This is a genomic window from Halobacillus litoralis, from assembly GCF_020171725.1.
Taxonomy (GTDB): domain Bacteria; phylum Bacillota; class Bacilli; order Bacillales; family Halobacillaceae; genus Halobacillus; species Halobacillus litoralis_F.
Genome location: NZ_JAIVAJ010000003.1, coordinates 171,905 through 229,575, shown reverse-complemented (window position 1 = coordinate 229,575; position 57,671 = coordinate 171,905). Strand labels below are relative to the sequence as shown.

Sequence of the window (57,671 nt, the reverse complement as noted above, 5' to 3'; positions counted from 1 at the left end):
CTTGGCCGACTAGGAAGCCGAGCGCTTTGTCTTTACCGTTCTTGTAATCTTCGATGGACTGCTGGTTGTTGTCGAGAATCGTTGTAATGATCTCAGTCAGCTGACCTTCGTCAGAGATTTGGACCAGGCCTTTGTCTTTGACGATTTTCTCAGGGTCGCCGCCGTTTTCAACAAGCTCACTGAAGACTTTCTTCGCGATCTTGGAGGAGATCGTGCCGTCTTCAATCAGCTTGATCATTTTAGCAAGCGATGCTGGTGTCAGCTCAAGCTCGTGAAGCTCTTTATAGTGCTTGTTCATGTACGCAGATACTTCACCCATCAACCAGTTGGACGCCTGCTTGATGTCGCCGCCTGCCGCAATCGTCTCCTCGAAGAAGTCGGACAGCTCTTTGTTGTTGGTCAGAACCATCGCGTCGTACTCAGGAAGTTCCAGTTCTTCGATGTAGCGCTTCTTACGCGCGTCCGGAAGCTCAGGGATCTCCTGACGGATGCGCTCTTTCCACGCTTCGTCGATGTGAAGAGGAACGAGATCCGGCTCTGGGAAGTAACGGTAGTCGTCGGATCCTTCTTTGACACGCATCAGGATCGTTTCCTTCGTCTGCTCGTCATAACGACGTGTTTCCTGAAGGATTTCGCCACCTTGAAGCAGTTCCTTCTGCTGGCGCTTCTCTTCGAACTCCAGTCCTTTTTGTACAAAAGAGAATGAGTTCAAGTTCTTAAGTTCCGCTTTCGTACCGAATTCCTCTTGTCCGATCGGGCGAAGGGAAATGTTCGCATCACAACGAAGAGAACCTTCCTCCATCTTACAATCCGATACGCCTGTGTATTGGATGATGTTCTTCAGCGCTTCAAGATACGCGTACGCTTCTTTCGGCGTGCGGATATCAGGCTCTGATACGATCTCGACAAGTGGTGTACCTTGACGGTTGAAGTCGACTAGGGAATAGCCGTCATCTGAGTGTGTCAGCTTCCCAGCGTCTTCCTCCATGTGTAGACGTGTGATTCCGATGCGCTTCTTCACGCCGTCGACTTCGATGTCGATGTAGCCGTTCTCGCCGATCGGCTGATCGAATTGAGAGATCTGGTATGCTTTCGGGTTGTCTGGATAGAAGTAGTTCTTACGGTCGAACTTCGTATCCGTCGCGATGTCACAGTTCAGGGCCATTGCGGCTTTCATCGCGAAGTTGACGGCCTCTTCGTTCAAGACAGGCAGGACACCCGGGTACCCGAGGTCGATCGGGTTCACGTTCGTATTCGGCTCATCCCCGAACATGTTCGGAGACGGGCTGAAGATTTTCGAGTCGGTTTTCAGTTCAACGTGGACTTCAAGTCCGATAATCGTTTCAAAGTTCATTATGCGTTCGCACCTCCAAGGGACGGGCGTTGTTTATGGAAATCAGTCGCTTGTTCGTAGGCATGAGCCGCACGGTACACGGTTGATTCGTCAAAGTGTTTTCCGATGATCTGCAGTCCGATTGGCAGTCCGTCTTCTGAGAATCCGCATGGAATGGAGATTCCCGGTACGCCCGCCAGGTTGACTGGGATCGTCAGGATGTCATTTCGGTACATTGTCATTGGATCGTCTGTCTTGTCGCCGACTTTGAAGGCAGGTGTCGGAGTCGTCGGGCCAACGATGACGTCGTACTCCTCGAACACTTTTTCAAAATCGTTCTTGATCAATGTACGTACTTGCTGGGCTTTCTTGTAGTACGCATCATAGTAGCCTGAGCTGAGCGCGAATGTTCCAAGCATGATACGGCGCTTCACTTCGTCACCGAAGCCTTCTGCGCGGGAACGCTTGTACATTTCAAGCATCGACTCGACATCATCCGCACGCTTGCCGTAACGCACGCCGTCGAAACGAGCAAGGTTGGCAGATGCTTCTGATGAAGAAAGAAGGTAATACGCAGACAAGGCGTACTTAGAGTGTGGAAGGGAAACCTCTTCCCACGTTGCGCCGAGCTCTTCGTACTTCTTAAGCGCTGCTTGTACCGCTTCTTTGACTTCAGGGTTCACCCCTTCGCCCAAGTATTCTTTCGGTACGGCGATCTTCAGGTTCTTGACGTCGTTTGTGAGCGCGTCTGTGTATTTCGGTACTTCAACGTTCGCTGAAGTCGAATCCATCTTGTCGTAGCCGGCAATCGTCTCTAGTAAAAAGGCGTTGTCCTCTACCGTATTGGTGATCGGGCCGATTTGGTCAAGAGAAGATGCGAAAGCGATCAGACCGAAACGGGATACACGGCCGTATGTCGGCTTCAGGCCGACAACGCCACAGTATGCCGCTGGCTGACGGATCGATCCACCTGTATCAGAACCAAGGGAATACGGCACTTCGCCTGCTGCAACAGCGGCAGCGGAACCACCACTGGATCCACCAGGAACGTAATCAGTGTTCCACGGGTTGCGGGCAGAAGCGTAGCTGGAGTTCTCATTCGAGGAGCCCATGGCGAATTCGTCCATGTTCAACTTCCCGATGGTGATCGACTTCGCGTCGTTCAACTTCTGAGCGACGGTCGCATCATATAGCGGGTCCTCGAAGTTTTTCAAAAATTGGCTTCCGGCTGTCGTGCGGAGTCCTTTAGTCATGATGTTGTCCTTCACGCCGATCGGAAGTCCGAACAGCTTCGCGTCTGCGTCCGGATTCTCGTCGAGTTCCTTGGCTTTCGCTTTCGCCTGCTCTTCGTTCAGGGTGATGAAGGCTTGTACTTCATCGTCGACTTCGTTGATGCGTTTGTACGACTCTTCAACGAGTTCAGTAACGGTGATTTCCTTTGTATGTAGCTTCTCTTGAAGCTCACGTAAAGAATGTTCAAATAAGCTCATCGTGTAACCTCCTATTCCAATACCGATGGGACTTTGTATTGTCCGTCTTGGTGGTCTGGTGCGTTCTTCAGGGCGTCTTCTTTCTCGATCCATTTCTTCGGTTCGTCTTTACGCATCACGTTCTTCAGGTCGAGTACGTGGGTCGTCGGCTTGACGCCTGTTGTATCAAGTTCATTCAACTGCTCGGCATACGTGATGATGTCATCAAGTTGACCAGCGAATGTAACGGCTTCTTCCTCCGTGATTGCAAGGCGCGCTAAGTTCGCGACGTGCTTCACTTCTTCTTTGCTAATTCTAGACATGCTTAAAGGCCTCCATTTCGATCTCACATAATATATGATCATACCAAAAGTCTGAATGCAATTTCAATGTCGGTCGTTGTTCACCCTTGTTATTTTAACACAGTTTGGGTCGGGATGTCTTATGGGGAGTGGCGTGTTGTCGTGGAATTTGCGGGTGTTTGGGGGATGGGAGAGGTTATCGCGCTCGAAATGTGAAAATCGCGCTCGAATGGCGAAAAGTCGCGCTCGATTTCCGAAAGCCGCGCCCGATTCCCGAAAGTCGCGCTCAATTCCTGAAAGTCGCGCCCGAACCCGGAAAGTCGCGCCCGAACCGGAAAGTCGCGCTCATAATGTGGCACGCCATTCTCTCCATCAGGAACACGCTCCAGAATCACTCCTCCTGCAGAGCACGTGGCCGTCTGCTTCTCTTTTTTCAAAAAAAAGAATCCCCGGCGGACCGGAGATTCTTTGATCAGTGATCTTACATTGATTTTACTTTTTCGAAGTCTTCTACAAGATCCTTCGGTGGAGTACCTGAAGCAGATACTGCGAATACTGCAATGGTTGCTAGGATGAAGCCTGGTACCATTTCGTAAAGGTCGAAGATACCACCTGATAGGAAGTCACCCCATACAACGACGGTTACAGCACCGACGATGATTCCGGCAAGGGCACCGTTACGTGTGATGCCTTTCCAGAATAGGGACAAGATGATAACCGGTCCGAATGCGGCACCGAATCCTGCCCAAGCGTAAGATACAAGTCCAAGTACGGTGCTGTCTGGGTTACCAGCTAGAAGCACGGCGATCAAGGCGATACCGGCAACGGCTACACGACCTACCCATACAAGCTCGCGCTCAGAAGCGTTCTTACGGAAGATTGCTTTGTAGAAGTCCTCTGCAAGGGCAGAAGAAGATACAAGCAACTGAGAGTCAATCGTACTCATAATCGCAGAAAGGATCGCTGCAAGCAGGATACCCGCGATTACTGGGTGGAACAGAATTTGAGAGAAGGTAATGAAGATCTTCTCTGAGTCGGCAAGCATTTGGATGCCTGCTTCATTTGTCATGATTTCAGCGTTGAAGCTTCCAAGCATGTTGACATCTTGCGTGCTGATGTAAGCAAGTCCGAATAGACCTGTGAAAATAGCACCGTAAAGACCAAGAACCATCCAGCCGATTCCGATGAAGCGTGCTTTCGGAACGTCTTTAGGTGAACGTAGTGCCATGAAACGTACAAGGATGTGTGGTTGACCGAAGTAACCAAGTCCCCATGCAAGGGAGGATATAATTGATAGTGCTCCTACCCCTTGTACCATGTTCAAGTATGTTGGATCGATTTGACCGACAGCATCTACAGCTGAGCTCCATCCGCCAAGTTCAGATACCGCAACGATCGGTACAGCGATCAAGGCGAAGAACATCAAGATACCTTGTACGAAGTCAGTCCAACTTACCGCTAGGAATCCTCCTAGGAATGTGTATGAAATCGTTACAACCGCACCAAGCCATAGCGCTTGTGTGTAACTAAGTTCGAATGAAGACTCGAACAATTTCGCTCCGGCAACCATACCGGATGATGTATAGAAGGTGAAGAATAATAGGATTACAAATGCAGAGATAACACGTAGTACGTGGGAGTGATCACGGAAGCGGTTCTCAAGATAGTCTGGCACAGTGATCGAGTCATTCGCGATTTCTGTGAATACACGAAGACGACGTGCTACAAATTGCCAGTTCAGATAAGCACCAATGGCAAGTCCTACACCAATCCAAGCTCCGGATAGTCCCCCGGCATAAATTGCACCTGGTAGTCCTAATAGCAACCAACCACTCATGTCGGATGCACCGGCAGATAATGCGGCAACTCCTGGCCCTAATCGACGGCCACCTAATACATAGTCAGATAAATCACTTGTTAAACGGTATGCAGCAAATCCAATTCCAAGCATACCAACTAGATAAACTATAAACGTTATTAACGTAGCAGTACTCATGTTTTGTTATTCGCTCCTTTCAGTGAATAGTGTGATAATAGATAGAATGATTAAAATAGGCATCGGGACAAACAACCAAAACCACGTAGCTCCCGAAATCGAAAATGATGCTGCAGTTGCTAGTTCTAACACGTAGACACCTCCTCTATTTCGTAGTATGCAGTTGTATGCATTTGTTCCGACCTGTGAACAAAGTATGACTGAAGTCGAAAAAGCCAAACACAGGTACAACTATATCATACTATTTTTGTGAGAACATTTCAAAAATTGTGTTACTTTTTGTATATTGAATATTTATAAGTCAAACTGTTATAAATATTCACATATAGCGGAAAAACACTATAAACATTCATGAAATTTTTTTGAAAAGTTTATTTACTCTACCCAGAAACTGGATAAATCCATGTACTTTCAGCCCTCTTAATATTCCTCTTTTCCGATAAAATTAACCCTGTTTTTTGCTAAATGTCGAAATTTGTTCTGAAGATGGACGTTCTTCCGCTTTGGAGTGGTCTCGATTTCCCTTGAAAAAGGTTGTGATGACAATGCTCACGGCCGTTTCTGAATGGTTTCTGATTCAAAACCGTCGAGAGAGAGCCTCTCTACCGATCCCAGGTCTGCTCTGCTTCAAAAGTGTCGTGACGGGTATTCTCTCGACCTTTTTTAAAGAAAAAGACTTCCCTTTCTTGATGTAAGAAAGGGAAGTCTTCTCACAAGTGACGGTTACAACATTTCAGAAGTCGTTTTTCCTTGCATGTGGTGAATCAAGTAGTCCGGTCCTCCGGCTTTCGAGTCGGTGCCGGACATGTTGAATCCGCCGAACGGGTGGTACCCGACGATTGCAGCTGTACAACCACGGTTGAAGTACAGGTTTCCGACGTGGAAGTCCTGACGAGCTTTTTCGATATGGGAGCGGTTATTCGTGATCACGGCTCCGGTCAGGCCGTAGTCGGTGTTGTTGGCGATTCGGATGGCTTCGTCGAAGTTCTTCACTTTCGTGAATCCGACGACAGGACCGAAGATTTCTTCCTGCATGATTCGAGCATCGGGAGCGAGATCCGCGAAGACGGTCGGCTCGACGAACCAGCCTTTGCTGTCGTCCCCGTTTCCTCCAGCCATCAAACGGCCTTCGTCTTTTCCGATGCGGATGTAATCCATGATTTTGTCATAGGCGCCCTGGTCGATGACAGGTCCCATATAGTTGCTGTTGTCGGTCGGATCGCCGTGGTTGACCTCTTCCTTCGTCTTCTGCACAACACGCTCAAGGAGCTGGTCATACACATCTTCGTGCGCCACGACGCGGGAGCAGGCGGAGCATTTCTGCCCGGAGAAACCGAATGCGGAATAGGTAATCGCATCGGCTGCAAGCTCAAGGTCGGAGTCCTTATCGACGACGATCGTATCCTTTCCGCCCATTTCGATGATGGTTCGCTTAAGCCACTTCTGACCTTCGTGCACTTTTGCTGCCCGTTCGAAAATACGTGTCCCGACTTCACGAGACCCTGTGAAGCTGATGAAACGAGTGCGCGGGTGATCGACGAGGTAGTCGCCCACTTCTTTTCCGCTTCCCGGCACATAGTTGATGACACCGTCCGGCATGCCCGCTTCCTCCAGCACCTCCATCATCTTGTACGCAATGACAGGCGTGGAGCTCGCCGGCTTCAAGAGCACGGTATTCCCCGATACCATCGAAGCAACGGTTGTCCCACACATGATTGCAAACAGGAAGTTCCAAGGCGAGATGACGACGCCGACACCAAGCGGAATGTAGTGGAACCGGTTATTCTCGATCGGACGGGAATTGATCTCCACACCCTCATCGATCTTCAGCATCTGACGACCGTAGAATTCCATGAAGTCGATCGCCTCTGCCGTATCCGCATCCGCCTCTTTCCACGGCTTGCCGCCTTCCTTGATCAAGTGTGCCGTGAACTCATGCTTCCGACGCCTGACAATCGCCGCTGCACGGAACAAAATATCCGCCCGGAACGAAGCCTCCGTCGTGCGCCACCAGTCAAATGTCTCGTCCGCAATCTTGTGCGCCTTCTCCGCCAAATCCTGATTCGCCTTCGATACACGGCCTATCACTTCTTTTTTGTTCGCCGGATTCACAACCTCGATCTTGTCATCCGTCATGATCCTCTCCCCGCCGATGATCAACGGATAATCTTTTCCTAAATCCGCCTCCACCTGCTTAAGCGCCTCTTCCATCGCCTTCTTATTCTCTTCCACGCTGAAATCTGTAAAAGGTTCATGCTTATAGGGTACCACCATGTTCTAAAACCTCCTGAATTAATTGTTAGAAAATTAAAACGTTAAGCGTTTCCAATAATTAGTGTAACGCACCCCACACCGACCTTCAACCGATATACACCACTCTAGCCCTCTCTCACTCATACAGCCCACCATACCGGTCCATTGCTCGCTTTTCCTCAGTTTTGGAGATTGATGTCGAATTTTGGATTTGATCCCTCAGTAGTCTTATAGCTTATTTCCTCCATTCAAAATTCACTTTCCATGGGCGTGTGCCGACTTTCGCCCCCTCCCTGATCTCACATCTATAGGAGGGTTGCGCTCCCGATGCAGCATAAGGAAACCCTCTCCCCCAGCGTCTGATTGAGAGGTTCTGCTTATTTCAGCAAAGGTTTTGGAGAAAAGGATGACTTATACCACATTTAAGTCCGGGAGTAATACTCTGCGGAGCGGAATAAATTCATTGATTCAACGACCATCTCCCCCATAGCTGAGAGGTTCTGTAACTACTAATGTAGCGCAGTGGGGTGGAAAACGGGGAGACTCCTGCGGGATTAAACGGACCACGGCGAGATCCACTCAGGCTTTAGCCTGAGTTCAAAAATGAACAAGGATGTTCGAACTAAAACCGCCACGTCCTGTGGCAACGTCGAACGACCCAACGTCCTGTTGGGCCGCGGAAAGCGAGTCGTTTTCCACCCCACTGCCCTCACACTTTTCACAGAACCTTCTCCTCAATAAGAAAACCCCCGCCATATTGGCGAGGGTTTCAATGATTACTTGTATATATGAACATAAGGCTCTTCTTCTCCAGCCTCACGCACAATCAAACTCTCCTGCTGGTCCATCGAATAAATGTTCACTTCCACATCATAGTGCTCTGGGAACATTTCCATCACAAGACTGTACACATACTGCGTGAAGCCGACGACTTCCGATTCCGAGTGGAACTGGATCGGGATGTTGACGCTGACGCTCTGCATTTCGTCATCGATGTAAAAGCCTTCTGCGATCATACCGACGAAGTTCGGGAAATAGCTCGAGACTTCGGTCCTGAAATCGGAGAAGATTTGGGAATCATCGAAGTAGTTCTGGCTAGCTTCGCTGGACGGGAAGAGAACGTGGTTTTCGTTCACGTCTTCCCAGTTGTTGACGGACATGTCCGAGCCTTTGACGTAGGTCTTACTCAAGAAGTTGCCTGGCACTTTCGAGCTTGCGACTTCCTCTTCGTAGAGGGCGAAGACGACCGGGACGTCTGTTAACGTTTCATTCTCACGAAGCCGCTGCAGGATCGTGTTTGCGTACTGCTTTCCTTTTTCCAGAAGCTCGGCGGATGTGTGCGTCTCTTCGTAGCTCCGGCCTTGTGCGGTGAAGTTGTAGACGCTTCGAAGTGAGATGCCGATGGTGACACCTTGCACTTCGACGACATTGTCTTCCTTCTTCACTAAGTAGTTCTGCTCGATAATGTTCGAGATGTATTTCGGGTTCTCACGGAACTGTTCTTCAGTCGCTTCGTCTTCATTCAGTTCAGGGTTCAATCCCTCTTCGTTGCCGTCCGAAGCACGGGAGAGCCATTCGAGCAGCGTGTCGCTGTCCAAGAACTGTCCGGGCTGGAAGTAGTAGTCTTCCGGGTCGAAGTATTCCTTCGAATGACGGCGCAGTCCGCTCTCGAATTCGGCGATGTCGAGGCGGTTCCCCATCTGGTTCGTCGTGACAGTACGGGCGGTCGATACTTTCGAGCTGCCTTCTTTGAGAATCATCCGGTAATTCTCTTCGCTCATGCTGTAGTTCGGCACGATGGCGCTCTGGTTGGTCGTTTCGTCTGTCGTTTCTTGAATGACTTCATCACGATTATCAAAAACCGGGGTACACGCACTCACAAACAACAAAGAACTCAGCAAAACGGCGTGCATCTTCCTCATGGTTTCACTCCTCATTATTCGGGCAGAGCCTGCTTGAACTGCTCTTCATCCCAAATCTCAATCCCTAAATCCTGTGCTTTCGTATATTTCGAGCCGGCATCCGCACCCGCAATGAGCAGGTCGGTTTTCTTGCTGACGCTCCCTGTGACATTACCTCCGAGGTCCTGGACGATCTTCTTCGCGCCGCCGCGTGTGAAGTTCTCCATTTTACCTGTCAGAACAATCGTCTTGTCTTTGAACGGTGAGTCTGCTGGTCCTTCGCTCGTCTTCGCGCCTTTGTACGTCATGTTGAGGCCAAGTTCCTTCAGCTCGGCGATCAGCTCGACGACCTGCGGCTTATCGAAGTAGCGGGCGATAGAATCGGCCATCTTCTCCCCGATTTCCGGAATGCTTTCAAGCGTTTCGGCGTCGGCTTCTACGAGCGCATCGATTTCTTCGAAGTGTTGAGCAAGCGTACTCGCCGCCTTCGTTCCGACGTAGCGCACGCCGAGACCGAACAGCAGTCGCTCGAGTGAATTCTCCTTCGACGCTTCAATCGCGTTCAACAGGTTCTGCACCGATTTTTCCCCCATACGATCGAGCTCAAGCAGCTCCTCGCGCTCGAGCTTGTACAGGTCGGCGATGTTATGGATCAATTCTTCTTGGAAAAGTTGAGCGATCACCTTTTCTCCGAGGCCTTCGATGTCCATCGCATTTCGCGATACGAAGTGGATCAACCCTTCGCGCAGCTGAGCTGGGCAGTTCGGATTGATGCAGCGGAGCGCGACTTCCTCCTCTAAACGGACGAGCTTGCTCTCGCACTCTGGACAAACTTCCGGCATATGATACGGCTCTTCCTCACCGGAACGCTGGTCTTCTAGTACGCGGACGACTTCCGGGATGATGTCACCTGCTTTCTTGATGACGACGGTATCGCCGATGCGGATGTCACGTTCACGGATCAAGTCTTCGTTGTGAAGCGACGCGCGTCCGACGGTCGTTCCCGCCACTTTGACCGGTTCTAAAATCGCAGTCGGGGTGACGACGCCTGTGCGGCCGACACTGAGCTCGATGTCCTGGAGCTTCGTTACGACTTCTTCCGCCGGGAACTTGTAGGCGGTCGCCCAGCGCGGGCTCTTCGCCGTGAAGCCGAGCGTTTCCTGCTGGTCGGTGCGATCGACTTTGATGACAATACCGTCGATCTCGTAATCCAAATCCGGACGACGCTCGACCCAGCCGCTCACGTACTCAATCACTTCATCGATGTCCTTGCACCGCTTCCACTCCGGATTCGTCTTCAAGCCGAGCTCTTGAATCTGTTCAAGACGCTCACTGTGCGAATCCGTCGGGTCATTCTCCCACTGCCCCACGGCATATAGAAAAATGTCGAGGTTACGCTTGGCGGCGATTTTCGGATCGAGTTGGCGGAGCGAACCAGCCGCTGCGTTACGCGGGTTCGCAAACGGCTCTTCTTCCTTCGCTTCGCGGGCTTCGTTCAGAGCAACGAATGACTTCTTCGGCATAAACGCTTCCCCGCGGACTTCGATCGTTTCCGGTTTGTTGAGGCGGAGCGGGATGCTGCGGATCGTACGCAGGTTGGTCGTAATGTCCTCACCTGTCGTACCGTCTCCACGAGTCGCACCACGGACGAACAAGCCGTCTTCATACTTCAATGAAACAGCAAGTCCATCAATCTTCAATTCACACACGTAACTGACGTCTTCGTCGTCGACGCCTCCACGGACGCGGCGGTCGAAGTCGCGCAGCTCCTGCTCATCGAAGGCGTTGCCGAGCGAGAGCATCGGAATGTCGTGTTGGACTTTCTGGAAGCCTTCAAGCGGAGCTCCACCGACACGCTGGGACGGGGAATCCGGTGCTTGCAGTTCCGGATTCGCCTCCTCAAGGTCGATCAGTTCGCGCATTTTCATGTCGTATTCATAGTCGGATACGCTCGGTTCATCAAGCGTGTGGTATTCGTAGTTGTATCGGTTCAGCTCTTCGCGGAGCGCTTCGATTTTTTCTGCTGCGTTCATCATTCCACTTCCTTACACTTTCGTAATCGGAGCAAAGCGTGCTAGCAGGCGCTTGATGCCGGTCGGGGCCGGGAATGCGATATCGAGTTCCATCGAATCTCCTTCGCCCTGCACTCTGACAACCGTACCTTCTCCCCACTTCTTGTGAGACGCTTTGTCACCAGGCTGCCACGTATTCTTCTCGGCGCCGGTCGTATCCGGCTTCTTCGCTGCGCGCTTCTTCGGCTTCGGCGCTTCCTTCTTCATCGGTTGGCCGATGTCTTTCGTCTGGTTGAAGAACGGCAGGTCCTGCGGCTCTTCCTTGCCTTCGACCAACTCATCCGGAATCTCCTGGATGAAACGGCTGATCGGGTTCATATTCGTTCTTCCGTATAGTGTGCGCATCTTCGCGTGAGAAATGAACAGCTCGCGCTCAGCACGTGTAATTCCAACGTAGGCAAGGCGGCGTTCTTCCTCCATCTGGTCATCATCCATCAAAGCACGGCTGTGCGGGAAGATGCTTTCTTCCATTCCGATCAGGAAGACGACAGGGAATTCGAGCCCCTTCGCTGAGTGAAGCGTCATCAGCGTCACCGAGTCGTCGCTATCCGGATCGTCGTTCATCGAATCGATATCCGCAATAAGCGCAAGGTCTGTCAGGAACGCGACAAGCGTCTTGTCTTCTGCGTTCTCCTCGAAGTTCTTCGTAACAGACTTGAATTCTTCGATGTTCTCAAGGCGGCTCTCGGCTTCGATGCTCTTCTCGTTCAGAAGCATCTCCTCGTAACCTGTCTTATCGATGACTTCCTGTACCATATCTGTCGCAGAAAGGAACTCCTGCTGTTCCGCCCACGTCTGGATCATCTTGCGGAATGAGATGATCGATTTCGCCGCTTTGGCACTGACGCCGACAAAATCGACTTCCGCCGCCGCTTCATACAACGAAATATCGTGATCGGTTGCATACGCCTGCATCTTGTCCATACTCGTTTTTCCGACGCCGCGCTTCGGTTCGTTGACGACACGCTGGAAACTGAGGTCGTCGTTCGGGTTCGCAATCAAGCGAAGGTAGGCAAGCAGGTCCTTGATCTCTTTACGGTCGTAGAACTTCGTGCCACCGATCATCTGATACGGGATGCCCGCTTTGACGAACGTTTCCTCGATCGTACGGGACTGGGCGTTCGTACGGTATAGAATGGCAACGTCCTGATACCTGTACTTCCCTTGGCGGATCAGGTCTTCAATTTTATCCGTTACAAAAAGGCTTTCGTCGCGCTCTGTGCCGGCTTTGTGATACTGAATCTTCTCTCCACCAGCGTTGTCTGTCCAAAGGCGCTTCGGCTTACGACCACCGTTGTTGTCGATGACGTTGTTCGCTGCGCTCAAAATCAGCTCGGTCGAGCGGTAGTTCTGCTCAAGCAGAATCGTCTTCGCGTTCGGATAATCGCTCTCGAAGTTCAAGATGTTCTGAATATCCGCTCCGCGCCAGGCGTAGATCGACTGGTCGGAGTCCCCGACGACGCATAGGTTCTGGTAACGGTCCGCTAAATATTTGACGAGCTGGTACTGCGCATGGTTTGTATCCTGGTACTCGTCGACGTGGATATATTGGAAGCGTCGCTGATACGATTCAAGCACCTCTGGCACCTGGTCGAACAGCGCGAGCGTCTGCATGATCAGGTCATCGAAATCGAGCGATTGGTTCTTACGCAGTCGCTTCTGATAACCCTTGTAAATCTGGGCTACCTGTTCATCGTGCATATTCGCTGCTTTTTTTTCAAAATCCTTGGCGGTCATCAGTTCGTTCTTCGCATTGCTGATTGCACCGAGCATTGCGCGCGGGTCCCATTTCTTCGGGTCGAGGTTGAGCTCTTTCAGCACCTGCTTGATGACGGTGAGCTGGTCGCTCGAGTCGAGAATGGAGAAGTTGCGGTCATAACCGATGCGGTCGATGTCGCGGCGAAGGATGCGGACACACATCGAGTGGAAGGTGGACATCCAGATCTTCTCTGCGTCATTTCCGACGAGGGATTCGACACGCTCTTTCATTTCGCGGGCTGCTTTGTTGGTAAAGGTGATCGCGAGCACGTTGCGTGGTCCGACTTCTTTTTCACTGAGCAGGTAGGCAATCCGGTGCGTGAGGACGCGGGTCTTCCCACTTCCCGCTCCGGCCATGATTAAGAGAGGGCCTTCTGTATGGGTGACGGCGCTCTTCTGTTCCGTGTTCAAGCCTTCGATCAAGGCGTTCATTGCTTGGGTCATCGTACACCATCCTCTTTCTTTCGTTTTGCTGCGGGCACGGTTTCGAGTGCAGCTTCTATATTTTCATAAATGACATTTCCTACAACAATCGTATCGGCGAGCGCGCTCATCTCTTCGGCCTGAGCGGCGTTTTGGATGCCGCCTCCGTAGATGAGGCGCGTCTCGTTCAGCTCGGCGGCCACCTGGCGGACAAGGTCCGGGTCGCCGTACATGCCACTGTACTCCACATAGAAAAACGGGAGTTTCAGCAGATGTTCCGCCATTTTCGCGTAGGCCACGACATCCTCTGCCTGTGGCACTGTGCAATTCGCTTTTTGAAAAACTTTCGCGTCCGGGTTGAGAACACAGTAGCCTTCCGCCAGCGTCTGTGACCAATCGATGATATCGCCATACTCCTTGATGGCCTGATGCTGGACGTCAAAGAGCCAATGCTTGTCCTGACTGTTCAGCACCATCGGAATCAAATACGTATCGAACTCCGGCACCACCGCTTCAAGGTCCGATACCTCAAGCGCACACGGAAGCTCGTACGGTCTGATCCGATCGATCAAATCCGACACATTCTCAAACGTCACCCCATCCGTCCCACCGACGATAATCGCATCGGTTCCGGAGCGGCAGATTCTTTTCAGGGATTCATCTGAAATCGGCTTTTCAGGATCCAATTTAAAAACGTGATCCCAGTGGCTGTACTGCTTCATGATTGTCCTCCCATTCCCGTTATCCATTCACTCATTATAGCAAACTTTTAGGTGGAGTAATAATGGCTGAGCGTGAAAAAAACGGTTCTGTGATAGGATGGAAAAGTGTGAAAATTGGAATAGTCTGGGGTTGTTTGAATGTTCAGGTTGAAAGAGCGAAGCCGAGCGGGTGATCGAAGGTTCGCGGGTCTGTTGTTTATTACTGGGGGAAGTTATTTGTGGGGTTGATGTATAGGAGGCGTGCGGCTTAATACCGCGACCATAGAAAGGTGGAATTATATTGTTAAAGTTGAATACCAAACAAGCTATTTATGTAGCAATTTTCGTCGTTTTCACTTACGGACCCGTTGGATATATTGTATCTAACCATGTTGGTTCACTATTAGTCCTCCCGATTATTGCTTTGTTTTTTTCTTTAATAGGAGCATTAATAGCGAAAAAAATCATTACATAATCGCTCACGTTATTTAAGAACAAAATCTTAACTAGTTCTAATGAGGAATGCTGGCGGAGAGGGTGTGGGGTTATCGACGTTCCATCCCGACCTCACGCTCGAAACGTCGTTTATTTCCTTTTTATCGACGTTTCAGGCGACTCAATTCCTTGAAACGTCGATAAAGAACAGGAAGACGGAATTCGCTGCTTCCTAACTAAGAAACACGAACTCCGCCCCTCCCCCCTTCTAAGTCACTCCTCTTCCTTCTTCCACATGTAATAATTATAGATTCCCTGCGCTACAAAAGTAATCGCAATAAATACTCCAATTCCCACATTTACCGCAGTCGAAAAAGGCGAGAAGATAAAGATGATCACAACCGCCAGAACGCCCATCCATGAGCTCGTCAGCGTACGGATGAATTTCCGCCGGTAGCTCAGGTGGAAATAGTTATAAGCAAACCCTTCATCTTTTTTCTCCTTATCTTTATAAGCTTTTGAAAAATACATGATGACTCCTAGCGATACCAGTAGTGGGATGAAAAAGTATGAAATCAGCACCTCAAGCCCTCCTTCACCTTCTCCAGAAAGTACGCCAACCGAGCCTCAATCTGGTCCCGCGCACCAAACCGGATCACGTCCTCACGCTCCATCGAACCTTGAAGCAGTTGGTGATGATCGTGTGCCATCGTCAAAAGTTTGATGAACACTTCGACACGCAGCGCTTCTTTTTTCACAAAAGAACCATCGACATATGCTTCCGCAAAGCCCTCCGCATTCGCTCGGAGCTTCGCCGCATGAATATAGTAGTTCCCTTTCCGGTAGCGCTCGGTGTTCGAGAACTTCGGAAACAGCTCGGTATAGTTGAAGACGTGGTTCGCCGCAAGAGATGTCCCCGTCGCAAGCAGCGGAAACGGATCGATCATCTTCGGTCCTTTTTTTGTAAAAAGGATGTTCTCGGGCGATGTGTCCTGGTTGGTCAGGATAATCGTCTCGTTCTCTATGGAGCGGGTCGCTAAAAGCTCCTCGCCTTGTGCTCTGATCGCGGGATTTTGGAAAAGCGTATGTAGTTCCTCTCTGTATTCCTCGGTTTCCTGTGTCAGAAATTCCTGAGCGTCCATCTCATAGGAGCCGCGCAAACCTTCGTCATATTGCAAATAGCCAATGCCTTTTAGAGAAGTATCCAGTTGCTCGAGTCCGCGGTAACACTCTCCGAGCTCGCGCCCAAACTGCCTGGCTTCCTCAAGACTTTGACCGGCCAGACCGACCGTCGTTCCCATAAAGGATTCAATCGTGTACGTTAATTCGGGTGTGACCGAATAGCGAAAAAAGCCTGGGCAGATACCCGGCTTAGCACGGTTCGCCTGGTCATAAAAGACCTCCGTCCCCTCATACTCGGCCCGCAGTTCTCGCTCATCGAAGTCTACCTTTTTGTCATAGGCGATCGCCTTCGGAATGCGAAGGACGAGCTGTTCCTTTTCAATTAAATAAGCCTTATGCCAAGCCCCTTCGCCGAGCGGCTTCACTTGATCAGCCTTGATACCTTCGTTTTGAAGTGCGGTTTGAATCAATTCTTGTTCTTCTATCTTTTGTGTCGTCAACAATGTCATCGGATGACCTCCCCTTTTCAGTTTACCATGAAAAAGGAAATTTTTTCTTCTGTGAATAGGGTTTTTATCGATAGTTCAAACGATCCCTGTCGCGAAAAGGCGGTCATCTCTTTTTATCGACGTTTGAAGCTGTCTCAACTCTCGAAATGTCGATTATATCTCTTTTATCGACGTTTCTTATCGCCTACACTTCCAAAACGTCGTTTATTTCCGTTTTATCGACGTTTCTTGCCTTCCTCACTCCCAAAACGTCGATTATATCCATTTTATCGACGTTTCGAGCTCGTCCCAGTCTCAAAACGTCGTTTATTTCTTTTTCATCAACACTCCGAGCTGTCTACACCCAAAGACGCCAAAAAACTTCCCCACCTCACGATGTCGACGTCCTAGAGGTCGTCACCATTGTCACAAGCGCCACACTCAAAATCGCGATCGTTGATAGAAGCAGTGTCTGAGTGGAAAAAAGATACCCACTGACAGCGATGATCAGCGCATCAATCAGGAAGATGACGAAGCCGACGTTCAGCTTGGACAGATCGGCGATCATCTGTGCCAAGAGATCCGTCCCGCCTGTGCTCGTGTCGTTGCGAAGCATCAGTCCGATGCCTCCGCCAACGAACATCCCACCCGCCACCGAGCTCATCGCAGGGTCGAGCGGCAGGTGATAAGGGCGAAGCACGTGGAAGACATCGATGAAGAAAGAAGAGATAAGAAGTCCATGAAGACTGTTGTAGAAATAGAGCCGATACCGGAACCACGCCACGAAAAAAATCGGAATGCTGCACAGAATGATCGTCAGCCCGACCTTCGCCCCCCACACATAATTCGCAATCAGGCCAACCCCAATCATTCCGCCGTCCAGCACGTGATCAGGTATAAGAAAAAAGTTGATCCCAAGCGAAATCAACGTACTCCCCATCATGATGATCAATGCTTTTTTCAGAAGAGGTTTCATCAGACAAGCCCCCTTTGCCTCTAGCGTATGCTTGTCTACTCCTCTTTAGAAGTTATGAGACATACAAAAGACCGCCCCTAAAGGACGGTCTCTCATCATCTTATTCAGCACGCTTCTCGTGCACACGATCAAGCGCAAGCGTATAAGCATCATTCCCATAATTCAAGCAGCGCTTCACACGGGAAATCGTCGCCGTCGAGGCACCCGTTTCCGTTTCGATCTTATGATACGTATAGCCTTCACGCAGCATACGCGCCACTTCCAAACGTTGAGCCAGCGACTGGACCTCATTCATCGTCGCCAGATCATCGAAGAACTCATAGCACTCCTCCACATTGTTCAGCGACAGAATCGCCTCAAACAACTGATCCAACGTCTTTCCACGCAATTTATCAATCTGCATCTTATTGACCTCCTTCGTTCATGACTTCAACCGTCGAACTTCCCTGTATCATGTTCACCCACGTCTGTCCCTTTACGAAAGACAAAGGCTGCCCATCTTTATACGGTAGAATACGTCCATCGACGCTCTTCCACTGAATTTCCTGAATCGTTCCTTTTTGTAAAAGGTAAGCTTCCCCGCCGGACTCGAGGTCCACCGCTCGTCTGCCTGCATTGTCGATGACGGAGTGCCCGGTGCGGACGATGAACACGTTATCGAGGGCGACACGTTCATCGTTCGCTCTGTCGACAGTCGGTTCGCCGTCGCTCGAGCGAAGGTACTGCTCCGAGTTCTCATCGTAATCGTAGCTGACGATTTCGCGGTTGTAGTACGTGACCTTCACGCGGTCGGCTGCTGTGCCGGCCGGTTGCACGTCTTCAGCGAACGGCAGAGCAGGGATTTCTTTCGCTGCTTCGTAACCGCGCTGTTCAACCGCTTGCCCGGTTCCGTCTGTCAGGAAGTAGGAATCGTGCGGGGCGTAGCGGTTCGGATCGCGCTCGAACAGCCAGCCGTTATTATCGTAGGCGGCGCCGTCTAAGTAATCGATCCCGCTTCCTGCCACCTGGCGGTTGATGGCCGTTGAAGCACCGTGATAAGTATAAAGAGCATCGTAGCCGCCTGCAAGCTCAAAATAGTACGGACGCGCACTTCGGACGGGTCCAATTTTTTCCGGGATGTCACTGTGGTACAAGGCTAGAAAACGGGTGATCTGCCCTTCTGCCAGCACTTCGTACACGACATCCGCCTGGCTGAGACCGGACTGCGGACGCGCCTTCGTATGGTTGTTGACCATGACAGACAGCACGCGGTGGTCGACATCGTCATTCGTCGGTTCCCCTGTGAGTGGATAGACGTTCTCGAATGTCGGCTCCTCAGGCTCCGGCTCCTTCTCTTCCACTTCGACCTCTACCGTATCCTGTTCGGTTTCAGCCGGTTCTTCTGTTTCTGTTTGCTCAGGTTCCGTTTCCTGCGACGCTCCCGCTTCATCTGAACAAGCGGCAAGCAGCAGAAGAACAAACAGAAAGCCGAATGATGTAAGCTTTCTCACTGAATAGCACTTCCCTATCAAAATATTTTCTATCTCTAGTTTAACGCATTATTGCGGGGAAGAGTACCTCTTTCTTTTTCACATCCATAATTCCAAGTGGTGTGATCCGTGTGTAAGGCAGGTGTACCGATGACAAAAAGAGCAGCGTGTACACGGGATCGCCGAAACGGAAACCGTAGGACTTCAACTGACGCTTCAGCTCCCCTTCCTCTTCGATCAGCTTCTCAAGCGGCAGGTCCGACATCGCACCTGCAAGCGGTAGAGCAAGTTCGAAGATGATCTCACCCTGGTCGGCGAGCACGATGCCGCCTCCGATTTCCTTCATGCGCTTGAAGGCTGTTTCTAAATCAGACTTCGATTTCCCGATGAACACGAGATCCCCCGTGTTGGAGAAGGAGCTGACGAGTCCGCCGAGCGACTGTGTGAAGCCTTTCAGGAACGTGTTGATCTTCCATTCGCCTTCGCGGTCTATAAGCATCAGAAACGCCTCGTCGTTCTCATCAGGCAGACGGTCGACCGATGCTTCCAGGTCGATCGCGTACGGCTTCATGATGACGTCGTTCGTCATCTCAAGTCCTACAGGCATCGAGAACTGCAGATCGTTTTCAGTCAGGTCCCAGTCCAGTTCGAGCTTCGTAATGCCGTTCTTCTCCCATTCAATCTTCGTTTCACGCTCGTCCACCCATTCCCCTTTCGCGATGACGGCGACCGGGGTCGGGTCAGTCGGACTTTTCAGGAAGTTCAAGTGAGCGACGCGACCGACATTCAAGCTGCCGACGCGGTTGTCGATACCGAAGTGACGAGCCGGCTCGTACGTCGCCATCATATATGCATCGATCGGCGGCACGCCCTTATCAATGGCAATCTGGATGCATTGATTGATCAGTCCTTCACGATAGAAGCCAGGCGTCGCCCCGTCGGTCGTGTACATCATGTGGCCGAAATGGTCATGTCCTTTTTCAAGAAGTCCTTCGAAGATCTCCGGCAGATCCGGACGAATCGACGAGTAGCGAAGGCCTGTCTGATAGCCGAGCTCAAGACGCTTCAGCACATCGTCTGCGTTCATCGACTCGTGCTCGGAGTTCATGCCGAGAAGGCGCATCTTCGCGAGTGTCTTCTCTGAAGCCCCCGGAAGGTGAGCCTCGAGCGGTTTCCGCGCCCGTTTCGTCTCCTGCATCCAATGAAGGATTTGATCGTCACCGCCATATAAAACATCTGGCCATGCCGTCAGCTCGCCTCCCTGGATGACCGCATCATGCTCGATCCACGCAGGGATCTGTTTTTCCAAATGGGCCTTGTCTTCTTCACGAAGCGCCGATTGAGAGTCGAATCTTGCCCACCAGTACATGGTGGCGGGGACGTTCATGAACTCTTCAAGCAGGGAAAACGCTTTCTCTTTGTCTGTTAAAAAAAGCCACATTAAATTATCGTTGACTAGTGTTGTGGTCCCGGTCCGAGCTGCATATTCAGCAAGGCTCTGGGGATTATATAACTGAAAAGGATGCGCATGCGGCTCGATGTAGCCCGGCACGATATAGCGGTCCTTTCCATCGATGATTTCGGTGCCTTCCGTATTCTCAGGAAGCTTTTCACCGGTATAGATGATTCGATCTTCGTAAAGCCATATATGTCCAGACATCCATTTTTTCAAATAGACGTTCAGATAGGTGGTATCTTTGATCAACTTGGTTGGAGCTAAGGCGCCGTCCAGCACGGATGTATGTTCGCGCAGCTGACGGTTACGCCAACGGAACCTCGTTTCATTCATGAGAGTATCCTCCCTTGTATCATTTATACTATCGTATCACAGACGCCCCTTTAGGAGGAAGTAAACCGTGAAACCGAATATAGGAATCGTAAACAGTATGATCCGCATTACCGCAGGCTTCAGCATGCTCACGTTCCTGACGATCCGCTCAGTCCGAAACCGCGAGGCCTCGATCCATCCGATGTGGATCATCATGGCTTCGTTAAAAATTGCAGAGGGCATCGTCCGCTACTGCCCGGTCACGGCAGCGGTGGAGGAACTGGCAACAGAGCACGATGGAAAAGAAGAAGGCTGGGGACAGAATTACGTGCAGAAATAAGGTGTGAATGTGGGCTTGGGCGCGACTTTCATGATCCGGGCGCAACTTTCGCGGTTCGGGCGCGACTTCCCCGATTCGGGCGCGACTTTCTCAATCCGGGCGCGACTTCAGCGTCTTGGGCTCTACGCCAGGACCGTCTATGCGCGTTCAGCGCCAGTCTATGCGCGCCCGGCTCCATCTAGGCGCGTTCAGCACGACCCTATGCGCGCCCAATCCTATCTAAGCGCGTTCAACACCAGTCTATGCGCGTTCAACAATAGCTAGACAAAAATAGAAGGACGGGCGAAGGCCCGTCCTTTCCTTAAAGGATGATTGAGATGTATTTCATGGAGTATCTTACCGATGTCGGGTTCGTTGTTGTGACGATCATTGGCGTCATTGCTGCGTTACTTGCGGTTCGGGCTCATCGTAGACGTAATCGATGAGAGGCCGATATCGCGGCGGTAGTAGAAGTTCTTGTTGCCGTCGAATTGCTGCAAGTGTTCGTAGACGTTTTCCAGGGCGGTGGTCAGGTTCTCGGCTTGAGACCCGACGAGCAGGACGCGGCCGCCGCTGGATACATAGCCTTCTGCACTCGTTTCGGTTCCAGCGTGCACGGTGAAGGTCTCGGCAGTGCTGATGACCGGCACCGGCTTTCCTTTTTCATACGATCCCGGGTAGCCTTTGGAGGCGACGACGACGCCTGCGCATGCGGCTTCTTTCCAGCGGATGTATGGGTCGCGGCCGTCCAGCACGTCTGTGAAGACTTGTTCGAGTGGGTTCTCGATCAAGGGCAGGACGACTTGGGTTTCGGGGTCACCGAAGCGTGCGTTGAATTCGATGACTTTCGGGCCTTCTTTGGTCAAAATCAAGCCGGCGTAGAGGATGCCTGTGAACGGGCGTCCTTCTTCGACCATCGCGTCGGCGGTCGGCTGCAGGATCGATTCGACGGCGAAGTGATAGTCGTCAGCGCTTAAGTCCGGGACGGGTGCGAAGGCGCCCATGCCGCCGGTGTTCGGTCCACGGTCGCCTTCGAAGGCGCGCTTGTGGTCGCGGGCGCTGGTCATCGGGTAGACGCTGCGGCCGTTGACGAAGGCCATCAGGGAGAACTCTTTCCCTGCCAAAAATTCTTCGACGACGATTTCGCGGCTCGCTTCGCCGAACTGCCCGTTGACGAGCATGTCTTCAGCGGATTCGAGTGCTTCCTCTAAGGTTTGTGCCACGACGACGCCTTTGCCGGCAGCGAGTCCGTCTGCTTTTACGACGATCGGTGCGCCTTTTTCACGGATGTAGGCTTTCGCCTCTTCGACGTCCGTGAAGGCGGCGTAATCAGCGGTCGGAATGTTGTAGTCGGCCATCAGCTTTTTCGCGAAGTGCTTGCTTCCTTCGATCAGCGCAGCTTTCTGGTTCGGTCCGAAGACGCGGAGCCCGGCTTCTCGGAAGCGGTCGACCAAGCCGTCTAGCAGTGGATTCTCAGGACCTACGATCGTCAAGTCGACTTCCTTTTCTTTTGCAAAAGCGACCAGCTGATCCTGTTCGGTCTCTGCAATCTCAACACGTTCTGCTTCTACTCCTGCATTCCCCGGCGCTGCGTAGATCTTCGTTACGCCTTCACTTTCTGCGAGTTTCTGAATGATGCTGTGCTCTCGTCCGCCTCGTCCAATGACCATCACTTTCATCGATAATCTTCCTCCTTAGTGTTTGAAATGACGCATTCTTGTAAATACCATCGCGACGCCGTGCTTGTTGCAGGCATCAACGGAATCCTGGTCGCGCTTCGATCCGCCCGGTTGAATGATGGCCTTCACACCAGCTTCTGCTGCGGCTTCAACGGTATCCGGCATTGGGAAAAAGGCATCGGATGCCATGACGCTGCCTTGTGCTTGGGCGCCGGCTTGGTCTAATGCGATTTTCGCTGCTCCGACGCGGTTCATTTGACCTGCGCCTACACCGAGTGTGCGATCATTTTTTGCAACGACGATGGCATTCGATTTAACGTGCTTCACGACTTGCCATGCGAGTTGTAGATCGTGCATTTCCTGTTCTGTCGGCTCGCGGTCGGTTGCGACTTCAAGCTCCACATCTTGCAGGGACCCTTCGTCGGTATCCTGGACGAGGAGCCCTCCGTGCACGCTCGTCAGCTTGTGCGTCTGAGCTTCCGGCTTCTTCATATCGACGGTCAACAGTCTCAAATTTTTCTTCTGAGTCAAGATGTCCAACGCTTCCTGGCTGAAGGATGGAGCGATGATGATCTCAAGGAAAATCTCTTTCATCTTAGCTGCGGTTTCGGCATCGACTTCACGGTTAAGGGCTACGATGCCTCCGAAAATCGAGATCGGATCTCCTTCGTACGCTTTCGAGTACGCTTCGAACAACGTCTCTCCTACACCTGTGCCGCACGGGTTCATGTGCTTGACGGCAACGGCTGCGGGCTTCGTGAACTCGAGTACGACTTCGAGCGCAGCGTTTGCGTCCTGGATGTTGTTGTAGGAGAGCTCCTTGCCGTTCAGCTGCTCCGCTGAAGCGAGGGATGCACCGGAGAAGTTCGCTTTTTTATAGAAAGAAGCCGTCTGGTGCGGGTTCTCCCCGTAGCGAAGGGACTGGACCTTCTCGTAGGTGACGGTGTACGTCTCCGGGTAGGGTTCTTCGGTTAAGTATTCGGCGATCATCGCATCGTAGTTCGCGGTGTGGCGGAATACTTTGGTTGCGAGCTGACGACGCTCTTGAGAGGTGAGCTGGTCGTTCTTCAAGCCTTCGATCACGTTGTCGTAATCGGAAGGGTCGACGACGACGGTGACGTCTTCATAGCTTTTCGCTGCAGCGCGGAGCATGGTCGGGCCACCGATGTCGATGTTCTCGATCGCTTCCGCTTCCGTCACGCCTTCTTTCGCAATCGTGTTTTTGAACGGATACAGGTTCACGGCGACGAGGTCGATCGTCTGAATGCCGAGGTCCTCAAGCTGGTTCATATGCTGCTCGTTGGAGCGCTTCGCAAGCAGTCCCCCATGAACGGATGGGTGCAGCGTCTTGACGCGGCCGTCCATGATTTCCGGGAATTCCGTTACGTCTGAGATCGACAGGACAGGAACGCCCGCTTCCTCGATGGCGCGCTTCGTTCCGCCTGTTGAGATGAGTTCATAATCGAGTTCGTGGAGCTGTTTGGCAAAGGCCGCTAAGCCTTGTTTGTCGGATACGCTGAGTAGTGCTCGCTTTTTCATAGAGATTCCTCCTTGACGGGTAATGACTGGATGACGCGCGGGTAGAGCTTGTGCTCGACCTGCTGAATTTTCTTCTGAACCGCTTCTCTCGTATCGCCTTCCTCGACACGCACCGCTTCCTGGTCGATGATCGGGCCTGTGTCCATGCCGTTATCGACGAAGTGGACGGTGACGCCGGTCACTTTGACGTTTTTCTCCAAAGCTTGACCGATGGCGTCTTTACCGGGAAATGCTGGCAATAGAGAAGGGTGAATGTTCACTATACGATGTTCATACGCTTCGAGTAAAGTCGGGCCGATCAGGCGCATGAACCCTGCGAGAATCACATAATCGATTCCTCTCGACTGCAAATCCTTCAAGAGCACCTCTTCATAAGCCGCCTTGCTTTCGTAGCATTTCGGGTTGAAGACGACCGTGTCGATTAGGTGCTGTTGAGCTTTCTTGACGACGGAGGCTTCGATTTTGTCACAGACGAGCAAGGAAACGTCCGCTTCAAGCGTTCCGTTCTTGACCGCCTTCATAATGGCGTCGAAGTTCGATCCGGTTCCGGATGCAAAGACTGCTAGCTTCATACCCATTCGATTCCTTCCTGATCTGTGACGTAACCGATCACCGTCGCTTTTTCTCCGGCTTCACGTAAAGCTTCAAGAGAGTTCTCTTTATCTTCCTCTGAAACGATCGCGACCATGCCGATTCCCATGTTGAATACACCGTACATTTCGTCTTCCTCGATATTCCCTTTTTCCTGGATGACGTCAAAAATCGGTGGACGGCTCCATGTCGTGCGGTCGATGCGTGCACCGTGTCCCTCAGGAAGCGCGCGTGGAATGTTCTCATAAAATCCGCCGCCTGTAACGTGGGAGATGCCTTTGATCGTCACCGCTTTTTTCAAGGCACTGATCGCGTCCACGTAGATGCGTGTCGGCGTCAGCAGCTCTTCGCCGTGCTCCTTTATGTTCCCGATTACGCGGCGTACGAGTGAGAACCCGTTCGAATGCACACCGGAGGATGGAAGTCCGATCAAGACGTCACCTTTTTGCACATGTTCCCCTGTAATGATTTTCTCTTTATCGACCATCCCGACGACGAAGCCGGCCAAGTCGTATTCGTCCGGGTCATACATACCCGGCATTTCTGCTGTCTCTCCACCGACAAGTGCTGCATTCGACTGCTTACACCCGTCCGCGATCCCTTTGACAATCTGCTCGATCCGCTCCGGTTCATTCTTCCCGCAGGCGATATAATCGAGGAACAAAAGGGGATCCGCGCCCTGTGCGATAATGTCGTTGACGCACATGGCGACGACATCGATGCCGATCGTGTCGTGCTTATCCAGTTCAAATGCGAGCTTCAGCTTCGTGCCGACGCCGTCCGTTCCGGTGACGAGCACAGGATGCTCATAGTTCATGCCGCCGATGTCGAACAATCCGCCGAACGCGCCGATTCCGCCGAGCACCTCGGGGCGCATCGTGCGCGCGACGTGCTTCTTCATCCGTTCGACTGCTTCATATCCTGCTTCGACATCAACACCTGCTTGTTTATACGATTGACTCATCGATGACCTTCCTTTCGTTACGCCTTTTCATAAGGGTGGACGGTATTCGGGTAGATTTCCGTCGGATAGTTGCCTGTGAAGCAAGCCATGCACCCGCCGTGCTCGAGTGAATCCTCACCTTGATAAATAGCTTTGTTCAAGCCGTCCGGAGTGAGGAAAGACAAGCTGTCCGCTCCGATGATTTCTTCCATTTCTTCGATCGAATGGTTCGCTGCAATCAGCTCACCGCTGTTCGACGTATCTATCCCGTAATAGCAAGGGTTCTTGATCGGAGGTGAGGCGATGCGTACATGCACCTCTTTCGCTCCGGCATCCTTCAGCATTTTCACAATGCGTCGGCTCGTCGTTCCACGGACGATCGAATCATCGACCATCACGACGCGTTTTCCTTCTACGATTCCGCGAACCGGGGAAAGCTTCATCTTCACCCCTTGCTCCCTAAGTTCCTGGGAAGGCTGGATGAAGGTCCGTCCGACGTAGCGGTTCTTGATCAGACCGAGCTCATACGGAATGCCCGCTTCTTCGGCATAACCGATCGCCGCTGAAATACTCGAGTCCGGAACACCGGTTACGACGTCCGCTTCAATCGGTGCTTCCTGGGCAAGCGCCTTGCCCATCCGTTTACGGGAGGCGTGGACGTTCTTTCCGTCAAGGTCACTATCCGGTCTTGAAAAATAAACATATTCCATCGAGCAGAGTGTGCGCTGGATCGGAGCCGAGAAACGTCTGGATTCGACGCCCTCATCAGAAATGATCAAAAGCTCTCCAGGCTTCACTTCGCGCTCATACTTCGCACCGATGATATCGAAGGCACATGTCTCAGACGACACGACCCAAGAATCCCCAAGGTAGCCGAGCGAAAGTGGACGCAGACCGCGCGGGTCGTTTGCGACATACATCGCGTCTTCGGTCATCATCAAGAACGCATACGCCCCTTTGATCATCGAAAGGCCTTCAGAGATCGCATCCGCGAGTGGCAGATGACGAAGACGCTTGATCAAGTGAGCGACGACTTCTGTGTCCGATGTCGTCTGCAGAATGCTTCCCTGTGCTTCAAGCTGGTTCTTCAACGCTTGAGCGTTCACGAGGTTGCCGTTGTGCGCAAGCGCCAGGCTTCCGGTTTGGGAGCGGAACATGAGCGGCTGGATGTTCTCATAGCCGCCGTCCCCCGCTGTCGCGTAACGCACGTGTCCGATGGAAGCACGTCCTTGCAGGTCTTTCAATTGATCCTGTGAAAAAACATCATTGATCAGGCCGTGTCCTTTGTGGAGCTTCAGTTGTTTACCGTCTGTCGTCACGATGCCGGCGCCTTCCTGCCCGCGGTGCTGCAAGGCATGGAGGCCGTAGTACGTCAGCTGTGCAGATTCCGGGTGTCCCCACACGCCGAATATGCCGCACTCTTCATTCAGGCTTTTGATTTCACCAAACATGGAATCGCTCCTTCCCAAGATGTTTGAAGCGCTGCTGCCTCTTCTTCTACGACGGTTTCGTTTTCCGATACGATGCGATACGTTCCATCATTTGTGACGGTTCCGATCTGCTTCGCGCCGCGGATCAATGTTTCGAAGTCATCCTGGTTCTCAGGCTTCACGGTTAAAAGGAAGCGTGTCTGAGACTCTGAGAACAGAGCCGTCGTCGCGTCACCTGATACGTTGACGTCACAGCCTAGTCCGTTTGCAAACAGGCTTTCCGCTAAGGCGACACCCAGTCCGCCTTCCGCCAAGTCATGTGCGGATTGGACAAGTCCCTTCTGAATCGCTGTGCGGACTTGATTCTGACGGATCATCTCTGTATTCAGATCGATCGCAGGCGCTTTACCAAAGTGGCGTCCTTCCAACAGTCCCTGCAGTTCACTTCCGCCGAACTCTGCTTTTGTTTCCCCAATCATGTAAATGAGGTCCCCTGCTTCCTGGAAGTGAGAAGGGGTGATGTGTTCAAGCTTCTCAATCAAGCCGACCATGCCGACGATAGGTGTCGGGTAGATCGCCTGACCGCCGAACGATTCGTTGTAGAGCGATACGTTTCCGCTGATGACCGGAGTCGAAAGGATGCGGCACGCTTCGCTCATGCCGTCGACGCTTTTTTCCATCTGCCAGAAGATTTCCGGGTTCTCCGGCGAGCCGAAGTTCAGTCCGTCTGTGATGCCGAGCGGGCGTCCGCCTGAGCAGGAAATGTTGCGGGCTGCTTCTGCGACGGCGATTTGGCCACCGACTTCCGGGTCGACGTATAGATAACGGGAGTTACAGTCCGTCGTCATGGCGAGCGCCTTCTCTGTACCGCGGACGCGGATGACAGCGGCGTCTGATCCCGGTGCAAAGACAGTGTTCGCCTGCACCATCGAGTCGTACTGGTCGTACACCCACTGCTTGCTTGCGATGGTCGGCTGCTTCAAGAGCTGGTGAAGCGTTTCTTTATGATCTTCGATTTCAGGCATATAGTCGTCCATCGTCTGAAATTCTTTGTAGTAATCCGGCACGCGGGACGGCTGGTGATAGACCGGTGCGTCCTCTGCCAGGTTGTCGACCGGCACGTCAGCGACGATTTCGCCTTTGTGCTCGAGTGTGAAGCGTTGGTTATCGGTTACTTCTCCGACGGCAACAGCTTCCAAGTTGTACTTCCGGAATACGTTAGCAATCTCTTCTTCTCTTCCTTTTTCAACGACGAGAAGCATACGCTCTTGTGATTCGGACAGCATCATTTCATAGGCTGTCATGTTTTCCTCACGCTGCGGGATCAAGTCGAGGTTCATCTTCATGCCGGTTCCGGCTTTACTCGCCATTTCACTGGCAGACGACGTAAGGCCGGCCGCTCCCATATCTTGAATGCCGACGAGTGCATCGTGATGGATGACGTCGAGGCAGGCTTCGATCAGCAACTTCTCCATGAATGGGTCGCCGACTTGGACGGATGGACGCTTTTCTTCAGAAGCTTCCGATAATTCTTCGGATGCGAAGGTCGCACCGTGGATCCCGTCGCGGCCAGTCTTAGCCCCAACGTACATGACGGTGTTGCCGACTCCTGCGGCGATCCCTTTTTGGATATCTTTATGATCGATCAATCCGACACACATGGCGTTCACGAGTGGGTTTCCGTTGTAGGCATCATCGAATTGGACTTCTCCCCCTACCGTTGGAACGCCGACACAGTTCCCGTAGCCGGCAATACCGCGGACCACTTCTTCGAACAAGTACTTCACACGCGGGCGCTCGAGTGAGCCGAAGCGAAGCGAGTTCAACAAGGCAACGGGGCGCGCTCCCATAGAGAACACGTCACGCAGAATTCCGCCGACTCCTGTTGCAGCACCTTGATACGGCTCAACGGCTGAAGGGTGATTGTGGCTTTCCACTTTGAATACGACAGCCTGCTCATCTCCGATATCGATGATGCCGGCGCCTTCCCCTGGACCCTGTAGCACTTCCGGACCTTCTGTCGGGAACTTACTCAAAAGCGGCTTCGAGTTCTTGTAGCTGCAGTGCTCAGACCACATGACGGAGAACAAGCCGGTTTCGGTGTAGTTCGGACGGCGGCCGAGAATCTTCTTGATGGATTGGAATTCGTCGTCAGACAATCCCATTTCGCTGTAAAGGCGGTCTTGTTCAATTTGTTCTGGGCTGATCTCAAGCATTGATGGCATGTGTATTCCTCCAGTGTGTCAAAATCGATTGAAATAAGCGTAGTCCGTCTTCGCTTCCGAGTAACGCTTCGACAGCGCGTTCCGGGTGTGGCATCATGCCGAGCACGTTGCCTTGTTCGTTCGTGATGCCGGCAATGTCGCCGACGGATCCGTTCGGGTTCGTCTCATAAGTGAAGGCGATTTGGTTCTTCGCTTGAAGCGTTTCGTACGTCGCTTCGTCACAGTAGTAGTTGCCTTCTCCGTGGGCGATCGGAATGTTGATGACTTCCTTCGCCTCGTATTGATTCGTGAACATCGTCTCAGCATTCTCGACGACTAAGTTCTCGAAGTGGCACATGAACTTCAGCTTCTCGTTCTTCAGCATCGCTCCTGGCAGGAGTCCCATCTCAAGCAGGACTTGGAATCCATTACAGACGCCGAGGACGGGCTTGCCTTCCTCCGCTGCTTTACGGATCTGTTCAATGACAGGTGACGTCGCTCCAATCGCACCCGAGCGCAGGTAGTCTCCGTATGAGAACCCACCTGGAAGGAGAATCGCGTCATAACCGCTTAAGTCCGCTTCTTTATACCAGACAAGGTCCGCTTCCGCTCCAAGAGCATCCTTCGCTGCATGATACATATCGCGGTCACAGTTCGAGCCTGGGAAAACAACGACAGCAAACTTCACTTAGACAACCTCCTCGATCGTGTAGGAATAGTTCTCGATGACAGGGTTCGCAAGCAGTTTGTCACACATTTGATCGATCTTTGCATCGATGTCTTCAGAATTCTCGACCATCAGTTCCATATATTTACCGACGCGTACATCTTTGACGCCGCCGAATTCAAGTGATTCCAATGAGTTTTGGACCGCCTTTCCCTGTGGATCCAGAACTCCCTCTTTTAATGTGATGTACACTTTTACTTTGCGCATGTGTAAGCCTCCAGTCGTTGTAATATGTTCTCGTATGTTTCAATCAAGTTTCCGATGTCTTCACGGAATACGTCTTTATCCATTTTGTCTCCCGTCTCCAAGTCCCAAAGCCGGCACGTATCAGGAGAGATTTCATCTGCGAGGACGATGGAACCGTCTGCCAACCGCCCGAATTCCAACTTGAAATCGACCAGCTGCAGGCCGACTTCCTTGAACAGCTGCTTGAGCTGATCATTGACCTGAAGCGCCATCTCTTTGATCTGCATCAATTCTGATTCTGTTACATCTGTCAGATGATACGCATGGGCATCGTTCAGGATCGGGTCATTCAGTTCATCGTTTTTATAAAAAAGCTCAACAATCGGTGGGGTGAATGGTGTTTTTTCTTCAATGCCGAGGCGGCGGGTGATGCTGCCGGCGGCAACGTTCCGGACGACGACTTCGAGTGGAACGATCGTCGTTCTGTGGACGAGCTGCTCGGTGTCGTTCAAGGATTGGATAAAGTGGGAATGGATATCGTGCTGCTTCAAGTAATCGAAAATGTTCGAGGTGATCAGATTGTTCAGGCGGCCTTTGCCTTCGAACGCATCTTTCTTCTTGCCGTTAAAGGCTGTCGCGTCATTCTTATAGGATAGAATCAATTGTTCCGGCTGATCCGTGGTATAGACTTTCTTCGCTTTTCCTTCGTATAAAAGAGAACCTTTCATTCTGTACACCCCTCTGGTAGGAATTCCCCCGCCCTATAAAAGCGGGGGCTTTGATGCTTACAATCCGATTCGATCGAAAATACGGTCTACATTCTTCAAATGGTGCTTATAGTCGAAGCAGGCATCCAGCTGCTCGTTGGATAGAGTCGACGTGATCCGCTCGTCCGCTTCAATCAGGTCGCGGAACGGTACGCCGCGCTCCCATGATTCCATCGCTTTCGGCTGGACAAGGTCGTACGCTTCCTCGCGTACCATGCCTTCGTCGATCAGCGTCAGTAGAACGCGTTGGGAGAAAATAAGGCCGAACGTCTTCTCCATATTTTCCTGCATGCGCTCCGGGAACACCGTCAAGTTCTTCACGATGTTGGCGAAACGGTTCAGCATGTAGTTGAGAGCAATCGTCGCATCCGGTAGAATGACGCGCTCAGCAGAAGAGTGTGAAATATCACGTTCATGCCAAAGCGGCACATTTTCAAACGCCGTCAGCATTTCACCGCGAAGGACACGGGCCATTCCCGTCATATTCTCTGACCCGATCGGGTTACGCTTATGCGGCATCGCAGACGACCCTTTTTGACCTTTTGCGAAAAATTCTTCTACTTCTCGTGTCTCGGTCTTCTGTAATCCACGAATTTCGACAGCAATTTTCTCAATGGAGGTCGCAATTAAAGCCAGCGTCGACACATAATGAGCGTGGCGGTCACGCTGAAGCGTCTGTGTCGATACAGGCGCTGGCTTAAGGCCTAACTTTTCACATACATGTTCTTCTACAAATGGATCGATGTTCGCGTATGTTCCAACCGCGCCGGAAAGCTTCCCGACTTGGATATGTTCAATGGCAAGGTCAAGACGCTCGAGGTTACGCTTCATTTCTTCGTAATACAGCGCAAGCTTCAAACCAAATGTTGTCGGCTCTGCGTGGACACCGTGCGTGCGTCCCATCATGACCGTATGTTTATGTTCTTTCGCTTTCTCACCGATGATCTCGATGAAGTTCACTAGGTCTTTGCGGATGATTTCATTCGCTTGTCTCAGCTGGTAGCTCAGTGCCGTATCGACGACATCCGTAGACGTCAGGCCGTAGTGGACCCACTTGCGCTCTTCTCCGACGGTTTCGGAGACGGCTCTTGTGAAGGCGACGACATCGTGACGCGTCTCGGCTTCGATTTCGTGAATGCGGTCGACGTCAAAGGACGCCTTCTCGCGCAGCTTCTCTACATCTTCTTTCGGAATGACGCCAAGCTCACTCCACGCCTCACACGCTAAAAGTTCTACTTCAAGCCACGCGTTGTAGCGGTTTTCTTCTGTCCAAATCGCACCCATTTTGGGTCTTGTGTATCGTTCGATCATGGTTATCCTCCTCGTTTTTCTACCATAAATGTACGTTGTTATTTTCTATGATTTCGTCGATTTCCTCAAGGCTTTCTCCAATGATCGTCAAATGTCCCATCTTTCTATGGTTGCGGGCTTCCTTTTTTCCATAGTCATGAAGGTAAATGCCTTGGTACTTCTCCAGGTTATCGAGTAAAAGGTTACGATGCTTGCCGAGGACGTTCACCATGACGGCAGCCGGGAAGGTATGCACCGGCAGAAGCGACAGGCCACAGATCGCTCGAACGTGCTGTCCGAACTGCGAGATGCTGCACGCTTCGATCGTGTAGTGTCCGGAATTGTGTGGACGCGGCGCCATTTCGTTGATGTACACATCATCCCCAATTACGAACATTTCGACGGCGAATGTGCCGACGATGTTCATGTGATCCGACATCCGCTTCACCGCATCACGTGCCTTATCCGCTACCGATTCTGAAATCATCGCCGGAACACGGGACTCGTGTAAAATGTGATTCTTATGGATATTCTCCGCAATCGGGAAATACGTGATCTCTCCTGACTGACTGCGGGTAAAGACTTGTGAGATTTCGAGGTCGAAGGACAACCAGGCTTCTACGATGTACGTTCCGCCTTCCTTAATGAAGGAACGCGCTTCGTCCGCGCTCTCTTCCACCTTCAGCTGACCTTTCCCGTCATAGCCCCCGCTGATCGTTTTTACAACAGCCGGGAACCCGGTCGCTTCAAACGCCGCTTCCAGCTCATCCACGGAATGAATGATCCGGTACGTCGGAACCGGAAGATCCGCTTCAACCGCGACTTGTTTTTCCTTCTCACGGTTCTGCGTCACTTCCAATGAGTAAGCTCCTTGTGGCAGCTTCCCTTCCGCTTCGAAAATGCGTGCGACTTCGAGGTCAACGTTCTCAAATTCGTACGTAATGACGTCACTAACTTTACTCAGCTGTTTAGCTGCTTCCTGATCGTCAAAGGCAGCTTGAATGTGAATGTCCGCAAGGCTCGCACACGGGCAGTCTTCCGCCGGATCGAGCACCGCGACACGGTATCCCATATGACGCGCTTCCACCGCCATCATCTGACCAAGCTGTCCTCCGCCTAAAATCCCGATTGTCTGTCCAGGTCGAATCACTTTAGAAGTCACTTAGATCGCTCCTCATTTCTTCAACTTTATTGACTAAACTCACGCGATAGTTTTGCAGCTTATCCGCTGTTTCTTCATCGAACGCTCCGAGCATCTGTGCGGCGAAAAGTCCGGCATTCTTCGCTCCAGCCGTTCCGATCGCCATCGTCGCCACCGGCACGCCCCCAGGCATCTGCCCGATGGACAATAACGAATCAAGACCCTGCAAGGCTTTTGACTGAACAGGCACACCGATCACCGGCAGCGTCGTTTTCGAAGCCACCATACCAGGCAGGTGAGCAGCACCACCAGCCCCTGCGATGATCGTCTTCAACCCGCGTCCCTTCGCTTCTTCTGCATATTGGAACATATCGTCCGGCGTCCGGTGAGCCGAAATAACTTCCTTCTCATACGAAATGCCAAGCTCGTCCAAGACGTCGCATGTATGTTTCATTGTTTCCCAATCTGACAAACTACCCATAATCACACCAACCTGTGGCATTCCACTCAACCCTTCCTTGATTTTGTTTGGAGGGAGGTGGGGATGGAAAATACTCGCTTTCCGTGGGCGGCGGTGAGCCTCCTCGGTCTCCGACCTGCGGGGTCTCACCCCAACCGCTAATCCCACAGGAGTCTCGCATTTTTCATCCCCACCTCACTGAACATCCAGCGCACTCGCTATCTGCCAGTGTGTAGAGAACTCAATTTCCTGCTTTCCTTTTTCATAAGTCCCGTCTAAAGACGGCTATTGTATTTCTCTCTATATAGTAGAAATCTATCAAACTCTCATCATAAGCTTCAGGCAGCCAAACTAGGTAATTAGCTCCCTCAAGGCGGGAACTTCCATTCCCACCACCCCGATTCTCTGTTAGTAGAGATCGCCAGAACCCTTTTTGGGCAAAGGGGGGAGGGGAACGGTGAGACTCCTGCGGGATTAAACGGACAATGGCGAGATCCCCGAAAGCGGAGCTTGAGGTAGCTCGGCGTCCGCCGCGGAAAGCGATCCGTTCCCCTCCCTCGCTTCTCATGCTCCCCCTACGTTCACTGATAAGTAGAGATCGCCAGAAACACTTTTTTTGTGAAGGGGGTGGGACATGGCGAGACTCCTGTGGGATGAACGGGCTAGGCGAGATCCCGCAGAGCGCGAAGCGATCGAGGAAGCTCGGCACACGCCCACGGAAAGCGAGTCATGTCCCACCCCCGCTTTCCTAACCCCAAACAGAGCACAAAAAAAGTGCGCCTGTCCGACGCTTCTCTACTATCAGAGAAGTCGTCAAACAGGCACACGTCAGTCGTATGATCAGACTTCCCTCATAGTCCGGAAATTTACGGTTTCCGGGTAGAAACGAACGGGCCTTATTCCCATCATATATGAGGTATTCCTCTATGCAGTTTCTGTTCTCATCATATCAAGAGCACCCGCACATGTCAACGTCAAAATCGAACGATAATAATTTAACAGTTGGTAAATGTTCGGATTTTACTCCTTTACTGCTTGAAAGACTATTTTTCTTCCAATCGGCTCCATCACCTTTTCTCCACCCTTTGTCTCCTCACGGAAAATCGGTTCTTCCGCACGGCGGATCGGTGTGTAACCTTCTTTCTTCATACGATCCAGGCAATCGCCGATCGTTTCATTCTCCTGCACTTCAAAGCGCTTTTTGTTGTTCTTCTTGGGCACGTTGAATCTTTCCTTTCTTCACGGACTTCGCCCAGAACCCGCCATGAATCTGCTTCGGCTCATAGGCGACGATGAATGCCTTCGGATCGATTTCATGAATCGTCTGGTAAAGGAGCGTTTCAAACTTCCTCGGTGTGAGGATCTGCATGTTCAATCGGTCCCCTTCCATTCCATAAGCATACCAGCTCGTCACCCCGTAACCTTTTTCACGAAGCTTTCTCGTAAATTCAATGTCAGGATCTGATGAAATGACGTTAACTGTAATATACCCAAGAGCAAGCTTCTCTTCAATCTTCATCCCGCAAATAACACCAAGCCCGTAACCGACCGCGTATGCCACAACGTTCAACCACTGATCCAAACGATCAAGTACAATTCCAAGACCATAGATATACGTCACAATCTCAAACATACTGATAAACGCAGCGAAATACCGTTGACCTTTCAGTGTAAAAATCATCCGCAAAGTAAAAAACGAAACGTACACAACATTCACAACCAAAATGATTGCGATAATCAACCATGGATTCTCCATTTTAAGTCCCCCTAAGCCTAGATGCTTATCCCCGGAGAATGGCTCGGTGTCAGAGCTTCAACTCTTGTAGAGGGCATTCACCTAGATGTCTTTTTCTGCATAAACTATAAACCATGGGAGCCTTCGGTACAATCATTTTTTATCGCAATTTCTGACATTTTAAGGAGGTAAATGATGTGAATTCCTTTAACGATTGGAAAGGCGGCATCGATAAAGTGTTTGGACAGGATTTTTGGAGCGGTTTTGAAGGGATGATGAAACAGGCATCCGGTACGCCAGGCCAGTCGAAAGATATGTTCGGTGGTTTCGAGCGGATGATGAAACCTTCCATTCCTGCCGTTAATATGTATCAATATGACAACGAACTGCTTTGTTTTGTAAACATTCCGGGAATGAATCACCCGAAGAATGTGGATGTGTTAGTGGATCAGACGACGCTCACCCTTCAAGGGAAGATTGATATCAACAACCGGGGTGGTCATCAGATTCGTTCGGAAATTGCAGACGGTGCATTTGAGCGCACGTTGGATTTACCTTTTGCTGTCCGCCATGACAAAATTGAAGCGACCTACAAGCATGGTCTTTTAATCATCCAGCTTCATCGACAAATTTCTGATGAGACAACACGTAAATCTGTAAGAATCCGCCACCTACAAGACGAGTAAACGGCGGATTCTTCTTTTTCAATAGTTCGGTTCCATCTTCAGTATGTAGTCTAAGGCGGTCGGGGGAATGAGTCGCTTTCCGTGGGTACCGTGAGCTTCCTCAGGCTTACGCCTTGCGGGATCTCACGCTGCACCTTTATCCCACAGGAGTCTCCCCATTCCCCCGACCACCTTCACAATATTTGGATGGATGGAACCATGCTGTTCACTGCAAGGAAGTGGCGCCGTTTACTCTCCTTATAGGAGGGTGGGAAGATGGAACAGGCTGAGACCCCACGGGACGGGACGTCCGAGGAGGCTCAGCGAACGCCTGCGGAAAGCGGACTGTTTTCCTTTCCCACCCAAACCACTCTCCGAAAAAACGGCTCCATATCCACCGGAAAGCGAGTTATTCCCCCTCCCTCCTTATTCACTACTTCTAGGACGGAAACAGGTTACTCTGTCAAGAATACAAAGTATAGGATGAAGATGAAGAATAGGAAATACATGATCGGGTGGATTTCTTTCGCTCGACCCTTCAAGATCATCGTGATCGGATAGAAAATAAATCCGATGGCAATTCCCGTTGCGATGCTGTACGTCAGTGGCATCGCAGCAATGACGAAGAAGGATGGGACGGCGATTTCGAACTGATCCCAATCAATGTTCTTAAGTGTTGAAGCCATGAGCACACCGACGATAATCAATGCTGGTGCTGTCACTTCAGCTGTTACGACACCCAGTAACGGGGAGAAGAACAGCGCAAGGATAAAGAATCCGGCGGTGACGACGGAAGCGAATCCGGTACGCCCACCTGCTCCGACACCGGCAGTTGATTCGATGTACGATGTAGTCGTGGAAGTTCCGACCGCTGCACCGACTACGGTAGCTGCACTATCGGCGAACAACGCACGTCCGGCGCGAGGCAGTTTGTTATTTTTCATAAATCCTGCTTGTGTTGCGACCGCTACGAGTGTACCGGCTGTGTCGAAGAAGTCGACGAATAAGAACGTTAAGATGACGACGAGCATTTCAATTGTGAAAATGTCACCGAAGTGCGCGAAGGCTGCTCCGAATGTTGGCGCAACGCTTGGTGCCGGGCTGACGACATCTCCAAGTCCTGTCGGCGCGCCGATCAGGCCTGTGACCATTCCGGCGATGGATGTCAGGATCATCCCGTAGAAGATTCCGCCTTTGATTCCTAGTGCCATAAGACTGACCGATACGATGATTCCGAAAATAGCAAGAAGCGTCGGTCCTGCCGTCAGGTCGCCAAGTGCGACAAGAGTTGCGTCACTGTTCTGTACAATTCCTGCGTTTTGGAAGCCGATGAAGGCGATGAACAACCCGATTCCGGCTCCGACAGCAAGCTTCAGGTTGGCCGGAATGGCATCAATGACTTTTTGGCGCAATCCTGTAACGGTAAGTACGATGAAAATAAGTCCAGAGGCAAGTACGCCGGCCAGTGCCGTTTCCCAGGGGATTCCGTAGCCAAGAACGACTGTATAAGCGAAGAAGGCGTTCAGTCCCATACCTGGCGCAAGGGCGATTGGATATTTTGCGAAAACCCCCATGATCAACGTCCCGACAGCAGCTGCTATAGCTGTCGCGGCGAAGACCGCTTCTTTATCAATTCGAGTGACTCCTTCCGGCAGCTGCTCAATGCCGTCTAGTGCCAGTGTAGATGGATTGACGAACAAAATGTACGCCATGGCAAGGAACGTTGTGAGTCCGGCCATGAATTCCGTACGATAATTCGTTCCCAGTTCTTCAAAGTTAAAATATTTCTTCATATCTTTCTTCCTCCCCTTCCGTCGGATGTTTCAATAAAAAAAAGAAACCCTTGGCGGTAGGCCAAGAGTTTCTCGTCGGGAATGGGGGAGGTGTTCGATTGTCGGTAAACAAAAGGCACGAATCCACCCATCCACCGACGTAGTCAGACCGATTTACGGTGGTCTGGTAGAAACTTATGGGCCTTATCCCCAAAATTATACGACGGTGATGCATATGATTTTTATGATGACGTGTTTAATCTTACAACGTTCGACAAAGCACGTCAACCATTTTCCGAACATTAATCATATTTTTTCTGCTTTTGTTCGTTTATTCCCACTCGATCGTTGCAGGTGGCTTACTCGTCACGTCATACACGACGCGGTTGATGTGGTCGACTTCATTGACGATACGTGTCGAAATCTTCTCAAGCACATCCCATGGAATACGCGCCCAGTCGGAAGTCATGCCGTCTACAGATGTAACGGCACGGATTCCGATCGTGTAATCATACGTACGCTCATCCCCCATGACACCAACAGAACGCATGCCTGGAAGAGCCGTGAAGTACTGCCAGATGTCACGGTCAAGACCGGCATTCTTGATTTCTTCACGAAGAATCGCATCCGATTCACGAACGATCTCCAATTTCTCTTCTGTCACTTCACCTAGGACACGAATCGCAAGACCAGGTCCCGGGAACGGCTGACGCCATACGATGTGCTCAGGCACACCAAGCTCAAGACCCAGTTCACGCACTTCGTCTTTGAACAGCGTATTCAACGGTTCAATCAGTTCGAACTCCATATCTTCAGGAAGTCCGCCGACGTTGTGGTGAGACTTGATCGTCTGCGCCGTTTCTGTACCACTTTCGATGATGTCCGTGTACAGGGTACCTTGCGCAAGGAAGTCGATGTCCTTCAACTTCTCTGCTTCATCGTCGAATACATAAATGAATTCATTTCCGATGATTTTACGCTTCTCTTCCGGATCTGAAACGCCGTTCAGCTTGCTCATGAAGCGGTCTTTCGCATCGATTTTGATGATGTTCATGTTGAAGCCGTCACCTAGGAAACGCATGACATCATCAGCTTCATTTTTACGAAGCAGGCCGTGGTCGACAAAAATACACGTCAGCTGGTCACCGATCGCCTTATGAATCAGCGCTGCAACGACAGACGAGTCCACGCCGCCACTCAACGCACAAAGCACTTTGCGGTCGCCGACCTGTTCACGGATTTTCTCTACTTCCATTTCAACGACATGTTCCATCGTCCAGTCGTCTTTCGCTTCACACACGTCGAAAACAAAGCTTCTCAGCAGATCGTTTCCGTATTCAGAGTGGCGGACTTCCGGGTGGAACTGCACGCCGTACATCTGCTTGTCCTCGTCACTGATCGCCGCAACCGGGCAGGACGGACTTGTCGCATCGACACCGAATCCTTCCGGCGCTTCGATGACTTTATCGCTGTGACTCATCCAGACCACTTGCTCTAGCGGTGTTTTGCGGAAAAGAACCGGACCATCATTGACCGTAATGTCTGCTTTTCCGTATTCACGCTGCTTGGCACGCTCGACTTTACCCCCGAAGTGATGCGTCATCAGCTGCATGCCGTAACAGATACCGAGCACAGGAATGCCAAGCTCGAACAGGTCTTCGTCGCAACGGAAACTGTCTTCTCCGTACACACTGTTCGGTCCACCTGACAAGATGATACCGCTCGGGTTCAACTCTTTGATCTCTTCAGCTGTCATCTTGTGCGAACGAAGCTCACTGTACACCCCGAACTCACGAATACGACGCGTAATTAACTGATTATACTGGCTCCCGAAATCAAGAACCAGAATCATACCTTCCACTTTTTCCATACATCCCCACTCCTTTGTTTTATAACTTCGTTTCTTTATTATGTTCCATTTGCTTTGTATGCCTCGGTCGTTTTGTTACTTTTTAGAGTGCAGGGCTCCTCGCCGTCCGCGGAAAGCGAGTCGTTCCCCTCACCCGCTCCACTCTACTGAGAGACGAAACGGCTCAAACAAAAAAATCTGCCTTCTCTTGTCGAAACATAAGAAGGCAGAAATCGAATTACGCATACACGTCCCCTGATTCCCACCTTCATAGTCAGAGCGTTATCGGCGCTCCGGTAGAGACTCTCGGACCTTATTTCCGAGGATATACGAAGGAGAATACGATTAATTTCATTCATTCTAACAACCGGCATGAAAGGAATCAAGACAATGCTTTTTTAATTAAATTTTCCCATAATTCAGAGACTTTGCCCCACTGCACATTATGCTCATCATTCCGGTAGACGAACCGCTCGTAATGATGCGTCAACTGGCGCATCTCATTGGTCTGATAATGACTGTCAATAGAGCGCGCATACTCACGTAACGTTTGCTCCGGATTTCGTTTGAAGCCTTTATGTGCAAGCAGTTTCAGTAAAAAGTGATACGCCCGTTCGTAGTTCTCAGCGTTTCCTTCTTTCTTGAAGCGACGGATCAGCATCGTGGACATCCATCTGAATCTCGTAAAGTAGAGAATCAAACTGGATACAGCCAGGATACCGGCTCCCACGTAGATCCACGTGAAGTTGAAGGAAGACGTACCGCCTGCGTTGGCATCAGAGCTCGATGTCTCTTCTTCCAACTGTTGCGGGTTCCCCATATTATCTTCAGGAGTCTGAGCTCCTTCATCTGTCTCCGTATCGTCGGTGCTCGTATCTACATCACTATAGAAGTCGGTGTTGTTCGAGAAGCCTTGTGTCGGCTCGAACGGCACCCATCCGATTCCAGCGAAATACACTTCGACCCATGAGTGAGCGTTGGCACTTGTGACTTGATACGTGTTTTGAACATCATCTGTATAATCAGGCGTTTCTGAATCGATTCGCTCCCCTGAAGTGAAGCCTTTCACCCAGCGGGCTGGAATGCCTTCTGAACGCAGAAGGACGACCATCGATGTCGAGTAGTTATCACAGTACCCGAGCTGTGTTTCAAATAGGAATTGATCGACGTAGTCCTGATTCTCACTCGGAACCGGGACTTCGGTTGTCGAGTACTCAAATCCGTTCGACGAGAAGTACTGCTCGACAGCCTTCGCTTTGTCGTAACGGTTGTCCTCCCCCTCCACGATTTGACTCGCCAGGTTGCGGACACGACTCGGAAGGGTTTCCGGCAGCTGCAGATACTTCTCACGAATCTCCGCAGGGTCATTATCACCTGTCTGCCTCAACTGACCATACTCAAAGGAAGGGTAATCGTAGTTCACAACGAACTCATTGATTTTAGCAAGAGACCCACCGCGAAGCGTATCGATCTCTCCCGTTTCCGTGTGAAGGTTGTACCGACTGTTCTCAGGTGTCGCTTCAAGCGAGCTTAATCCATATGGATAGACGAGCTTTTCGAACGTCGCGCCTCTCTCCATCCGGATCATCGCTTTCTGCTCTTCTGATTCCACATTATCGGTAAAGGTAGGGTATTCGAGCTCACTCGCTGAAACGGTCGTTGTCGGACGGCTCAGCGTATCTTCCCACCCTTTTCCGGTGTAGGTATCCTTCGATTCGATCCTCCAGTACCTGTCGCCGTCTGCCATCGCTTCGAATACCGGCGTGTTATCCTGGACGAATGAGCCTCCGAGTCGGCTGTCATTCTCTCCATACCCGACTTTCTGTACGACATTGCCGACACCACCAGGACCAGAGCCGCCTGTAGCACTTTTCAAATAAGGAACCGGGTCCGGCCATTGCGGTGACAGCTTCGGTGACGCATAAGCGGCTACCGTTGAGAAAAGGATGATGCCGACGAGCGGAATGACCCATAAGTGGACCCGCTTGAATGACGAACTCGGAATCGATTCTCTGTCCATTTCTTTCGCAAAGCTCGATAGTCCAAGAGCCGCCATTGCAAGGATGAACGTTCGGACGATCGCCCATTTTCCGTCATAGATCGTGAAGGTGTCGATGACGGTCACGTAGATGAACGTCATGACGACGAAAATCAACATGCGCTTGGCGACCACCAGCCAGTAGAACAGCAGGTAACTCATCAACCAAAGCAGGACAAGGAACAGGACACTCCGGAACAACGGCGTCATCTGCCACCATTCCTGCGTCTGAATCACTTGGATGTTGAACATGAGTTGATCATATACGACGGAGAACCAGTCTCGGCTGAAGAGACGTTCCCCGATATATAAACCGTCGATGATGAAAATGAGACCGACGAGCTTCAGCGGCATCGAAATCCACCACTGGATCTGCAAAAACGAGACGAAGAAGCAAAACGCTGCATAGATGAAGAAGATCGTCACGTCATCTGTATTGGTGATGGTCTCAAGCGGAAGGAGCCATTCGCAAAAGAGCAGAAACCCGATCACATAAATGGTGAGGGTATAAATGAACGAGTGATTCTGTTGATTCTGTCCATTCATTACGTGTTCACCTCGAATTCCTTCTGTATTAATTGTTCTTCTGAAATCACTTGAACGTGGACTCCTTGATTCTTCAGCTGCTTAATGTGCTGATGATCCTGGAATTCCATCGTTTTATGAGACTTGATGTAAAAGAAGACGAGGCGTTTGCTCTTCTTCGCAAGCTTCACCAACGATTGAGAAATGCTTTCGTCAAGAAGCGGACTGACGACCATCCCGATCATGCCGGACGGAAGACGCGTGCGCTCGCGCTCAAGCTGCTGGGCAAACGGCACACGACCAACTGCCCGGACTTTTGCGAGATGCGCCTGAATCATCTGCTGGTGCGTCGAATTTTTTTGTAATGGGAAATACGACCGCTCATCGCCGAGTGTCATATAGGCAAGATGCGAAGTCGACTTCTGCAGCTCATCAAGCAGGGATGCCGTAAATTCTACAGCCCCTTCAAAGCTGACCGAGTGCATAGAAGGATGATAGACCGCGTTCAAAATAACAAGCATGTCCACACTCTTCTCCTGCTCGAATTCCTTCGTCATCATTTCGCCTTTTTTCGCCGTCGTTTTCCAGTCCACCCAGGCAAATCGGTCACCCGGAATGTACTCGCGGACACCTGTGACGATGTTTGTATTCTTTTCATTCAGCTTAAAAGATGGACTCGCCCCTTGTTCGAAACTGTAGACACTTTCTTTCATCTTCACAGGGCGTTTATATGGAAAGACGAGGAGTTTGTTCTCACTCATGAACACGTGCTCTTTTTTTACAAAACCGAAGAAATCTCCTGTTTTGACGCGGAGGGCCTTCAGTTCGTGTTCCCCGCGAGGCACTTTGTCGAGGGTGTACCGGAACCTGATGTTCCGTTTGAACCAAGGGAATGTGACGTGCTTGATCAGTCTCGGTTCTTTGACCGTTTCTTCTTCACTCATGTCCCGGAACTTCTCCAAATGGGTATCCCTGTCCTTCAATGAATGGGGCAGGTACTCCTCAAGGACACAGTAGTAGACCGGGAAAGGGAATCGCCTTTTGATGTTGACTTCGACTTCGACACTTTCGCCGCCTGTCGCCACACGCTTCGACAACTTCCTCTCCACCTTCCAGCTGGTCATCGGATACAGCAGGATCCCTGTCATATAGACAAGAAACGGCAGAAACGCATAGAAAAGGAACCAACTGACAAAGCCTCCTTGGAACATCGCGTAAGAAAAGAGAAGACAGAAGAGGAACGCGACAAATAGGAGTTTAAGAATGAATTCTAACGACTGTTTCATTCACTGATGTTCCTCTTAACAGGAATCGATGTCGAGGACAGCAGACTTTCCACAATTTCTTCAGCCGTCGTTCCCTCAAAGCGGGATTCGGACGTCAGAATCATACGGTGGGAAAGAACGAAAGGAGCTAAATATTGAACATCATCCGGCACGACATAATCACGGTCATGGATGAAGGCATAGGCTTTCGCCGCTTTCATCAAAGCGATGGATCCACGAGGGCTGACTCCGAGGTAGACCCCTTCATGCTCCCTTGTTCCAGTAATCAAATCGACGATGTAACGATTGACGGTATGATCGACATACACATCCTCTACTTCCCTCTGCAGCTCAACCAGCTCATCACGGGAAATGACGGATGCGATCGACTCAATCGGATGCGCTCCTGACGTACGGTTCAGCATCTCCATCTCCTGCTTGGCAGAAGGATAGCCCATCTTCATTTTGATAAGAAAACGGTCGAGCTGAGCCTCAGGAAGCGGGTATGTTCCTTCATATTCAATCGGGTTCTGTGTAGCCATGACAAAGAAAGGATTACTTAACGGAACCGTGTTGCCATCTACTGTGATGCTCGTTTCCTCCATTCCTTCCAAAAGGGCGGACTGCGTCTTCGGGGATGTACGGTTGATCTCATCGGCAAGGACAACATTGCCAAGGATCGGTCCAGGACGGAATTCAAATTCCATATCCTTCGGGTTATAAATCGAAACGCCTGTCACGTCAGATGGAAGCAGGTCAGGTGTGAACTGAATACGTTTAAAGTCACAATCCATCGACTTTGCAAGCGTCTTGACGAGCATCGTCTTTCCGACACCAGGAACGTCCTCCAATAGCACGTGACCCTTTGCCAGCAAGGCAACAAGGCTTAATAGAGATGCCTCTTCTTTACCGATCATAACTTTATTAATATTTGCCATTACTTCAGATATTTTGGGCTGTAATAAATAGGTTTGCTGACTCATCAGGTGAGCTCCTCTCCTTATATATGAAGCTATTTTTCAGAATAATCACGCTCATTCTAACTATACTATATCCCACCTTACGTAACAAAACATGTGACCACTTGGATATTACAGGAAATAGGACAGTCATTCTATTTTTTCCAAAAAGTCACATTATCAAAATATCACACTGCACCGTGCAATGAATAGATTTCTGTCAAAAACTATTTGATTAATTTCATTTTTTCGACATTATTATGTTTAGATAACATATTACGTGGGTATATATGAATTTATATCATAGTCTAGGGGAGAGTTTTGATTCAAAGTGAATGCTTTAGAAATGAAAATCGAAGAAACCCGTCAGAAGATGTACGAGTCTTATTTAAAGGGGAAAGACTATGAAGACGTTCTACAGCTTTCCCAGGAATTAGACCATCTACTTAACAGCCTGAGCGAGATGAAAACCCCACAACTAAACAGATAACTTAATTTTCCAATATAAAGCCCTCTCCTACGATAGAGAGGGCTCTTTTATCTATTCTTTTTTAAAGTCGATGGTGCTTCTGACCGTATCGATCGGCCTGACGACTTTCTCGATTTGTTCTCGCTTCGGCTCAAGCATCGGAGGAAGGGCAAGCTTCTCTCCCAGAGTTTCGTAAGGTTCATCACCCATGAAACCAGGACCGTCCGTTGCGAACTCGAATAAGATTTGCGGAGCTACATTGACGTATAGCGATCCGAAGTAATGACGGTTCACATACCCAGACGTCCGGAAACCGAATTGCTTCATCCACTCGTCCCATTCTTCAAGCATATCAAGGTCCTCTAGACGGAACGCAGCGTGGTGGACCGTGCCGTACCCTTGTCTAGCAGGTGGTAGAATGTTGTTGAACTCGACAATGACTTGAGCTCCGTTACCTCCTGGTCCGACCTCAAACAATCGGAAGGATCCTTCATGACCGATTTCTTTGAATAACAGAACCTTCTCGAGCATCTTCTTGAAATACTCCACATTATCAACGCGCACGTGGAGCGGTCCAAGACCCGTAATCGCATACTCTAAAGGAACCGGTCCCTTCTGCCATGGAATACCCGCCGGAACCCCTTCGTCCTGTTCATCGGATACAAGTTCATACGACTGATCATCGAAATCGACGAACGGAAGGATTTTTTTACCGAAACGCTCCTGAATGCCTTTATGCTTCACGTCCAATCGATCAAAGCGCTTCACCCAGTACTCGAGCGCTTCATCACTCGGCACACGGAAGGACGTACGACTGATTTCGTTCGTTCCGTGCGACCCTTTCGGAATACCAGGAAAATCGAAGAACGTCATATCTGTCCCCGGATTCCCTTCATCATCCGCAAAAAATAAATGATACGTCTTAATGTCATCCTGGTTGACCGTCTTCTTCACCAAACGCATCCCAAGCGTGTACGTAAAAAATTCATAGTTCTTCTCAGCACTGCTCGTAATAGCCGTGACGTGGTGTATGCCTTTTAATTCGTTCACAATCGATCCCTCCGAATTATCTCAGTTTCAAGATAAATATAATAAAGATCTGCCCGAAAGTCAAATATGGGAAATGAAAGCCCGTCTATTCAAATGAAGCAAGCATCATCTCGACCGCATCCACAAAATTCTGCTTCTCCGGTCCATCTTCCCGCGCATACGCATTCACATACGTCAGCTGATAACTTTGACCATCCTCCATCCAATGAGCTGTAATGGAAGGAAGCTGGCTTTCATACCTGACTTTAACTTCGCGGGAACCAAGCTTCATGGTTTCAAAGCCTTGTGCATTATGGACGTTTAATTCCGCTTCATAGTTAGCCACTGTAAAATCAACGAATTCATACGCATCCTGATTGGCTATAGCATCCTCATAGTTAAGCTCTACCCCTTCTCTAACATACCTCGTCATAATCGAAATTTGGTCACGGTCTTCCGTAGATTGATAAATCTCTGACCAATCCCCTCCCTGCTCAAAAGGAAACTCCGTCAGTTCGGGGACCTCAAAAGAAAGCTCCTCGACGGCACGTTCAAACGGAACAGGCTCGTACCAAATCTTTTCATGCCGCTCATCTTCTACTTCTAAACTGATATCTTCCTGACACGCCGCTAATCCAAGCAGCATAACAAAAGAAAAAATGAATACCTTTCGCATGATTGCTCCAACCTTTCTGTTTACTCTCTATTTATAAGTACGTCTGGAGGGCGGGTCGCGTTTCACTTGGTATGGGATTTGGAGTGGACGCGCGCAGAATGGGATGAACGCGCATAGACTTCCGTTGGGGGCGCATTGGTTGAAGATGAACGCCCATAGAGTTGTGCTGAGCGCGCATAGACTCTCGCCGAACGCGCATAGCACTCCAAACATTCAGAAAGCCTCCCCAAACTATCTGCCACAATAGATTAATTATGTTAAAATTATGAAATAAATCTATATTTTCAAATAGCAGATGTGTGTTAGATAAAAAGCGGACACTGGACGATAGAACAACCAGAGAGATTAATAGAAGAAACCCTACAGTTTCTCCAAAATAGAAAGGAAGCCTACTATGACGACACGACTTTCCATCGAGCCAATGAATGAAGAGGAACTCAAATCATACATGATTCAATGGGAGAGCGGACAGAAACAATGGTCAACGATGGATACCAATAAAAACGTCTGCTCCATGATCGAACACATCGGCTCAACCGATCCCGTTTTACGAGACGAACTCATCTATAGAACCTTTTTCAAAATCATTATTGAACGTCCCACACTTACGCCGAATCTACTTAATGAGCTTGTCCAGGTGTGCTTGGACGACCGACTTATGAAAGGCATCGGTGAGAAGAATACAGATTCAGTCTTCACACGCTCCTTCACAACTCTGCTGCTTGCACTGATTATCGGACGTGATAGCGAAGAACCATTCTTAAACAAAAGCACAGTAATTGAAATGAAAGACAAGCTTCTAAGTTATACTCATCAAGAAAAAGATTTCAGAGGCTTCGTCCCAGGCAAAGGGTGGGCCCACAGCACCGCTCATGTCGCAGACACATTGGATGAACTCGTCAAAAACCCGAATATCTCAAATGAATCTTACCCTGAAATCCTACAAGCCCTGTGGAGCATGGTTCTAACTTCCGAAAGTGCCTACATTCACGATGAAGACGAACGGATTCTCGTGCCGGTATTTGCCATGATGGAGCGTGGTCTTGATGTAAGCGAAATAACCAAGTTGATTCATAATCTTCCTGAAGAATTGAGTGAACGAAAGAATAAGCTGAAGGACGAAGAATACTGGTACCTTCTGAGTAATGTGAAGACGTTCTTGAAGAGTTTTTATGTAGCCGTAGGTGGAAAGCCTGAATGGAAAGGCCTGCAGCAAACGATTGGGAATTCTATTCATAAACTATAAAAGGGAGGCTGCACAAACACAGCCACCCTTCCTATTATTTTTGCTTCGTATAGTAATAATTCAACCACTTACTCATTTTCTCATACTTCTCTGAGATTCGTTGTTGGACAACTGAGTCAAGACTGTTTAATCCACTTAACATCTCTTGTGATTTGTTCATCTCTTTCTCTACTTTGGACCATTTCAACGAATGAGCAGGGCGTTCCATCATCACTTCCCACTTCTTGAAGTTGTTGATCAACTTCCGCCCCTCGTGACGATTGACTGCCCCCTGTTTGATGTAAAGCTCTTCCGTCTGTGAACTCAGTTCTCGAACGGTGGCAAGAACTGCACCACGTGGGTCTTCACCAGGATTCACAGCCGCCTCTCTCCATGGTCCTTTTCCAAGAGCATCGACAGAAGGTGCACTTGCCTGGCCGAATGCAAACATGTTCACGCCGGATGTTCCATAGCCCGCGGCCAGCACGTCCTCCACTGCCGCTTTCTCACTTAGATGGTGGTAGAATGAGTAGATGCCTGTATAGTACATCGTTTCCTCAGGCATTAACTCTTTGCTTGCTCTGACCGTGGACTGAATACTATTAAAGTCATGACCATAGGCTTGTGGAATCACCCCGTCAATATCCTCTACCCAGTCACTGATCAGTACGGCTTCAGGTCCAGGCTCCGGCGTTGCCGTCAGCATAAATGCACCATCCAACTGCTTACTCTGATCGTGCAGCTTCTCTACAAATGCATTCTCTTGCTCTCTCAACCACATCTCCCACTCTTCAAAGAGGTCATCCGACTCTTCCAGCATTAGAGGGTCGACTCCATACTCTTCCTCAAACCTATTCCTGTTCGATTCACTGTAGCTGTAGCTTTCTTCAAAAGAGTGATGCGGATAACGCATATAATCGATGTTCAACCCTGTAATTGCATAATCCTTTTGCTGCTCTTTATAAATATCCAACATAAATTGTTGAACATCCGGGTTAGCAATATCCAACCAATAATAGTTACTCTTCGAATCTGCCCCAGGTGTGCCCGGCTCATCATTTCGTTGGACCGCTGCCCACTCAGGGTATTGTTCGAATTGAGATGGAAGCCCAAGACTGACGTGACCGATCATAAACCCATCTGTCCATGATTGAACCGTAATTCCACGCTTCTCCCCTTCTTCAATGAAAGCCTGCAGAATATCCGATCCATATTTCCCGTAATCCTGATTCACAAAATTAGGGTGCTGCTTCGGCAGACCATATGCCTCCATCGTATCACTCGGGAAAATCGTATATCCCCAAAACGTCGTTTCAAGGTACAAGGAATTAAAGCCCGCTTTCTCCATACGATCCAGAGTCGTCTGAACATCTTCTAAATCCTTCTCCTCCGGACGATACCAAATCGCCCGCTGCTCTCCGACTTCAGAAGGGAGAGAATAATAATATCCATCATAGGCCGCTTGAGTGGCCTGCTCTGTATATGCGAGCGCCTGCCTCGGATTCTCACTTTGGACATCTTCTGCCTTTTGTAAAAGTTCCTCGGCTTTTGCTATCGACTGCTCCGCCTGTTCGTAAGATGCGTCTATAAATTGAGCTCTCGCATCTGCAAGGCTTGCTTTCGCCTCGGTCAAAGCCTGCTGACTTTTAAAGATATAGGTGGAAGCATCCCGGATCAGATCTATTGAACCATCCTGTTCATACATGACCTTCATCCCGATTTCAGCTTGTCGCAAGAAATTGGCTTCTACTCCATGACCACTGACAACAAATCCATTGGCCGGAATTGAACTATCCCCACCGCCCACTTTGGTCACAACGCCTTCTGTTACCGTAATTTCGTAGCCATAAGGGTTTGTTCCTGTGCTGTCACCGAAGTCAGGTGTGTACAAAAGCAACTGGTTTGCGCCTCTATTCCCTGGAAAAGGAGCACCGTCTGGATTCGTCTCATCCGTTGGGTCGATATCGTCCAGCTGACTACCGTAACGTTTCTCCACTGGTTCTTCTATTTCAACATTCTCTCCATTATCCAGTGACTTCAGAAAATCGAGAATATCTGAAGAAGCTTTTGTGGACAACACCACTCCTTCTTCTGGAATCGACTGATCTCCTGAACCTGAACGAATGACTTCATACTCCGTAAGACCGATCTTCTCGAGCACAACTTCATAAGAGTCCTGGCTTGTCTCCGTAAAGTAACTGAATGTCGGATCAAACAGCACAAGCTTCCCGCCGTTGCTCCGGTCATTCACCGCGTCTACTGTCATGCTTGTCCCGTCCTCATCTTTCACTACGGTTGCTTCATCTTCCTCAGCTGCCGCAGGACTCAACAACAAACTGAGAAACAGGACGAACACCCCAAAAAATGCTACGACTTGTTTACTGGTCCCTTTCATCTCATCAATCCTCCATACATATTTTTTGTATGCGTTATCATGATGTATTGAAAAGAATGTTATCACAAAATTCAAATAAAAGAGGATAATTTCTCCAAAATAATATTATAGTTGGATATATTCTTCATAAAATGGTTGAAAAGGAGGTTCGATCCTCCTTACTAAATACCTATAACTCCCCCACCTCTGGCCAATGCAACCCTATTCCTAATTGCTCTAGCTTACCTTGAAATGATCTCGTCAATCGTGAACTGTGATAAATATCATGAAGCGTTTTTTCTTCTTCCATAGCGAAGGCTGCCAGAGCTCCTGCCGACTCTCCTACATTCCATTCAACAGGATGAACTCTCATACAACCGTTGGTCAAGTGCGTGCAGCCAATATTTTTACAGGCAGGAATCAGGTTCTTGATACGCACGGGAATCAAAGAACCAAGTGGGATTTCAAAAGGATAACTGCGCGCATAAAAAAGACGATTCGTCTCCGTCGTCGGATGTAAATCAATTCGGTAGGCTCCAATTCCGACTGAGTTTTCACGAATTCGGACACCATTGTACTCGGAATACTCAACGTTAATATCTTGTTCGACAACTGTTTCAAGTGCCTCTATCCTACGTGACTCGCGTATATACGGATATTTAGCGAATCCATCGTCCGTCCCCACCACATCAGGGCGCAGCTTTAACCCTGGATATCCCCCCCCTCCATCATCACGCGGGGCCTCTGTCTGAAGCCAATACAAGACAGATAAACTTAACTGCTTCGATTGATACAGCCTTTTTTCTTTTTCATCTTCGGTCACGTCAATGATGGTTCCTTCCCAATAATCATTCTGCGGCCAGTTGATCAAGGATAAGTCACCTTTAAAAAACCCTTCCTTAAAATGTGAAGGATCAATAATCCGACGGTATTCCCAAAGCCCCAAATCACCCTCATCATTGAACATCCTGAAACGCTTTGATTTCCCCGTATCAGCATCCGGAATGTCCCAGCTCAGCTGCAAGTGCTCTAGAAAATCCGCCTGATATGCCCTCCAGTGCGCATACATGTCAGGCTTTTCAATTGTATAGTCACCATCAGGGTCATATTCAAGAGCGAAGACATAGGTAAAGGACTGCACATCACCCGGTCGATATTCGTCCAAAGCATGCGGCTCTCCCGTCATCTCTTTTGATTCTGCCCCAATACGATACTCCGCTTTTGCCAAGGGAAGAAGGTCACCACATTCTGTCGCATCAAGTACATAGTTCCCTACAAGCTGTTTACGCTCATCACCTCTTGCAACAGTTACATGGGTAATACGGTCCTCTTCCACTTCAACGGCGACCGGACGATATGAATAGAGCAGCGTGATCTGCCCATTACTGAGAAAAGGCTGAAGCATATCCTCCAAGACACGCTTCGCTACTTTAGGCTCATGCGCAATTCGGCTGACCCAAGCGGATCCAGGATTAAATCGTTGGTCCGTTCGCGCTTTATCCTGCACGGGGTAATGGTCTTTATAATACTGCCTCACCCGATTTCTAAACTGCCGATAAGTATCTGTGCATCCAAACTCCTCGATCCATGGGTGTTCGTCAGGAGGGACAGCCTGTGATGTCAGCTGGCCTCCTATCCAGTCTGTTTCTTCTGTCAGAATGACGGTCTTCCCCATTTTCGCTGCAGAAAGAGCAGCCATCGTCCCACCAATTCCGCCTCCAACAACAACGATATCCGCTCTCATGACATTTCCTCCTTCTTATTTAAAATGAAGTCAATCTCAAATGTCCGGTTCCAAGGATACTGAATCCCACTCACTTCCCATCCATCAGCATAGTGAGATAAGAAATCGGAAGCTTTTTTATCAAATAGCGGCGTGATCACATCATGAAGCTTCTCGCCCTTACCCAAAAGAGCTCTTCCTTCTTTACGAACAATCGACTGGTAAAGGTAATCTTCTAGAATCCGATGGAGGATTTGATGATCCTTCTGCTCTTTCACATCCATTCCTTTTCGATCCGCAAGCCATTGAAGTGCAGCCTGAGACACGACAGTTCCAATGGAATTCCCCGCCGTATTCCAAGCGGCAAAGCCTATTAAATCCTGCCATGAAATCGTTTCGAGAAGTTCTGGAATCATCCTTGGATCAGCCCCATTGGCATATGCAAGATCCACCAAAGCGACAGGTTTTCTCCCAAGATAGGTTTCCAATCGTCTCAACCATTCACTTATATTGCGATCATTTGTATCAACAAGGTTCATATTGAGTTCCAAAGCTAAATCGCCTTGCTTTATGCCTGGAACATTCACTCCAAGGACGATATCTGCTTGAGCGAAGTCATCCTCTGTTCTTGAGCCAATGGCGAATATTTGACCTTTCACCGATTCCATCAGAGGTCTGTCTTCATACATGGCTGAACTTAAATAACCTTTCATCCCACTCGAAACGGGATAAAAGCACGGCAAGTCTTGCTCTTCTAGTTGAAAGATCATCCGAGTCAGAAGGGTGCTTGCTACTTCATCTGCACCAGGATAGAGAACCGCTTCTTTTGATAAATGCTGCTCACGAATCACTTTAGAAAGCTGCGCTTGTTCTTGAACGTTCCACCCGTATTCACTTGTATCATCCTGCGGAAATACGATACGATCAATCGTCCCACCTTCTAAAAGTTGAAGGAGCTCAAGGTTCATAGAGTAATTGATTTGGCGTGTCGCTTGATAATCATGTAAGATATCCTCCGGAATAGAGGCTCTCCACTCGTCTGCCCGCCTTTGGTCCGCCTCATCTCCCGTCGTTTCAAAGCGGTGGGTATGGTAGGACAATCCCCATATCGCCGTTCCATACGTTTGCCAATACTCCTTCTCTTCTTCGTTGACATTATTATTAGAAATTCTCATCGTAGAGCTGAAGACCATCAACTGAATGTCAGGGTGTTCCTCTCTTATTTCTTTCAACAGTTCGAGACGCCGGTTCAACTGCTCTTTTTCCTGTTCATGAATTCGCGAAGGAACCAGTCCTCCATATAACAACATGTCGATAGAAAGAACCATTCCGTCTACTTTCGGCGCCGTTTCTTTTAACCAATATTGCAAATGACCAACATCTGCCGCCTGTTTTAAGAACCCTAAATCCGCTTGTTCAGGCGCAAGTACTTCCCAATCTGCCAATTTTGCTAGTTCAATAGGCAGTTGGCGTGTTACGGGGCGAGCATCAACTGGTAACAAGGCTATTTTCTTCTTCATCACACTCTCTCCATTCACGTCAGCGTCAGTGTCTTAATCGTTTTAGGTAGAATTTGCAGTGGCCCTTTCACTAATTCGCCATCCATCATGACAGACTTCTCCGTAACAATATTCGTTTCCTCCATCTCAAGAGTCGGGTTCCAAATCCTGATCTCGATATGGCGGTCACGCTTCCGTACAGCACTTACTTGAATGGTGGGATTTGCTAATGTAATCAAAGACTCTGTTAGTCCTTCCCCCTCCATAATAGAAGGCTTAATTCTGAATTGGTTAGCTTCACGTAATGCCTCGACAGGGGTTGGTCTAAAGCCGAATCCGTAATAGAAGGTATGACTTCCCAAGCATTGGGCATCCGGCGTTTCAAATGAAGGACCTGCCCCGCCCCCTCGAGTACGAAGGTCGTCGCGTGATAACCAGCCGACTCCTCGAATCAAAGTCACCGCGACCTCATCATTCTCTGTAACTTGATATTCCTGCAAACCTTGATGAACAAAAGAGAAACCATTTGCGTAAACAACCGATGCACTAGGTTCCACCACTACAGGGACCTCTTTCTGCTTTGATGCATCGAAACGTTCTATCTTTTGTGCAGGCCGTTCGACCAGATCAAAGGCTGTATCACTATACGTCCTCTCAACCCGTTCTTTCTGAGGAAAAGTGACCCGAAGTCTCGAGTCTTCTGCTTGATTATCGACGTTTACACACACATCTGCGATAGGCTCACCTTTAAACAGGCGAATTCGAATGGAAATACTAATTACTCCTCTTTCTTGAACAGGACCTGTTCGCGCCTCATTAAGCGAGGCTGGTGGCGATAACATGACCTCATAGCTGAGTTCCTGAACATGCCCGCTCCGCTTCACTTTAGGCACACCTATGATCGAACCTTCTGTCCAGACGTCGTCAAATGGAGGTGAATAATTGTACTCGTCTCCAGCATCAAGCGAGGCAGTATAATGATTGAAGCCTTCATACAACTTTCCTGAAGACAAATCCTCCACCGTTAAACCTCCTTTCTTCCCTATTTCCACTTTCATCCACTCGTTCTCGATAAATGATGTCTCGGTAGTTTCCAGCAAATGATTCCTGCCTGATTCAACATGATAAGTTTGAAAAGACAGTGCCGGAAGTGATGGAACGAAGAATGCAATCTCGTAAACATTTACATCCTTAAACTCTGGGAAAGCATCTGTAGGAGAGGCGAAATGACGATCCTTACGCTTTTCGATGATGACGGTCTCATGAGGTGAACCGTCGTCCCCCACCACTTCAAAAGCTTGATCTTCATAAAGCCACACCTCTCCCTTTACCCATCCCTTATAGGAAAAGGGATGAGGGTTAAACACTGTAAAGGTCGACATGTCTTCAAAAGGCTTTCGACCCCCATTTCCTGTCATGGCAAAATCTCTTGCTTTCAAATGGTAGAGGGACTCTTTCTTCAATGCCTCCATACGCTGCTTCAATTTCATCGTACGTGTTTCCATTTCTTTATGTACGTCATCTATACTGCAACCGCAAATACTGTCGTGAGGATGATTTTTCAAAAGCAACTTCCACGTGTCTTCGAGATATCGATCCGTTTCTTCCGCCCCTGCAATCGCAAGCATAGGCTCAACATGGCGGGTTAATTGATCCTCCACGTATTGGTTTTGTTGCTTCAAATAAGTTCTGGTAGATAAAACATTAGGAAGGACATAAATATGTTCATTGGAACGCATCTCGCCCTTATGAACAAGGAGAGACTGGCTTTCCTTCCGAACATGTTTCAGGAATTTTTCATAGGTAGATGCTTGAACTCTCAGTCCCGCCTGATTGGCATCCTCTATTCGTTGCTGCATATTTTCCCATACCGGCATCAAATGATCCCCACCGTTGGTTAGAAGCACATGCGAGGTATTTGTATAAGGCTCTACTTTTTCAATGAATGATTGTAAAGAGGATGTGGGATCTTCTTCGTTCAAAACGGGCTGATAATATCCTTCTGGTAAGAAAATAGAATAGACGCTTTCCCCATTCGGGCTTTGCCATTCAAATTCAGACTGATCGATTTGAATGCCTCTCCAAAGAATCGCGTTATCGATTCCAAACGAACGCAAAATCTGAGGCATCTGACTGATGTGACCAAATGTATCTGGAAGATAACCTACCTTCTGCGAACGGCTGTAAGATCCAGCCATTTCAAGGCCGATCTCTAAGTTCCGCCAAAGCGATTCTCCAGAGACAAGAAATTCGTCTGCCAACACATACCAAGGGCCTACAACGAGCTTTTCTTCCTTCAATAGTTTAAGCGCGCGTTGTTTTTGCGAAGGGCTGCACACTTCAAAGAAATCCTCGATGGCCGCCAATTGACCATCGAGAATAAACTGTTGAAGCTCTCCTTTCTCTAACCCTGACATAACCCGCTCCATCACATGAATAAACCGATGGCGAAAAGTCTCAAATGGCAGATACCATTCCCTGTCCCAGTGTGTTTGAAATACGATGTGGCACGTTTTCGGGCTATGGTTCATCCTTTAACCGCTCCTTTCATCGCACCTTCTATGAAGTAACGCTGGAGTATAGCAAATACAATGATGATCGGCAGTACAGATATGATGGAACCTGCTGCAATATAACGCCAGTTAGAAGAGAAGTTCCCTTGTAATGACTGGACGCCCAAAGGCAATGTATACATGCTTTGGTCATTGAGAATAATCAGCGGCCATAGGAAGTCGCCCCACGCCATCATGAATGTGAAAATTGCTAGAGTAACGAGCGATGGACGTACAAGAGGCATAAGAATCTTCCACCAAATTTGGAAAGCATTCGCGCCGTCCATTCGAGCAGATTCATCCAGTTCGTATGGAATCGTCAAGAACGCCTGCCTCATTAAGAAAATACCGAAAGCGGTGGTTGCATGTGGAAGAACAAGCCCTAGATACGTATTCTGCAGGCCCAAATTCAAAGCTAGAATATAAATAGGAATCATGAGTAGTTGGAACGGAATCATCATGGTACTGATGATTAAGATAAACACGAGGCTTTTCCCACGGAACTGCATCCGCGCTAGTGGATAGGCGGCGAGAGAACAAAACAACAGGTTTGCTCCGACTGTCAGAATGGCGACAACGGTGCTGTTAAACAAATACGTAAAGAATGGGAAGTACTCCAACACCGCTCCAAAGTTTGCAAGCGTAGGGTTCTCCGGAATGAACTGCGGTGGATAGGCAAAGATGTTTTCAGATCCCGATTTAAGGGAAGTGGCTAACAACCAAAGAAACGGCCCTACCATGATCAAAGAAACGATCGACAGAGTGGCATATGAAAGAGTCGTCTTCAACACCTTCTTCCCCGAAGGTCGCGGCTTTCGTCTACGCTGCTTTATATTTGTCGGTTGCGTTCGCTTACGTTCATTTTCCTGTACCGTCACAGGGGTGCGGTCGTCTTGTTTTAAAGCTTCAGAGTTTTGATTCATTTCACCCTCACCCTTTCATAGCTTGCTCACGTTTATTCATAAAGGCAATGTTTACAATAGAGAACATTAAGGTCACAATAAATAAAATAACTCCTGCCGCACTCGCATAACCCATCTCTAAACTATCGAATGCTTGATTGTAGATATAGTACACGAGAGTCATCGAACTATTTAACGGACCGCCCTGAGTCATCACGTAAATCTCTTCAAATACTTTCATTGCGGAAATCGAGGACATAATCGTAACAATCATGATAGAAGGCATAAGCAGCGGAATGGTGATATGAATGATTTGTTTCCATTTGCTTGCCCCATCGATGTCTGCCGCTTCATATAGGTTGGAAGGTATGGCTTGAAGCCCAGCTAAATAAATGACCATATAATAACCGAGTCCTTTCCAGACGGTTACAGCCATAATGGCGAACAATGAAGTCGATGTAGAAGTCAGCCAATGAACCGGATCATCGACAATACCTAAGCTTTGCAAAATGAAATTCAACACGCCTTGGTCGGCATACATCCATTTCCAAGCAATTCCGACGACGACCATAGAAGTGACAACGGGAAGGTAATAGATGGAGCGGAAAAAGGTAATCCCTTTTAACTGTTGATTGACTAAGATAGCTAAGAAGATCGGAAGGAACACAAGAG

Annotated in this window: 48 protein-coding genes and 3 riboswitches (2 of these 51 running past the window's edge); of the genes, 6 read left to right on the top strand and 42 right to left on the bottom strand. The window is 49.7% G+C overall.

The features are described 5' to 3' along the window. The 4 genes from gatB to putP all read right to left on the bottom strand — a co-directional run. Nucleotides 1-1,354 carry the 5' portion of an Asp-tRNA(Asn)/Glu-tRNA(Gln) amidotransferase subunit GatB gene (gene gatB, locus LCM20_RS08535; protein WP_225195020.1) on the bottom strand. Its footprint begins 77 nt before the window's first position, so 1,354 of the gene's 1,431 nt are visible here — the first part of the coding sequence; its start codon is at nucleotides 1,352-1,354; its stop codon lies off the left edge, out of view. Continuing rightward, nucleotides 1,354-2,823, bottom strand: a complete 1,470-nt coding sequence (gene gatA / locus LCM20_RS08530; protein ID WP_225195019.1) for an Asp-tRNA(Asn)/Glu-tRNA(Gln) amidotransferase subunit GatA — start codon at nucleotides 2,821-2,823, stop codon at nucleotides 1,354-1,356. Before gatA ends, gatB begins: the two co-directional genes overlap by 1 nt. 11 nt (nucleotides 2,824-2,834) lie before the next feature. Further along, nucleotides 2,835-3,125: an Asp-tRNA(Asn)/Glu-tRNA(Gln) amidotransferase subunit GatC gene (gatC, locus tag LCM20_RS08525; RefSeq protein WP_225195018.1), complete on the bottom strand. Its 291-nt coding sequence runs from the start codon at nucleotides 3,123-3,125 to the stop codon at nucleotides 2,835-2,837. Nucleotides 3,126-3,585: 460 nt separating this feature from the next. Further along, entirely contained in the window at nucleotides 3,586-5,100 is a 1,515-nt protein-coding gene (gene putP, locus LCM20_RS08520; RefSeq protein WP_225195017.1) for a sodium/proline symporter PutP, read from the bottom strand. Nucleotides 5,101-5,639: 539 nt separating this feature from the next. On the opposite strand from putP, the gene LCM20_RS08515 reads away from it, so the two are divergent. Further along, the gene (locus LCM20_RS08515; RefSeq protein ID WP_225195016.1) at nucleotides 5,640-5,795 is read left to right on the top strand and encodes a hypothetical protein; all 156 of its coding nucleotides are present in this window, start codon (nucleotides 5,640-5,642) and stop codon (nucleotides 5,793-5,795) included. 28 nt (nucleotides 5,796-5,823) lie between these two features. Here the strand turns inward: LCM20_RS08515 and pruA are convergent, their stop codons facing one another. From pruA to LCM20_RS08460, 11 genes are all read right to left on the bottom strand, one after another. Then, nucleotides 5,824-7,374, bottom strand: a complete 1,551-nt coding sequence (gene pruA / locus LCM20_RS08510; RefSeq protein WP_225195015.1) for an L-glutamate gamma-semialdehyde dehydrogenase — start codon at nucleotides 7,372-7,374, stop codon at nucleotides 5,824-5,826. A gap of 755 nt (nucleotides 7,375-8,129) precedes the next feature. Beyond that, nucleotides 8,130-9,275 (bottom strand): CamS family sex pheromone protein, encoded by a 1,146-nt coding sequence (locus LCM20_RS08505; protein ID WP_225195014.1) that lies wholly within the window; start codon nucleotides 9,273-9,275, stop codon nucleotides 8,130-8,132. Nucleotides 9,276-9,289: 14 nt separating this feature from the next. Next, nucleotides 9,290-11,287 carry an NAD-dependent DNA ligase LigA gene (ligA, locus tag LCM20_RS08500; RefSeq protein WP_225195013.1) on the bottom strand — a complete coding sequence of 666 codons (1,998 nt, stop codon included), beginning with the start codon at nucleotides 11,285-11,287 and terminating at the stop codon, nucleotides 9,290-9,292. A 12-nt stretch (nucleotides 11,288-11,299) separates the two neighbouring features. Beyond that, entirely contained in the window at nucleotides 11,300-13,528 is a 2,229-nt protein-coding gene (gene pcrA / locus LCM20_RS08495) for a DNA helicase PcrA (protein WP_225195012.1), read from the bottom strand. Beyond that, complete coding sequence (locus tag LCM20_RS08490) at nucleotides 13,525-14,229, bottom strand: heptaprenylglyceryl phosphate synthase (protein ID WP_225195011.1); 705 nt, start codon at nucleotides 14,227-14,229, stop codon at nucleotides 13,525-13,527. Before LCM20_RS08490 ends, pcrA begins: the two co-directional genes overlap by 4 nt. A gap of 687 nt (nucleotides 14,230-14,916) precedes the next feature. Then, nucleotides 14,917-15,225 carry an ATPase gene (locus LCM20_RS08485; RefSeq protein ID WP_225195010.1) on the bottom strand — a complete coding sequence of 103 codons (309 nt, stop codon included), beginning with the start codon at nucleotides 15,223-15,225 and terminating at the stop codon, nucleotides 14,917-14,919. Then, the gene (locus LCM20_RS08480) at nucleotides 15,219-16,274 is read right to left on the bottom strand and encodes a hypothetical protein (RefSeq protein ID WP_225195009.1); all 1,056 of its coding nucleotides are present in this window, start codon (nucleotides 16,272-16,274) and stop codon (nucleotides 15,219-15,221) included. Before LCM20_RS08480 ends, LCM20_RS08485 begins: the two co-directional genes overlap by 7 nt. A gap of 370 nt (nucleotides 16,275-16,644) precedes the next feature. Beyond that, entirely contained in the window at nucleotides 16,645-17,229 is a 585-nt protein-coding gene (locus LCM20_RS08475; RefSeq protein ID WP_225195008.1) for a YitT family protein, read from the bottom strand. 100 nt (nucleotides 17,230-17,329) lie between these two features. Further along, nucleotides 17,330-17,632, bottom strand: coding sequence for a YerC/YecD family TrpR-related protein (locus LCM20_RS08470; protein ID WP_225195007.1), 303 nt, complete (start codon nucleotides 17,630-17,632; stop codon nucleotides 17,330-17,332). 1 nt (nucleotide 17,633) lies between these two features. Beyond that, nucleotides 17,634-18,719, bottom strand: a complete 1,086-nt coding sequence (locus tag LCM20_RS08465) for a DUF3048 domain-containing protein (RefSeq protein ID WP_225195006.1) — start codon at nucleotides 18,717-18,719, stop codon at nucleotides 17,634-17,636. Nucleotides 18,720-18,759: 40 nt separating this feature from the next. After that, nucleotides 18,760-20,487 carry an adenine deaminase C-terminal domain-containing protein gene (locus LCM20_RS08460; RefSeq protein WP_225195005.1) on the bottom strand — a complete coding sequence of 576 codons (1,728 nt, stop codon included), beginning with the start codon at nucleotides 20,485-20,487 and terminating at the stop codon, nucleotides 18,760-18,762. A gap of 67 nt (nucleotides 20,488-20,554) precedes the next feature. On the opposite strand from LCM20_RS08460, the gene LCM20_RS08455 reads away from it, so the two are divergent. Next, nucleotides 20,555-20,806, top strand: a complete 252-nt coding sequence (locus tag LCM20_RS08455) for a DUF2892 domain-containing protein (RefSeq protein ID WP_225195004.1) — start codon at nucleotides 20,555-20,557, stop codon at nucleotides 20,804-20,806. A 308-nt stretch (nucleotides 20,807-21,114) separates the two neighbouring features. Then, nucleotides 21,115-21,231: an EYxxD motif small membrane protein gene (locus tag LCM20_RS20245; RefSeq protein WP_412097992.1), complete on the top strand. Its 117-nt coding sequence runs from the start codon at nucleotides 21,115-21,117 to the stop codon at nucleotides 21,229-21,231. Here LCM20_RS20245 and purD read toward each other — a convergent pair. From purD to LCM20_RS08385, 14 genes are all read right to left on the bottom strand, one after another. After that, nucleotides 21,193-22,464 (bottom strand): phosphoribosylamine--glycine ligase, encoded by a 1,272-nt coding sequence (purD, locus tag LCM20_RS08450; RefSeq protein ID WP_225195003.1) that lies wholly within the window; start codon nucleotides 22,462-22,464, stop codon nucleotides 21,193-21,195. The genes LCM20_RS20245 and purD overlap by 39 nt on opposite strands. A 15-nt stretch (nucleotides 22,465-22,479) precedes the next feature. Beyond that, complete coding sequence (purH, locus tag LCM20_RS08445) at nucleotides 22,480-24,003, bottom strand: bifunctional phosphoribosylaminoimidazolecarboxamide formyltransferase/IMP cyclohydrolase (RefSeq protein WP_225195002.1); 1,524 nt, start codon at nucleotides 24,001-24,003, stop codon at nucleotides 22,480-22,482. Further along, nucleotides 24,000-24,581 (bottom strand): phosphoribosylglycinamide formyltransferase, encoded by a 582-nt coding sequence (gene purN, locus LCM20_RS08440; protein ID WP_412097991.1) that lies wholly within the window; start codon nucleotides 24,579-24,581, stop codon nucleotides 24,000-24,002. The genes purH and purN overlap by 4 nt, the downstream gene beginning before the upstream one ends. Next, nucleotides 24,572-25,558, bottom strand: a complete 987-nt coding sequence (purM, locus tag LCM20_RS08435) for a phosphoribosylformylglycinamidine cyclo-ligase (protein WP_225195000.1) — start codon at nucleotides 25,556-25,558, stop codon at nucleotides 24,572-24,574. Before purM ends, purN begins: the two co-directional genes overlap by 10 nt. Nucleotides 25,559-25,575: 17 nt before the next feature. Further along, a complete protein-coding gene (purF, locus tag LCM20_RS08430; RefSeq protein WP_225194999.1) occupies nucleotides 25,576-26,988 on the bottom strand; it encodes an amidophosphoribosyltransferase in 1,413 nt (470 codons plus the stop codon). Then, entirely contained in the window at nucleotides 26,964-29,192 is a 2,229-nt protein-coding gene (gene purL, locus LCM20_RS08425) for a phosphoribosylformylglycinamidine synthase subunit PurL (protein WP_225194998.1), read from the bottom strand. The genes purF and purL overlap by 25 nt, the downstream gene beginning before the upstream one ends. Further along, complete coding sequence (gene purQ, locus LCM20_RS08420; protein ID WP_225194997.1) at nucleotides 29,176-29,859, bottom strand: phosphoribosylformylglycinamidine synthase subunit PurQ; 684 nt, start codon at nucleotides 29,857-29,859, stop codon at nucleotides 29,176-29,178. Before purQ ends, purL begins: the two co-directional genes overlap by 17 nt. Next, nucleotides 29,860-30,105 carry a phosphoribosylformylglycinamidine synthase subunit PurS gene (gene purS, locus LCM20_RS08415; RefSeq protein ID WP_225194996.1) on the bottom strand — a complete coding sequence of 82 codons (246 nt, stop codon included), beginning with the start codon at nucleotides 30,103-30,105 and terminating at the stop codon, nucleotides 29,860-29,862. It abuts the gene before it with no gap. Then, complete coding sequence (purC, locus tag LCM20_RS08410; RefSeq protein WP_225194995.1) at nucleotides 30,093-30,812, bottom strand: phosphoribosylaminoimidazolesuccinocarboxamide synthase; 720 nt, start codon at nucleotides 30,810-30,812, stop codon at nucleotides 30,093-30,095. The genes purS and purC overlap by 13 nt, the downstream gene beginning before the upstream one ends. Nucleotides 30,813-30,869: 57 nt before the next feature. Then, nucleotides 30,870-32,162 (bottom strand): adenylosuccinate lyase, encoded by a 1,293-nt coding sequence (gene purB / locus LCM20_RS08405; protein WP_225194994.1) that lies wholly within the window; start codon nucleotides 32,160-32,162, stop codon nucleotides 30,870-30,872. Between the two features lie 19 nt (nucleotides 32,163-32,181). After that, nucleotides 32,182-33,303 (bottom strand): 5-(carboxyamino)imidazole ribonucleotide synthase, encoded by a 1,122-nt coding sequence (gene purK, locus LCM20_RS08400; protein WP_225194993.1) that lies wholly within the window; start codon nucleotides 33,301-33,303, stop codon nucleotides 32,182-32,184. Beyond that, entirely contained in the window at nucleotides 33,293-33,784 is a 492-nt protein-coding gene (gene purE, locus LCM20_RS08395; RefSeq protein ID WP_225194992.1) for a 5-(carboxyamino)imidazole ribonucleotide mutase, read from the bottom strand. Before purE ends, purK begins: the two co-directional genes overlap by 11 nt. A 792-nt stretch (nucleotides 33,785-34,576) precedes the next feature. Then, nucleotides 34,577-34,677: riboswitch (purine riboswitch) on the bottom strand. An 85-nt stretch (nucleotides 34,678-34,762) separates the two neighbouring features. Next, complete coding sequence (locus LCM20_RS08390) at nucleotides 34,763-34,963, bottom strand: NETI motif-containing protein (RefSeq protein ID WP_225194991.1); 201 nt, start codon at nucleotides 34,961-34,963, stop codon at nucleotides 34,763-34,765. Further along, nucleotides 34,932-35,498: a DUF2179 domain-containing protein gene (locus LCM20_RS08385; protein WP_225194990.1), complete on the bottom strand. Its 567-nt coding sequence runs from the start codon at nucleotides 35,496-35,498 to the stop codon at nucleotides 34,932-34,934. The genes LCM20_RS08390 and LCM20_RS08385 overlap by 32 nt, the downstream gene beginning before the upstream one ends. Nucleotides 35,499-35,674: 176 nt before the next feature. On the opposite strand from LCM20_RS08385, the gene LCM20_RS08380 reads away from it, so the two are divergent. Further along, a complete protein-coding gene (locus tag LCM20_RS08380; RefSeq protein ID WP_225194989.1) occupies nucleotides 35,675-36,163 on the top strand; it encodes an Hsp20/alpha crystallin family protein in 489 nt (162 codons plus the stop codon). 434 nt (nucleotides 36,164-36,597) lie between these two features. Here the strand turns inward: LCM20_RS08380 and LCM20_RS08375 are convergent, their stop codons facing one another. The 5 genes from LCM20_RS08375 to LCM20_RS08355 form a co-directional block, all read right to left on the bottom strand. Further along, on the bottom strand, nucleotides 36,598-37,935 hold the full coding sequence (locus LCM20_RS08375) for an NCS2 family permease (RefSeq protein ID WP_225194988.1): 1,338 nt from the start codon (nucleotides 37,933-37,935) through the stop codon (nucleotides 36,598-36,600). A 120-nt stretch (nucleotides 37,936-38,055) separates the two neighbouring features. Then, nucleotides 38,056-38,158: riboswitch (purine riboswitch) on the bottom strand. An 87-nt stretch (nucleotides 38,159-38,245) separates the two neighbouring features. Further along, nucleotides 38,246-39,784 carry a glutamine-hydrolyzing GMP synthase gene (gene guaA, locus LCM20_RS08370; protein WP_225194987.1) on the bottom strand — a complete coding sequence of 513 codons (1,539 nt, stop codon included), beginning with the start codon at nucleotides 39,782-39,784 and terminating at the stop codon, nucleotides 38,246-38,248. Nucleotides 39,785-40,014: 230 nt separating this feature from the next. Beyond that, nucleotides 40,015-40,116: riboswitch (purine riboswitch) on the bottom strand. Nucleotides 40,117-40,145: 29 nt separating this feature from the next. Continuing rightward, nucleotides 40,146-42,347, bottom strand: coding sequence for a DUF3488 and DUF4129 domain-containing transglutaminase family protein (locus LCM20_RS08365; protein WP_225194986.1), 2,202 nt, complete (start codon nucleotides 42,345-42,347; stop codon nucleotides 40,146-40,148). Further along, the gene (locus LCM20_RS08360; protein ID WP_225194985.1) at nucleotides 42,347-43,612 is read right to left on the bottom strand and encodes a DUF58 domain-containing protein; all 1,266 of its coding nucleotides are present in this window, start codon (nucleotides 43,610-43,612) and stop codon (nucleotides 42,347-42,349) included. Before LCM20_RS08360 ends, LCM20_RS08365 begins: the two co-directional genes overlap by 1 nt. Continuing rightward, nucleotides 43,609-44,574: an AAA family ATPase gene (locus LCM20_RS08355; RefSeq protein ID WP_225194984.1), complete on the bottom strand. Its 966-nt coding sequence runs from the start codon at nucleotides 44,572-44,574 to the stop codon at nucleotides 43,609-43,611. The genes LCM20_RS08360 and LCM20_RS08355 overlap by 4 nt, the downstream gene beginning before the upstream one ends. Before the next feature lie 322 nt (nucleotides 44,575-44,896). Here LCM20_RS08355 and LCM20_RS08350 point away from each other — a divergent pair, with 322 nt between their 5' ends. Next, complete coding sequence (locus LCM20_RS08350; protein ID WP_225194983.1) at nucleotides 44,897-45,040, top strand: aspartyl-phosphate phosphatase Spo0E family protein; 144 nt, start codon at nucleotides 44,897-44,899, stop codon at nucleotides 45,038-45,040. A gap of 51 nt (nucleotides 45,041-45,091) precedes the next feature. Here the strand turns inward: LCM20_RS08350 and LCM20_RS08345 are convergent, their stop codons facing one another. Together LCM20_RS08345 and LCM20_RS08340 are read right to left on the bottom strand one after the other, a co-directional pair. After that, nucleotides 45,092-46,069, bottom strand: a complete 978-nt coding sequence (locus LCM20_RS08345) for a ring-cleaving dioxygenase (protein WP_225194982.1) — start codon at nucleotides 46,067-46,069, stop codon at nucleotides 45,092-45,094. Nucleotides 46,070-46,154: 85 nt separating this feature from the next. Then, entirely contained in the window at nucleotides 46,155-46,724 is a 570-nt protein-coding gene (locus LCM20_RS08340) for a hypothetical protein (protein ID WP_225194981.1), read from the bottom strand. Nucleotides 46,725-47,118: 394 nt separating this feature from the next. Between LCM20_RS08340 and LCM20_RS08335 the strand changes: the two genes are divergently transcribed. Beyond that, nucleotides 47,119-47,970 (top strand): DUF2785 domain-containing protein, encoded by an 852-nt coding sequence (locus LCM20_RS08335; protein ID WP_225194980.1) that lies wholly within the window; start codon nucleotides 47,119-47,121, stop codon nucleotides 47,968-47,970. A 34-nt stretch (nucleotides 47,971-48,004) separates the two neighbouring features. Here the strand turns inward: LCM20_RS08335 and LCM20_RS08330 are convergent, their stop codons facing one another. The 6 genes from LCM20_RS08330 to LCM20_RS08305 form a co-directional block, all read right to left on the bottom strand. Beyond that, nucleotides 48,005-50,344, bottom strand: a complete 2,340-nt coding sequence (locus tag LCM20_RS08330; protein WP_225194979.1) for a glycoside hydrolase family 10 protein — start codon at nucleotides 50,342-50,344, stop codon at nucleotides 48,005-48,007. Nucleotides 50,345-50,513: 169 nt separating this feature from the next. Next, nucleotides 50,514-52,067, bottom strand: coding sequence for an FAD-dependent oxidoreductase (locus LCM20_RS08325; protein ID WP_225194978.1), 1,554 nt, complete (start codon nucleotides 52,065-52,067; stop codon nucleotides 50,514-50,516). Then, a complete protein-coding gene (locus LCM20_RS08320; RefSeq protein WP_225194977.1) occupies nucleotides 52,064-53,566 on the bottom strand; it encodes a DUF4127 family protein in 1,503 nt (500 codons plus the stop codon). Before LCM20_RS08320 ends, LCM20_RS08325 begins: the two co-directional genes overlap by 4 nt. 14 nt (nucleotides 53,567-53,580) lie before the next feature. After that, complete coding sequence (locus tag LCM20_RS08315) at nucleotides 53,581-56,076, bottom strand: glycoside hydrolase family 38 C-terminal domain-containing protein (protein WP_225194976.1); 2,496 nt, start codon at nucleotides 56,074-56,076, stop codon at nucleotides 53,581-53,583. Then, nucleotides 56,073-57,020: a carbohydrate ABC transporter permease gene (locus tag LCM20_RS08310; RefSeq protein WP_225194975.1), complete on the bottom strand. Its 948-nt coding sequence runs from the start codon at nucleotides 57,018-57,020 to the stop codon at nucleotides 56,073-56,075. Before LCM20_RS08310 ends, LCM20_RS08315 begins: the two co-directional genes overlap by 4 nt. 7 nt (nucleotides 57,021-57,027) lie before the next feature. Beyond that, nucleotides 57,028-57,671: the 3' portion of a carbohydrate ABC transporter permease gene (locus LCM20_RS08305; RefSeq protein WP_225194974.1), read on the bottom strand. The gene runs 235 nt beyond the window's last position; the window shows 644 of its 879 coding nt (coding positions 236-879); its start codon lies off the right edge, out of view; its stop codon occupies nucleotides 57,028-57,030.

Coding starts and splice junctions, on each gene's coding strand:
- purB (WP_225194994.1), bottom strand. CDS start 32,162: ATGATCGAACGATACACAAGACCCAAAATGGGTGCGATTTGGACAGAA.
- LCM20_RS08360 (WP_225194985.1), bottom strand. CDS start 43,612: ATGAAACAGTCGTTAGAATTCATTCTTAAACTCCTATTTGTCGCGTTC.
- LCM20_RS08350 (WP_225194983.1), top strand. CDS start 44,897: ATGAAAATCGAAGAAACCCGTCAGAAGATGTACGAGTCTTATTTAAAG.
- LCM20_RS20245 (WP_412097992.1), top strand. CDS start 21,115: ATGATTGAGATGTATTTCATGGAGTATCTTACCGATGTCGGGTTCGTT.
- LCM20_RS08470 (WP_225195007.1), bottom strand. CDS start 17,632: ATGCAGATTGATAAATTGCGTGGAAAGACGTTGGATCAGTTGTTTGAG.
- LCM20_RS08355 (WP_225194984.1), bottom strand. CDS start 44,574: ATGAGTCAGCAAACCTATTTATTACAGCCCAAAATATCTGAAGTAATG.
- LCM20_RS08315 (WP_225194976.1), bottom strand. CDS start 56,076: ATGAACCATAGCCCGAAAACGTGCCACATCGTATTTCAAACACACTGG.
- LCM20_RS08460 (WP_225195005.1), bottom strand. CDS start 20,487: ATGAATGAAACGAGGTTCCGTTGGCGTAACCGTCAGCTGCGCGAACAT.
- purM (WP_225195000.1), bottom strand. CDS start 25,558: ATGAGTCAATCGTATAAACAAGCAGGTGTTGATGTCGAAGCAGGATAT.
- purH (WP_225195002.1), bottom strand. CDS start 24,003: ATGAAAAAGCGAGCACTACTCAGCGTATCCGACAAACAAGGCTTAGCG.
- LCM20_RS08365 (WP_225194986.1), bottom strand. CDS start 42,347: ATGAATGGACAGAATCAACAGAATCACTCGTTCATTTATACCCTCACC.
- LCM20_RS08340 (WP_225194981.1), bottom strand. CDS start 46,724: ATGCGAAAGGTATTCATTTTTTCTTTTGTTATGCTGCTTGGATTAGCG.
- LCM20_RS08385 (WP_225194990.1), bottom strand. CDS start 35,498: ATGGAGAATCCATGGTTGATTATCGCAATCATTTTGGTTGTGAATGTT.
- LCM20_RS08330 (WP_225194979.1), bottom strand. CDS start 50,344: ATGAAAGGGACCAGTAAACAAGTCGTAGCATTTTTTGGGGTGTTCGTC.
- pruA (WP_225195015.1), bottom strand. CDS start 7,374: ATGGTGGTACCCTATAAGCATGAACCTTTTACAGATTTCAGCGTGGAA.
- LCM20_RS08325 (WP_225194978.1), bottom strand. CDS start 52,067: ATGAGAGCGGATATCGTTGTTGTTGGAGGCGGAATTGGTGGGACGATG.
- LCM20_RS08515 (WP_225195016.1), top strand. CDS start 5,640: ATGACAATGCTCACGGCCGTTTCTGAATGGTTTCTGATTCAAAACCGT.
- putP (WP_225195017.1), bottom strand. CDS start 5,100: ATGAGTACTGCTACGTTAATAACGTTTATAGTTTATCTAGTTGGTATG.
- LCM20_RS08335 (WP_225194980.1), top strand. CDS start 47,119: ATGACGACACGACTTTCCATCGAGCCAATGAATGAAGAGGAACTCAAA.
- LCM20_RS08310 (WP_225194975.1), bottom strand. CDS start 57,020: ATGAATCAAAACTCTGAAGCTTTAAAACAAGACGACCGCACCCCTGTG.
- purS (WP_225194996.1), bottom strand. CDS start 30,105: ATGCGCAAAGTAAAAGTGTACATCACATTAAAAGAGGGAGTTCTGGAT.
- ligA (WP_225195013.1), bottom strand. CDS start 11,287: ATGAACGCAGCAGAAAAAATCGAAGCGCTCCGCGAAGAGCTGAACCGA.
- purL (WP_225194998.1), bottom strand. CDS start 29,192: ATGCCATCAATGCTTGAGATCAGCCCAGAACAAATTGAACAAGACCGC.
- LCM20_RS08475 (WP_225195008.1), bottom strand. CDS start 17,229: ATGAAACCTCTTCTGAAAAAAGCATTGATCATCATGATGGGGAGTACG.
- guaA (WP_225194987.1), bottom strand. CDS start 39,784: ATGGAAAAAGTGGAAGGTATGATTCTGGTTCTTGATTTCGGGAGCCAG.
- purD (WP_225195003.1), bottom strand. CDS start 22,464: ATGAAAGTGATGGTCATTGGACGAGGCGGACGAGAGCACAGCATCATT.
- gatA (WP_225195019.1), bottom strand. CDS start 2,823: ATGAGCTTATTTGAACATTCTTTACGTGAGCTTCAAGAGAAGCTACAT.
- LCM20_RS08480 (WP_225195009.1), bottom strand. CDS start 16,274: ATGACATTGTTGACGACACAAAAGATAGAAGAACAAGAATTGATTCAA.
- purE (WP_225194992.1), bottom strand. CDS start 33,784: ATGCCACAGGTTGGTGTGATTATGGGTAGTTTGTCAGATTGGGAAACA.
- purN (WP_412097991.1), bottom strand. CDS start 24,581: ATGGGTATGAAGCTAGCAGTCTTTGCATCCGGAACCGGATCGAACTTC.
- pcrA (WP_225195012.1), bottom strand. CDS start 13,528: ATGACCCAAGCAATGAACGCCTTGATCGAAGGCTTGAACACGGAACAG.
- LCM20_RS08490 (WP_225195011.1), bottom strand. CDS start 14,229: ATGAAGCAGTACAGCCACTGGGATCACGTTTTTAAATTGGATCCTGAA.
- purF (WP_225194999.1), bottom strand. CDS start 26,988: ATGTTTGGTGAAATCAAAAGCCTGAATGAAGAGTGCGGCATATTCGGC.
- LCM20_RS08505 (WP_225195014.1), bottom strand. CDS start 9,275: ATGAGGAAGATGCACGCCGTTTTGCTGAGTTCTTTGTTGTTTGTGAGT.
- gatC (WP_225195018.1), bottom strand. CDS start 3,125: ATGTCTAGAATTAGCAAAGAAGAAGTGAAGCACGTCGCGAACTTAGCG.
- purC (WP_225194995.1), bottom strand. CDS start 30,812: ATGAAAGGTTCTCTTTTATACGAAGGAAAAGCGAAGAAAGTCTATACC.
- LCM20_RS08375 (WP_225194988.1), bottom strand. CDS start 37,935: ATGAAGAAATATTTTAACTTTGAAGAACTGGGAACGAATTATCGTACG.
- LCM20_RS08320 (WP_225194977.1), bottom strand. CDS start 53,566: ATGAAGAAGAAAATAGCCTTGTTACCAGTTGATGCTCGCCCCGTAACA.